51 protein-coding genes and 2 pseudogenes (2 of these 53 running past the window's edge) are annotated in these 56,986 nt (G+C 60.9%); 26 read left to right on the top strand and 27 right to left on the bottom strand.

Translation table 11 applies throughout. The features are described from left to right. A protein-coding gene (locus AC3ITY_RS01850; protein ID WP_489307310.1) for a PilN domain-containing protein crosses the window boundary here: on the bottom strand, positions 1-71 show its 5' end (the start). 496 nt of this gene lie to the left of the window's left edge; only the first 71 of its 567 coding nucleotides appear in the window; its start codon is at positions 69-71; its stop codon lies beyond the left edge, outside the window. Further along, a complete protein-coding gene (locus AC3ITY_RS01845; protein ID WP_489307309.1) occupies positions 71-1,135 on the bottom strand; it encodes a pilus assembly protein PilM in 1,065 nt (354 codons plus the stop codon). The genes AC3ITY_RS01850 and AC3ITY_RS01845 overlap by 1 nt, the downstream gene beginning before the upstream one ends. A 217-nt stretch (positions 1,136-1,352) precedes the next feature. On the opposite strand from AC3ITY_RS01845, the gene AC3ITY_RS01840 reads away from it, so the two are divergent. Then, a complete protein-coding gene (locus AC3ITY_RS01840; RefSeq protein ID WP_489310755.1) occupies positions 1,353-3,791 on the top strand; it encodes a penicillin-binding protein 1A in 2,439 nt (812 codons plus the stop codon). A 152-nt stretch (positions 3,792-3,943) separates the two neighbouring features. Further along, positions 3,944-5,149, top strand: coding sequence for an ISL3 family transposase (locus AC3ITY_RS01835; protein ID WP_489307308.1), 1,206 nt, complete (start codon positions 3,944-3,946; stop codon positions 5,147-5,149). A 124-nt stretch (positions 5,150-5,273) separates the two neighbouring features. Here the strand turns inward: AC3ITY_RS01835 and AC3ITY_RS01830 are convergent, their stop codons facing one another. The 3 genes from AC3ITY_RS01830 to rpmE form a co-directional block, all read right to left on the bottom strand. Beyond that, complete coding sequence (locus tag AC3ITY_RS01830; RefSeq protein WP_095942355.1) at positions 5,274-6,542, bottom strand: malic enzyme-like NAD(P)-binding protein; 1,269 nt, start codon at positions 6,540-6,542, stop codon at positions 5,274-5,276. Positions 6,543-6,724: 182 nt separating this feature from the next. Continuing rightward, positions 6,725-7,513: a thermonuclease family protein gene (locus AC3ITY_RS01825; protein WP_489307307.1), complete on the bottom strand. Its 789-nt coding sequence runs from the start codon at positions 7,511-7,513 to the stop codon at positions 6,725-6,727. A 35-nt stretch (positions 7,514-7,548) separates the two neighbouring features. Further along, on the bottom strand, positions 7,549-7,767 hold the full coding sequence (gene rpmE, locus AC3ITY_RS01820; protein WP_008047849.1) for a 50S ribosomal protein L31: 219 nt from the start codon (positions 7,765-7,767) through the stop codon (positions 7,549-7,551). A gap of 206 nt (positions 7,768-7,973) precedes the next feature. Between rpmE and AC3ITY_RS01815 the strand changes: the two genes are divergently transcribed. From AC3ITY_RS01815 to AC3ITY_RS01765, 11 genes are all read left to right on the top strand, one after another. Next, entirely contained in the window at positions 7,974-10,193 is a 2,220-nt protein-coding gene (locus tag AC3ITY_RS01815; protein WP_489307306.1) for a primosomal protein N', read from the top strand. Then, positions 10,168-10,362, top strand: coding sequence for a hypothetical protein (locus AC3ITY_RS01810; RefSeq protein ID WP_489307305.1), 195 nt, complete (start codon positions 10,168-10,170; stop codon positions 10,360-10,362). The genes AC3ITY_RS01815 and AC3ITY_RS01810 overlap by 26 nt, the downstream gene beginning before the upstream one ends. Continuing rightward, positions 10,359-12,095, top strand: coding sequence for an arginine--tRNA ligase (gene argS, locus AC3ITY_RS01805; protein WP_489307304.1), 1,737 nt, complete (start codon positions 10,359-10,361; stop codon positions 12,093-12,095). The genes AC3ITY_RS01810 and argS overlap by 4 nt, the downstream gene beginning before the upstream one ends. A gap of 1 nt (position 12,096) precedes the next feature. Continuing rightward, positions 12,097-12,810 carry an SPOR domain-containing protein gene (locus AC3ITY_RS01800; RefSeq protein WP_218429685.1) on the top strand — a complete coding sequence of 238 codons (714 nt, stop codon included), beginning with the start codon at positions 12,097-12,099 and terminating at the stop codon, positions 12,808-12,810. Between the two features lie 288 nt (positions 12,811-13,098). Next, positions 13,099-13,629, top strand: a complete 531-nt coding sequence (hslV, locus tag AC3ITY_RS01795) for an ATP-dependent protease subunit HslV (RefSeq protein WP_046031180.1) — start codon at positions 13,099-13,101, stop codon at positions 13,627-13,629. Between the two features lie 55 nt (positions 13,630-13,684). Further along, positions 13,685-15,022 carry an ATP-dependent protease ATPase subunit HslU gene (gene hslU, locus AC3ITY_RS01790; RefSeq protein WP_008047842.1) on the top strand — a complete coding sequence of 446 codons (1,338 nt, stop codon included), beginning with the start codon at positions 13,685-13,687 and terminating at the stop codon, positions 15,020-15,022. Positions 15,023-15,141: 119 nt separating this feature from the next. Further along, positions 15,142-15,519 carry a gamma-butyrobetaine hydroxylase family protein gene (locus tag AC3ITY_RS01785; RefSeq protein ID WP_046039629.1) on the top strand — a complete coding sequence of 126 codons (378 nt, stop codon included), beginning with the start codon at positions 15,142-15,144 and terminating at the stop codon, positions 15,517-15,519. Positions 15,520-15,778: 259 nt separating this feature from the next. Further along, positions 15,779-17,458, top strand: a complete 1,680-nt coding sequence (gene phaC, locus AC3ITY_RS01780) for a class II poly(R)-hydroxyalkanoic acid synthase (protein ID WP_223457588.1) — start codon at positions 15,779-15,781, stop codon at positions 17,456-17,458. A gap of 162 nt (positions 17,459-17,620) precedes the next feature. Next, entirely contained in the window at positions 17,621-18,475 is an 855-nt protein-coding gene (phaZ, locus tag AC3ITY_RS01775) for a poly(3-hydroxyalkanoate) depolymerase (RefSeq protein ID WP_057712363.1), read from the top strand. Positions 18,476-18,590: 115 nt separating this feature from the next. After that, on the top strand, positions 18,591-20,273 hold the full coding sequence (gene phaC, locus AC3ITY_RS01770) for a class II poly(R)-hydroxyalkanoic acid synthase (RefSeq protein ID WP_489307302.1): 1,683 nt from the start codon (positions 18,591-18,593) through the stop codon (positions 20,271-20,273). Positions 20,274-20,332: 59 nt separating this feature from the next. Beyond that, the gene (locus AC3ITY_RS01765; protein ID WP_489307301.1) at positions 20,333-20,953 is read left to right on the top strand and encodes a TetR/AcrR family transcriptional regulator; all 621 of its coding nucleotides are present in this window, start codon (positions 20,333-20,335) and stop codon (positions 20,951-20,953) included. A 189-nt stretch (positions 20,954-21,142) separates the two neighbouring features. Here the strand turns inward: AC3ITY_RS01765 and AC3ITY_RS01760 are convergent, their stop codons facing one another. The 3 genes from AC3ITY_RS01760 to AC3ITY_RS01750 form a co-directional block, all read right to left on the bottom strand. Further along, on the bottom strand, positions 21,143-21,991 hold the full coding sequence (locus AC3ITY_RS01760; RefSeq protein WP_489307300.1) for a phasin family protein: 849 nt from the start codon (positions 21,989-21,991) through the stop codon (positions 21,143-21,145). 10 nt (positions 21,992-22,001) lie between these two features. After that, positions 22,002-22,424 carry a phasin family protein gene (locus tag AC3ITY_RS01755; protein ID WP_223457574.1) on the bottom strand — a complete coding sequence of 141 codons (423 nt, stop codon included), beginning with the start codon at positions 22,422-22,424 and terminating at the stop codon, positions 22,002-22,004. Between the two features lie 249 nt (positions 22,425-22,673). Then, complete coding sequence (locus AC3ITY_RS01750; RefSeq protein WP_489307299.1) at positions 22,674-22,949, bottom strand: polyhydroxyalkanoic acid system family protein; 276 nt, start codon at positions 22,947-22,949, stop codon at positions 22,674-22,676. A 155-nt stretch (positions 22,950-23,104) separates the two neighbouring features. On the opposite strand from AC3ITY_RS01750, the gene ubiE reads away from it, so the two are divergent. From ubiE to AC3ITY_RS01695, 11 genes and pseudogenes are all read left to right on the top strand, one after another. Then, the gene (ubiE, locus tag AC3ITY_RS01745) at positions 23,105-23,875 is read left to right on the top strand and encodes a bifunctional demethylmenaquinone methyltransferase/2-methoxy-6-polyprenyl-1,4-benzoquinol methylase UbiE (protein ID WP_053153319.1); all 771 of its coding nucleotides are present in this window, start codon (positions 23,105-23,107) and stop codon (positions 23,873-23,875) included. Next, positions 23,875-24,498, top strand: a complete 624-nt coding sequence (locus AC3ITY_RS01740; protein WP_223457570.1) for a ubiquinone biosynthesis accessory factor UbiJ — start codon at positions 23,875-23,877, stop codon at positions 24,496-24,498. Before ubiE ends, AC3ITY_RS01740 begins: the two co-directional genes overlap by 1 nt. Next, positions 24,495-26,099: a ubiquinone biosynthesis regulatory protein kinase UbiB gene (gene ubiB / locus AC3ITY_RS01735; protein WP_489307298.1), complete on the top strand. Its 1,605-nt coding sequence runs from the start codon at positions 24,495-24,497 to the stop codon at positions 26,097-26,099. Before AC3ITY_RS01740 ends, ubiB begins: the two co-directional genes overlap by 4 nt. Before the next feature lie 91 nt (positions 26,100-26,190). After that, positions 26,191-26,592: a phosphoribosyl-AMP cyclohydrolase gene (gene hisI / locus AC3ITY_RS01730; protein ID WP_085725456.1), complete on the top strand. Its 402-nt coding sequence runs from the start codon at positions 26,191-26,193 to the stop codon at positions 26,590-26,592. Then, positions 26,585-26,917, top strand: coding sequence for a phosphoribosyl-ATP diphosphatase (locus AC3ITY_RS01725; RefSeq protein ID WP_489307297.1), 333 nt, complete (start codon positions 26,585-26,587; stop codon positions 26,915-26,917). Before hisI ends, AC3ITY_RS01725 begins: the two co-directional genes overlap by 8 nt. 25 nt (positions 26,918-26,942) lie before the next feature. Beyond that, positions 26,943-27,215, top strand: coding sequence for a twin-arginine translocase TatA/TatE family subunit (locus AC3ITY_RS01720; RefSeq protein WP_007989280.1), 273 nt, complete (start codon positions 26,943-26,945; stop codon positions 27,213-27,215). A gap of 10 nt (positions 27,216-27,225) precedes the next feature. Next, a complete protein-coding gene (tatB, locus tag AC3ITY_RS01715) occupies positions 27,226-27,678 on the top strand; it encodes a Sec-independent protein translocase protein TatB (protein WP_489307296.1) in 453 nt (150 codons plus the stop codon). Then, entirely contained in the window at positions 27,675-28,469 is a 795-nt protein-coding gene (gene tatC, locus AC3ITY_RS01710) for a twin-arginine translocase subunit TatC (protein WP_046039611.1), read from the top strand. Before tatB ends, tatC begins: the two co-directional genes overlap by 4 nt. Next, on the top strand, positions 28,466-29,173 hold the full coding sequence (locus AC3ITY_RS01705) for a 16S rRNA (uracil(1498)-N(3))-methyltransferase (protein WP_489307295.1): 708 nt from the start codon (positions 28,466-28,468) through the stop codon (positions 29,171-29,173). The genes tatC and AC3ITY_RS01705 overlap by 4 nt, the downstream gene beginning before the upstream one ends. Positions 29,174-29,312: 139 nt before the next feature. After that, a pseudogene (locus tag AC3ITY_RS01700) lies at positions 29,313-30,473 on the top strand (methyl-accepting chemotaxis protein); the annotation flags it as partial. Next, positions 30,456-31,328 carry a methyl-accepting chemotaxis protein gene (locus tag AC3ITY_RS01695; RefSeq protein ID WP_489310753.1) on the top strand — a complete coding sequence of 291 codons (873 nt, stop codon included), beginning with the start codon at positions 30,456-30,458 and terminating at the stop codon, positions 31,326-31,328. The pseudogene AC3ITY_RS01700 and the gene AC3ITY_RS01695, both read left to right, overlap by 18 nt. A 139-nt stretch (positions 31,329-31,467) precedes the next feature. Here the strand turns inward: AC3ITY_RS01695 and mdoH are convergent, their stop codons facing one another. The 17 genes from mdoH to hutC form a co-directional block, all read right to left on the bottom strand. Further along, entirely contained in the window at positions 31,468-34,038 is a 2,571-nt protein-coding gene (mdoH, locus tag AC3ITY_RS01690) for a glucans biosynthesis glucosyltransferase MdoH (RefSeq protein ID WP_489307294.1), read from the bottom strand. Further along, entirely contained in the window at positions 34,031-35,845 is a 1,815-nt protein-coding gene (locus tag AC3ITY_RS01685; protein ID WP_489307293.1) for a glucan biosynthesis protein G, read from the bottom strand. Before AC3ITY_RS01685 ends, mdoH begins: the two co-directional genes overlap by 8 nt. A 321-nt stretch (positions 35,846-36,166) precedes the next feature. After that, the gene (dtd, locus tag AC3ITY_RS01680) at positions 36,167-36,604 is read right to left on the bottom strand and encodes a D-aminoacyl-tRNA deacylase (RefSeq protein WP_223446469.1); all 438 of its coding nucleotides are present in this window, start codon (positions 36,602-36,604) and stop codon (positions 36,167-36,169) included. Continuing rightward, entirely contained in the window at positions 36,601-37,572 is a 972-nt protein-coding gene (gene pip, locus AC3ITY_RS01675; protein WP_489307292.1) for a prolyl aminopeptidase, read from the bottom strand. The genes dtd and pip overlap by 4 nt, the downstream gene beginning before the upstream one ends. A gap of 104 nt (positions 37,573-37,676) precedes the next feature. After that, positions 37,677-38,582 (bottom strand): alpha/beta hydrolase, encoded by a 906-nt coding sequence (locus AC3ITY_RS01670; RefSeq protein WP_489307291.1) that lies wholly within the window; start codon positions 38,580-38,582, stop codon positions 37,677-37,679. A 139-nt stretch (positions 38,583-38,721) separates the two neighbouring features. After that, on the bottom strand, positions 38,722-39,678 hold the full coding sequence (choX, locus tag AC3ITY_RS01665) for a choline ABC transporter substrate-binding protein (RefSeq protein ID WP_489307289.1): 957 nt from the start codon (positions 39,676-39,678) through the stop codon (positions 38,722-38,724). A 269-nt stretch (positions 39,679-39,947) separates the two neighbouring features. Beyond that, entirely contained in the window at positions 39,948-40,751 is an 804-nt protein-coding gene (gene hutG / locus AC3ITY_RS01660) for an N-formylglutamate deformylase (protein ID WP_489307287.1), read from the bottom strand. A 10-nt stretch (positions 40,752-40,761) separates the two neighbouring features. Beyond that, positions 40,762-41,967 (bottom strand): imidazolonepropionase, encoded by a 1,206-nt coding sequence (gene hutI, locus AC3ITY_RS01655; RefSeq protein WP_489307285.1) that lies wholly within the window; start codon positions 41,965-41,967, stop codon positions 40,762-40,764. A 17-nt stretch (positions 41,968-41,984) separates the two neighbouring features. Next, complete coding sequence (locus AC3ITY_RS01650) at positions 41,985-43,391, bottom strand: amino acid permease (RefSeq protein ID WP_489307284.1); 1,407 nt, start codon at positions 43,389-43,391, stop codon at positions 41,985-41,987. Positions 43,392-43,501: 110 nt separating this feature from the next. Then, positions 43,502-45,034 carry a histidine ammonia-lyase gene (gene hutH / locus AC3ITY_RS01645; protein WP_489307282.1) on the bottom strand — a complete coding sequence of 511 codons (1,533 nt, stop codon included), beginning with the start codon at positions 45,032-45,034 and terminating at the stop codon, positions 43,502-43,504. Between the two features lie 113 nt (positions 45,035-45,147). Then, positions 45,148-46,671 carry a histidine ammonia-lyase gene (hutH, locus tag AC3ITY_RS01640; protein ID WP_489307280.1) on the bottom strand — a complete coding sequence of 508 codons (1,524 nt, stop codon included), beginning with the start codon at positions 46,669-46,671 and terminating at the stop codon, positions 45,148-45,150. A gap of 170 nt (positions 46,672-46,841) precedes the next feature. Further along, on the bottom strand, positions 46,842-47,672 hold the full coding sequence (locus tag AC3ITY_RS01635; RefSeq protein ID WP_052960551.1) for a quaternary amine ABC transporter ATP-binding protein: 831 nt from the start codon (positions 47,670-47,672) through the stop codon (positions 46,842-46,844). Continuing rightward, a complete protein-coding gene (locus tag AC3ITY_RS01630; protein WP_046039591.1) occupies positions 47,669-48,520 on the bottom strand; it encodes an ABC transporter permease in 852 nt (283 codons plus the stop codon). Before AC3ITY_RS01630 ends, AC3ITY_RS01635 begins: the two co-directional genes overlap by 4 nt. 191 nt (positions 48,521-48,711) lie before the next feature. Beyond that, a complete protein-coding gene (locus tag AC3ITY_RS01625) occupies positions 48,712-49,680 on the bottom strand; it encodes an ABC transporter substrate-binding protein (protein WP_046039590.1) in 969 nt (322 codons plus the stop codon). A 233-nt stretch (positions 49,681-49,913) separates the two neighbouring features. Beyond that, positions 49,914-51,596 carry a urocanate hydratase gene (gene hutU, locus AC3ITY_RS01620; RefSeq protein WP_223446450.1) on the bottom strand — a complete coding sequence of 561 codons (1,683 nt, stop codon included), beginning with the start codon at positions 51,594-51,596 and terminating at the stop codon, positions 49,914-49,916. A 531-nt stretch (positions 51,597-52,127) separates the two neighbouring features. Beyond that, complete coding sequence (locus AC3ITY_RS01615; RefSeq protein ID WP_489307279.1) at positions 52,128-52,697, bottom strand: HutD/Ves family protein; 570 nt, start codon at positions 52,695-52,697, stop codon at positions 52,128-52,130. Positions 52,698-52,707: 10 nt separating this feature from the next. After that, positions 52,708-53,418: a histidine utilization transcriptional repressor HutC gene (gene hutC / locus AC3ITY_RS01610; protein ID WP_173677901.1), complete on the bottom strand. Its 711-nt coding sequence runs from the start codon at positions 53,416-53,418 to the stop codon at positions 52,708-52,710. Between the two features lie 146 nt (positions 53,419-53,564). Between hutC and AC3ITY_RS01605 the strand changes: the two genes are divergently transcribed. Continuing rightward, positions 53,565-54,929: a formimidoylglutamate deiminase gene (locus AC3ITY_RS01605; protein ID WP_489307278.1), complete on the top strand. Its 1,365-nt coding sequence runs from the start codon at positions 53,565-53,567 to the stop codon at positions 54,927-54,929. Positions 54,930-55,036: 107 nt separating this feature from the next. Here the strand turns inward: AC3ITY_RS01605 and AC3ITY_RS01600 are convergent, their stop codons facing one another. After that, on the bottom strand, positions 55,037-55,606 hold the full coding sequence (locus tag AC3ITY_RS01600; RefSeq protein WP_223457521.1) for a lipocalin family protein: 570 nt from the start codon (positions 55,604-55,606) through the stop codon (positions 55,037-55,039). Positions 55,607-55,636: 30 nt separating this feature from the next. Further along, entirely contained in the window at positions 55,637-55,891 is a 255-nt protein-coding gene (locus AC3ITY_RS01595; RefSeq protein ID WP_007975531.1) for a hypothetical protein, read from the bottom strand. 281 nt (positions 55,892-56,172) lie between these two features. On the opposite strand from AC3ITY_RS01595, the pseudogene AC3ITY_RS01590 reads away from it, so the two are divergent. After that, positions 56,173-56,986 (top strand): annotated as a pseudogene (locus tag AC3ITY_RS01590) (HAMP domain-containing protein) (its annotated part continues 221 nt past the right edge of the window); the annotation flags it as partial.

Below are 56,986 nucleotides of genomic sequence, written 5' to 3'. Positions count from 1 at the left end.
ACCAGCAGGAAGTGCTTGCGGCGGACTTCACGCCGCTCCTCGCGCCAGGGTAAAAGGTTGATCCGTACCATCAGTCAAAGCTCCTGAGGGCCAGACCGCAGGCGATCATCAACGCCGGGGCATCACTCGCCAGGGCAGCACTATTGACCTTGCTGCCCAGAGTCATTTCAGAAAAAGGGTTCGCGACCTGGGTCGGCGTACCCAATTGCTGCTCGATCAAACGGTCCAGCCCCTGGATCGACGCGGTACCGCCGGCCAGCAGGACATGGTCGACGGCGCTGTATTGGCCTGAGGCAAAGAAGAATTGCAACGAGCGCGACACCTGCTGCACAAGCGCCTCTCGAAATGGCTGCAAGACCTCACCGGCATAGTCATCCGGCAGACCGCCCTGCTTTTGCGCCAGCCCCGCCTGCTCCAGCGTAAGGCCATAGCGACGCTGGATTTCCTCGGTCAACTGCCGACCGCCGAACAGTTGTTCGCGGGTGTAGATAATCCGCCCGTTGCGCAGCACGCTCAGGGTGGTCATGGTGGCGCCGATGTCCACCATTGCGACCGTCAAACGCTCCTCGGCAACCGCGAGCCGACTGGCCAGCAACCCGAATGAGCGCTCCAGCGCGTAGGCCTCGACATCGACCACGCGGGCGGTCAGCCCCGCCAGGGCCAGGGCTGCCTCGCGGACTTCGACGTTTTCCTTGCGGCAAGCGGCTAGCAACACGTTGACGCGATCCGGATTGCGCACGGAGGTGCCCTGGACTTCAAAGTCGATCGCGACTTCGTCCAGCGGATAAGGAATGTACTGATCAGCCTCGATCTTCAGCTGGCTTTCCATCTCGTCCTCGGAAAGACCGGCATCCATCTCGATGGTCTTGGTGATCACCGCTGAACCCGCCACGGCCACGGCCACGTTCTTGAGGCCGGTTCTGGCCTTGGCCAGCGCGCGCGCGAGGGCCAGCCCCACGCCTTCGAGCTCGGCGATATTCTTCTCGATCACCGCGCCGACCGGCAACGGCTCGACCGCATAGGCCTCGACCCGGTAGCGCTCGCCCTGACGGCTCAACTCAAGAAGTTTCACCGAGGTGGAGCTGATGTCGATTCCCAGGAGCGTATTGGATTTTTTGTTGAAGAGTCCTAGCACTACCAATTCCCTATGACTTTCCGTGAGTTACGGACTCTGCAATATCCATTGCGTTCAATCCACCCGTCTTGACAGCAGCGCCAATGACGCTCCCGATAAGAAAAATGCTTATAATGCCCAGCGTTTTTTTTCCGCATTTGCTCAAGCGCGGGTCGTTCTCATTTAGCCTGAACCCTGTTGCCCAATTCATTTTTGCCCTGGATATCCAAAAGCCTTGATTCGTCTGCTGAAGTTTTTCGGTTGGTCCATCGTCGCGGTTTTCTGCGGACTCCTTCTGGGTCTGAGCGGGGCGTACCTTTACCTTAGTCCCGGACTACCGTCCGTGGAGGCGCTGAGAAGCATCCAGTTGCAGATCCCTTTGCGGGTCTACAGCAGCGATAACAAGTTGATCGCAGAATTTGGCGAAATGCGCCGTACACCGATCCGTTTCGCCGACATTCCCCCCAACTTCATCAATGCGTTACTAAGTGCTGAAGACGACAATTTCGCCAACCACTACGGCGTCGATCCGAGCAGCCTGATGCGTGCCGCGACCCAGCTGATCAAAAGCGGACACATCCAGTCCGGCGGCAGCACGATCACCATGCAGGTGGCGAAGAACTTCTTCCTGAGCAGCGAACGCAGCTTTTCGCGCAAGACCACCGAGATCCTGCTGGCCCTGCAGATCGAACGGCAGCTGACCAAGGACGAGATCCTCGAGCTGTACGTCAACAAGATCTATCTGGGTAACCGTGCCTACGGCATCGAGGCGGCGGCACAGGTCTATTACGGCAAATCGATCCGCGATGTCAGCCTGGCGCAGATGGCGATGATCGCCGGCCTGCCCAAGGCGCCGTCGCGCTTCAACCCGCTGGCCAACCCGGCGCGCAGCAAGGAACGTCGCGACTGGATCCTGGGGCGCATGTACAAGCTCGGAAAAATCAGCGAGGCCGACTACACCGCGGCGATCAACGAACCGCTGAACGCCAGCTATCACGTGCCGACCCCGGAAGTGAACGCCCCGTACATCGCCGAAATGGCCCGTGCCGAAATGGTCGGGCGTTATGGCAGCGACGCCTATACCGAAGGCTTCCGCGTCACCACCACGGTGCCGAGCGACCTCCAGGAACTGGCCAACACTGCGGTCCATGAAGGCCTGATGACCTACGATCAGCGCCACGGCTATCGCGGGCCAGAGTCGCGACTGCCGGGCAAGACTCGCGAAGCCTGGGCAACCGAGCTGACCAAACAGCGCACCATCAGCGGCCTGGAACCGGCCATCGTGACCCAGGTCGACAAGAACGGCCTGCAAGTGCTGACCCGCACCGGCCAGGAACACGTGAGCTGGGACACCATGAAGTGGGCCCGGCCGTTCCTGAATACCAACAGCATGGGCGCCAACCCGAAACAACCATCGGACGTGACCCAGGTCGGCGATCTGATTCGCGTGCAGCGTCAGCCGGACAATTCGCTGAAATTCAGCCAGATCCCGCAGGCCCAGGGCGCGCTGGTATCCCTGGACCCACAGAACGGTGCCATTCGTTCGCTGGTCGGTGGTTTCGCCTTCGAGCAGAGCAACTACAACCGCGCATTGCAGGCCAAGCGCCAGCCGGGTTCGAGCTTCAAACCCTTCGTCTACGCTGCCGCACTGGATAGCGGCTACACCGCCTCCAGCCTGGTGAACGACGCACCGATCGTGTTCGTCGACGAGTATCTGGACAAGGTCTGGCGTCCGAAGAACGACACCAACACCTTCCTTGGCCCGATTCGCCTGCGTGAAGCGCTGTACAAGTCGCGCAACCTGGTGTCGATCCGCTTGCTGCAAGCGATGGGCGTCGGCAAGACAATCGACTACATCACGCGCTTCGGCTTCAACAAACAGGACCTGCCACCCAACCTGTCCCTGGCACTGGGCACCGCGACCTTGACGCCAATGGAAATCGCCACCGGCTGGAGCACTTTCGCCAACGGCGGCTACAAGATCACACCATACATCATCGACAAGATCGAAAGCCGCAACGGTGACACGCTGTTCGTCGCCAATCCGCCGAGCGTGCCTCAGGGCGGTGCGGCCAGCGATGGCATTGCCGTGCCCGCCCCTCAAGCCTTCACGGTCAACGCAACGCCAGGCGAAGCCCCAGGCGCTACGCAGGCGCCACAAGCACCCGCCGTGGCCGAACGCGTCGTTGACGGGCGCACCACATACATCCTCAACAGCATGCTTGAGGACGTGATCAAGCTCGGCACCGGTCGCCGTGCACTGGCCCTGGGTCGCCCGGACATTGCCGGCAAGACCGGTACGACCAACGAATCCAAGGACGCCTGGTTCTCCGGTTACAACGCCGATTATGTGACGACGGTGTGGACCGGTTTCGATCAACCGGAAAGCCTGGGCCGCAAGGAATTCGGCGGCACCGTCGCGCTGCCGATCTGGATGAACTACATGGGCGCAGCGCTCAAAGGCAAACCGCCGCATACGCAACCGGAGCCGGAAGGCATCCTCAGCCTGCGAGTCGATCCGGTCAGCGGCCGCGCAGCCAGCCCGGGCACCCCGGGGGCCTACTTCGAACTGTTCAAGGTCGAAGATACGCCACCGTCGGGGAACGAACTGGGCAACGGCCTGGCACCTGGCAGCCCGCTGCCAGCGGATGAAGCGGCACCGATCGATCTATTCTGATCTTGCCACCCATCGCAAAAAGCCCCGCCCTCGAAAGAAGTGCGGGGCTTTTTTTTGGTTCTTCACGGAATCCCGGGAAACACAGAAACAAGAACGCCGATTTGGTTGATGATGTTCGTGCGAGCAAACACATCTAACAAACCGGCGTTCTTATGCGCGATATTAATACTTTCCTTCCCTTTTGGGAGGGCTTTTCTGTCGTCACGATCAAGCCCGATGGCGATGATCTACAAATCGACCTGACGCCCCACGCCACCCGATTTCCTTCCTGTGGCGGCTGCCAAAAACCGTGCTCAACCACGCATGAGTACTGCCAGCGGGTCATTCGTGATTTGCCCATTCTCGGCCGTGCGGTGCGCCTCAGCGTGTTGCTTCGACGTGTCGGTTGTCGCGACTGTGGCAAATGCATGGAATCCGTCAGTTGGCTGGATCGCTATGCCCGCATGACGCGCCGCCTGGCCGAGGCCGTCATTCAAGCCTGCGAACGCCTGCCCACGCTGCATGTGGCTCAACTGTTCGGGCTGCATTGGGACAGCGTTCGGTTGCTGGAGCGTCGAGCCTTGCAAGCGGCGTTGAGTGTTTTGCCAAAGGCGCAGCCACGGCGCTTGGTCATGGACGAATTCGCGCTGTTCAAAGGTCATCGCTACGCCAGCGTGGTGCTGGACGCCGATACCCGGCGAGTGCTGTGGATTGGCGAAGGTCGCAGCCGTGCGGCGATCAGGCCATTCTTCGAAGAGCTGGGGCCAGAGGGTTGCGCTCGCATCGAAGCGGTGGCGATGGACATGAACACCGCCTTTGACCTGGAGGTTCGTCAGCACTGCCCAAAAGCGCGCGTGGTCTACGACCTCTTCCATGTGGTGGCCAAATATGGCCGAGAGGTGATTGATCGAGTCCGCGTCGACGAAGCGAACCGGCTTCGCCATGACAAACCTGCCCGAAAGGTCATCAAGCAAGCGCGATGGCTGTTGCTGCGCAACCCGCAGAACCTGAAAACGCCGGAGCAACAGGTCCGTTTGGAGGATCTGCTGGCGGCCAACCAAGCGTTGATGACGGTCTATTTGATGAAGGCTGAACTCAAAACGCTTTGGACACCGAGCACCGCCTGGGGCTGGCGATCAGCCTGGCAGCAATGGCTGCGCCATGCGCATGAAAGCGAGATACCGGCCCTGATCCAGTTTGCCAAACGACTGAAGGGTTACTGGCGGGGCATCGTCAGCCGTGTTCGCTGGCCGATGCATACGGGCCAGTTGGAAGGCATAAACAATCGAATAAAGGTCATCAAACGGATGGCGTACGGTTACCGGGATAGCGAATTCTTTTTCATGAAGATCAAGAGCGTCTTTCCCGGTAATCCGTGAAGAACCTTTTTTTTGCCTGCCGGTTTTGATGTTGTCTGGCCCGGGCAGGCGGCACAAAACCGTCAGGCACAAAAAAGCCCCGACTCTCACAAGCCGGGGCTTTTCGTTGAAGCGCTACAACGGCTTAGCCGTTGAACACGTCATCCACGCTTTTCAGCGGGTAGTTCTTCGGATACGGCAGGGTTGCCACGCCGGTCTCGATGGCGGCTTTAGCCACGGCATCGGAGATCAGGGTGATCAAACGGGCATCCATTGGCTTCGGAATGATGTACTCACGACCGAATTCCAGCTTGATGCCGCCGTAGGCGTCGCACACTTCCTGAGGTACTGGCAGCTTGGCCAGTTCACGCAGGGCGTTGGCCGCAGCCACTTTCATTTCTTCGTTGATGCGCTTGGCGCGAACGTCCAGGGCACCACGGAAGATGAACGGGAAGCCCAGTACGTTGTTGACCTGGTTCGGGTAGTCGGAACGACCGGTGGCCATGATCACGTCGTTACGGGTAGCGTGCGCCAGTTCCGGGGCGATTTCCGGATCCGGGTTGGAGCAGGCGAACACGATCGGGTTAGGCGCCATCGACAGCAGGCCTTCAGCGCTCAGCAGGTTCGGGCCGGACAGGCCAACGAACACGTCAGCGCCTTGCAGGGCGTCAGCCAGAGTGCGCTTGTCGGTCGCGTGAGCGAACACAGCCTTGTACTGGTTCAGGTCGTCACGGCCGGAGTGGATCACACCGGTACGGTCGACCATGTAGATGTTTTCGATGTTGGCGCCCATGCTCACCAGCAACTTCATGCAGGAGATGGCGGCAGCGCCGGCACCCAGGCAGACGATCTTGGCTTCCGGCAGGGTTTTGCCAGCGATTTCCAGGGCGTTGATCATGCCGGCCGCGGTCACGATAGCAGTGCCGTGCTGGTCATCGTGGAATACCGGAATATCGCACTGCTCGATCAGAGCGCGTTCGATTTCAAAGCACTCTGGTGCCTTGATGTCTTCCAGGTTGATGCCACCGAAGGTGATGGAGATGCGCTTGACGGTGTCGATGAAGGCTTGCGGGCTTTCGGAGTCGACTTCGATGTCGAAAACGTCGATGCCGGCAAAGCGCTTGAACAGCACGCCTTTACCTTCCATCACTGGCTTGGAAGCCAATGGGCCGAGGTTACCCAGGCCGAGAATCGCGGTGCCATCGGAAATGACTGCAACCAGGTTGCCTTTGCCGGTGTACTTGTAGGCCAGTTCAGGATCGCGGGCGATCTCGCGTACTGGTTCGGCTACGCCCGGGCTGTAGGCCAGCGACAGGTCGCGAGCGGTAGCAGTGGCCTTGGTGAGCTCGACACTCAGCTTCCCTGGACGAGGATTGGCGTGATATTCGAGAGCGGCAGTTTTCAGATCAGACATTTTGGCATTCCGCTTTTACTGTTGGACAGACTGGTCAGCGAGGATACGCGCCTCGCAAAGTCCCCACAAGACTGACCGGTCACCCCTGTCAAGCGCCCGGCCCTACGACTTTGGGCCAAGAGCCACGGAACACAAGGGATATACTGTTCACAATCGACAGAAAAAATGTCTACAATTTTTTATCACTGCGCCGCTTGAAGCATCGCCGGGTCGGTCAAGGGCAACATCCAGCGTGCCTGACCCTCCTTGAGACCGCCACGCCGCGAACGATCCAGGACCCAGCCGCGCGCCTCGACTTGCTTGCCCTCGAGCCTTTCCAGCGTAGCTGCATCGAACCGCCCCAGGAGATTGGGCGCAATGCGCAATACAACCGAATCCTGTAACTCGATCCAAACCCCGCCACGATTGCGCTGAACCTTGCTCACACGACCGCTGAGCACGGCAAAACCGGAAGTGCTGATCTGCTCCGCTTTCAGTACAGGCGACTGGCGCCATACACCGAGCCCAGCCTGGCGGGCGCTGCGTTCCGCAGCTTGCTGACAGGCGACAAGATCGACATTCGGCGCCACGGCCACCTGGAAACCCAGGCCTTCGGCGAGCAATTGCGCTTCAAGGTTGGCGCCATCGGCACCGTAGACATGGGCCAGGGTGCGACCGTAATGGTCTTTGCTTTCTTTACCTGGCAGCAAACCAACCTGCCCATCACTCGCCGCCACCAGGGCTTCGAGCCGCTTGCGCGCGACCACGGCGAACGGTTCGTCAGAGCGGCCATTCTTGCCTAGCTCCGGCGTGTTCAAGCCGATCATGCGCACGCTGCGGCCATCGCTCAGGCGCAGAGTGTCGCCGTCCACCACCCGCTGCACCGCGACGGGCGTCAGGCCGCTGGGTGCCGGGCAAAACGCTTGGGCGCTGGATAGCCAAATCGCGGACACAAAAAAGGCGCCCGCAAGGGACGCCTTTTTCATCAGCATGGAAAAACCGGAACGGCTTCCCAAGTTGATTGGCCTTAGGCCTTTTTCGCGCCGAAAGCACCGAAACGGTCGGCGAAGCGCTGAACGCGGCCGCCAGTGTCCAGAGTCTTCTGCTTACCGGTGTAGAACGGGTGGCATTCGTTGCAAACGTCGATCGCCAGGGCTTTGCCGAAGGTCGAACGGGTTTCGAACTTGTTGCCGCAGCTGCAGGTAACAGCAACTGCTGGGTATTCTGGATGGATATCAGCTTTCATGGTGTCTTCCTCAGGCTAGCGTGCCGCCACCCAACACTATTGTTGAATACCGCACGTAATTAGGCCGCGGATTCTACCAGACAATCCCATTCACGCAAGCTGTCCCTGAGACCGACCGTCTGCTAGGCTCCCGGCCTCAAGCGCATTCCCACAATTGATCTGCGTCCACCCCTTCTTTTGTTGCCTGCTAATCGAGATCCCCCCGCGTGCCCGACGCCATTCTGCGCCTCGCCCTGCCTTCGCCGCTGCGCCGCCTGTTCGACTACCGCGCTCCGGCCGGCGTCCTGCGCGCCCAGTTGCACCCTGGCATGCGCCTGCGGGTGCCGTTCGGCCGACGGGAGATGATCGGTATTCTGGTGGAAGTCACCGACACCAGCGAAGTACCGGTCGAGAAACTCAAGCCGGCCCTGGCCCTGCTCGACGCTACGCCACCGCTGCCGCCGGCGCTGTTCAAGCTGTGCCTGTGGACGTCCCAGTATTACCAGCACAGCCTCGGCGACACCTTGAGTTGGGCGTTGCCGGTTTTGCTGCGCCAGGGTGAGCTGGCCGAAGCACGCCAGGAGCGTTTCTGGTCCGCCGCGCCGGGGGCCAGCCTCGATGATCCGCGCATCGCCCGCGCCCCGCGCCAGCGCGAAGCCCTGGCCACGCTGGCCCAGCATCCCCATGGCGTCGCCCATCAATTGCTGAGCAAACTGATGCTGAGCAAGGACAGCCTGGATTTGCTGCTGGCCAAGGATCTGGTGCAGGTCGAGATCCGCCGGCACGCCCCGGGCGCACGCCACGAACACTGGCTGGCGCAACCGGAACTCCCGCTGAATCCGGAGCAGCGCGCCGCCTATGAGGCGATTCGCGCCGGCTTCGACAGTTATCACGCGTTCCTGCTGGCCGGCGTTACCGGCAGCGGCAAGACCGAAGTCTATCTACAGTTGATCCGCGAAACCCTCGAGGCCGGCAAGCAAGCACTGGTGCTGATCCCGGAAATCAACCTCGGCCCGCAGACCCTGGCGCGCTTCGAGCAGCGTTTCAATGCCCGTATCGCGCTGATCCATTCGGCGGTCAATGACCGCGAACGCCTCGAGGCCTGGCTGGCCGCCCGGGACGGTGAGGCCGATATCATTATCGGCACCCGCTCGGCCCTGTTCACACCGATGAAGAACCCCGGCCTGATCATCATCGACGAAGAGCACGACGGCTCCTATAAACAGCAGGAAGGTTTGCGCTACCACGCCCGTGATCTGGCATTGGTGCGAGCGCGACAGGAAAACATCCCGATTGTCCTCGGCTCCGCCACCCCTTCGCTGGAAAGCCTGCACAACGCCTACACCGGCCGCTATGGGCTGCTGCGCTTGAACGAGCGAGCCGGCGGCGCCAAACAGCCGCGCTTCCTGCGTCTGGATGTCAAAAGCCGTCCGCTGGACAGCGGCATTTCCGGGCCGATGCAACAAGCCATCGGCCAGACCCTGGCCGCCGGACAACAAGTCCTGGTGTTCCTCAACCGCCGTGGCTTCGCCCCGACCCTGCTGTGCCATGACTGTGGCTGGATGTCCGAGTGCCAGCGCTGTGACGCGCGGATGACCGTGCATCAGCGTTACGGCGAGCTGCGCTGCCACCATTGCGGCTACGTCGAACGCGTGCCGCGCCAGTGCCCGAAGTGCAACAAGGTCGATCTGCGCCCCGTTGGCGCCGGCACCGAACGGGCCGAGGAGCGCCTGGCGATTCTGTTCCCGGACTATCCGGTGCTGCGGGTCGACCGCGACAGCACATCGCGCAAGGACGCGATGAACCAGCTGTTCGCGACCATTCAAAAAGGCCAGCCGTGCATCCTGATCGGCACGCAGATGCTTGCCAAAGGTCACCACTTTCCACGGGTGACGCTGGTGTCGATCCTCGACGCCGACGGCGGCCTGTTCTCCGGCGACTTCCGCGCCAGCGAGCGCATGGCGCAGCTGATCGTCCAGGTCGCAGGTCGCGCAGGTCGCGCCGAAGAGCCGGGCAAGGTGATTATCCAGACGCACCTGGCCGACCATCCGCTGCTGGTGCAATTGACCGAGCAAGGCTATTTCGCCTTTGCCGAACAGGCCTTGAGCGAACGTCGTGCGGCCGGATTGCCGCCGTTTGCGCACCTGGCGCTGCTGCGGGCCGAGGCGCATAAACCGGGTCAGGCCGAAGGTTTCCTGGATGAGGCGTGCAGCGAGGCGGAGCGTTTGCTGGTCGAGCAGAATCTGACGGGGATCGAATTATTGGGACCGGTCCCCGCACCGATGGAGCGCCGGGCCGGGCGTTATCGTGCGCAGCTGTTGTTGCAGGCCACGGCGCGGGCACCCTTGCATCGTTTGCTGGCCAGTTGGCTGCTGGTGCTGGAGCAGATGCCGAGCGGGCGGGCGGTGCGCTGGTCTTTGGATGTTGATCCTGTGGATTTGTATTGATTTGAAGATTGCCATCGCGAGCCTGCTCGCGAAAGCGGACGAATTGTCACCACACATCCATAACCTGCCTGCTAAGGTTGGCAAGCCCGTCTTCGCAACGGATAATGCCCAGTTTTTCCACCAGCGCATGATGCGCCGCCGCGCCTGCGGTCGAAAGAGAAGACCATGAAAGACACCATTCGCCAGCTGATCCAACAAGCCATCACCCAACTCGTCAACGAAGGTGTGTTGCCTGAAGGCCTGTCGCCGGCGATCCAGGTGGAAAACTCCCGCGACAAGAAGAACGGCGACTTCGCCAGCAACATCGCCATGATGCTGGCCAAGCCGGCCGGCATGAAGCCGCGCGATCTGGCGGAAAAAATCATCGCCGCGCTGCCGGCTGACGAAAATGTCGCCAAGACCGAAATCGCAGGTCCAGGCTTCCTGAACTTCTTCCAGAACACCGACGCCCTGGCGACCCGCCTGGACGCCGCCCTGGCCGACGCCCACATCGGCGTGCGCAAGGCCGGCCCGGTGCAGCGCACCGTGGTCGACCTGTCGGCGCCGAACCTGGCCAAAGAGATGCACGTCGGCCACCTGCGCTCGACCATTATCGGCGACGGCGTGGCCCGTGTGCTGGAGTTCCTCGGCGACACCGTGATCCGTCAGAACCACGTCGGCGACTGGGGCACCCAGTTCGGCATGCTGATGGCTTACCTGCAGGAAAACCCGATCACCAGCGACGAGCTGTCGGACCTGGAGAACTTCTACCGCGCCGCCAAGCAACGCTTCGACGAATCCGCAGAGTTCGCCGACCGCGCCCGTGGCCTGGTGGTCAAGTTGCAGGCCGGCGACGCCGATTGCCTGGCGCTGTGGACCAAGTTCAAGGACATCTCGCTGTCCCACTGCCAGAAGATCTACGAACTGCTCAACGTCAAACTGACCATGGCCGACGTGATGGGCGAAAGCGCCTACAACGACGACCTGATCAACGTGGTCAACGACTTGAAGGCCGCAGGCATGCTGGTCGAGAGCAACGGCGCCCAGTGCGTGTTCCTCGACGAGTTCAAGAACGCCGACGGCGACCCGCTGCCGGTGATCATCGTCAAGGCTGATGGCGGCTACCTCTACGCCACCACCGACCTGGCGGCCGTGCGCTACCGCAGCGGCAAGCTCAAGGCCGATCGCGCGCTGTACTTCGTCGACCAGCGTCAGGCCCTGCACTTCCAGCAAGTGTTCGCCGTGGCGCGCAAGGCCGGTTTCGTGTCCCATCCGATGGAAATGGAACACATGGGCTTCGGCACCATGAACGGCGCGGACGGTCGTCCGTTCAAGACCCGTGATGGCGGCACCGTGAAGCTGATCGACCTGCTGACCGAAGCCCAGGAGCGCGCCTACACCCTGGTCAAGGACAAGAACCCTGAACTGGCCGAGACTGAGCTGCGCAACATCGCCAAGGTGGTGGGCATCGGCGCAGTGAAATACGCCGACCTGTCCAAGCACCGCACCAGCGACTACAGCTTCAACTTCGACCTGATGCTCAACTTCGAAGGCAACACCGCGCCGTACCTGCTGTACGCCTACACCCGCGTGGCCGGCGTATTCCGCAAGCTCGGCAAGGACTTCAGCGAAGTCGACGGCCAGATCGTCCTCGAAGCGGCGCACGAACACGAACTGGCGGCGAAGCTCGCGCAGTTTGGCGAGATCCTGAACAACGTGTCCGAAAAAGGCACCCCGCACATCCTCTGCACTTACCTGTACGACGTCGCCGGCCTGTTCTCCAGCTTCTACGAGAACTGCCCGATCCTCGCCGCCGATACCCCGGCACAAATGCAGAGCCGCCTGCGCCTCGCCGCGCTGACCGGACGCACTCTCAAGCAAGGCCTGGAACTCTTGGGCCTGGAAACTCTGGAGCGTATGTAAGTTGGCTGCCAAGAAAAAACCTGCACCCAAGCGTGGCGCCAGCCGTTACCAAGCTCCTGCGAAGCAACCGATCCCGGGCTGGCTGTGGATGGCCATCGGCCTGACGGTCGGCGCCTTCATCGTATTCCTGATGAAGCTGGAACCGGGCAAAGGCAGCGACACGGTCAAGCGTGAAAAAGTCGAGCAACAGCAACAGCAGAAAGCCAGCAAGATCGCCGAGGCCAACAAGACCCCGCCGAGCCCGACGCAACCGGTGAAGCCGAAGTACGACTTCTACACCTTGCTGCCGGAATCGGAAGTCATCGTGCCGCCGGATGCCGTGCCGGAAAAAACTCTGCCGACGCCGCAAGTGCCGGTCATCCCGACAACGCCGGTCACCCCGGCCGAAGCGGCGAAGATCGACACGGCTCGCGCCCAGGCTGCTTTGGCCGGGATTACTCCGCCTCCCGCGCCACCGGTCAAGGCTGCGCCTGTGACGAAGTTTTTCCTGCAGGCTGGCTCGTTCCGCAAAGAGACTGATGCGGACAAGGTTCGGGCGCAGATCATTCTGTTGGGCCAGGCCGTGGCGGTTGAGTCCGGCACGGTAAAAGACGAAACCTGGTATCGGGTTCTGGTCGGTCCGTTCAGCAATCGCGAACAACTGACCACTGCGCAGAAACAATTGGCGGGCGCAGGCTTCAGCAACTTGCTGTTACAACAACGCCAGAGCCGATAACGCCTCCCTGTGGGCACCTTGCTTGAGGTTGCCCACAAAACCCTGTGGCGAGGGGGCTTGCCCCCGTTCGGTCGCGCAGCGGCCGCAAAACCGGAATTGCGGACTTGTCTGAAGCAACATGGTGTCCGGGTTTTGGGGGCGCTTCGCACCCCAGCGGGGGCAAGCCCCCTCGCCACAGTTATTGCACGCCATTCGTCCCCCGCCGCGCCCTACAGTTGAAAAACGCTCCACCACCCCCATATGAGTTTTCATAAGGCACTTTCGCCCCGCTGCGTGGAGACTCTTCCCTTGACCACCATCGTTTCAGTTCGCCGCCACGGCAAAGTCGTCATGGGCGGCGACGGCCAGGTTTCCCTTGGTAATACCGTGATGAAAGGCAACGCGAAAAAAGTTCGCCGCCTGTACCACGGCCAGGTCATTGCCGGTTTTGCCGGTGCCACCGCTGACGCCTTTACCCTCTTCGAACGTTTCGAAGGCCAGCTTGAAAAGCATCAGGGCCATTTGGTCCGTGCCGCCGTCGAACTCGCCAAAGAATGGCGCACCGACCGCTCCCTGAGCCGCCTTGAAGCCATGCTCGCGGTCGCCAACAAAGACGCCTCCCTGATCATCACCGGTAACGGCGATGTGGTTGAACCCGAAGAAGGCCTGATCGCCATGGGTTCCGGCGGCGGTTACGCCCAGGCCGCTGCCAGCGCGCTGCTGAAGAAAACCGATCTGTCGGCCCGGGAAATCGTCGAAACCGCCCTCGGCATCGCCGCCGACATCTGCGTATTCACCAATCACACTCAGACCATTGAGGAGCAGGACTGCGCCGAGTAAGCCCGTGTTGGCCATCGCGCCACGGCTCATTCTTGCTTGAGGTCCGCTAAATACTATGTCCATGACTCCCCGTGAAATCGTCCACGAACTCAACCGCCACATCATCGGCCAGGACGATGCCAAGCGCGCCGTCGCCATTGCCCTGCGCAACCGCTGGCGCCGCATGCAGCTGCCTGAAGAGCTGCGTGTTGAAGTAACACCCAAGAATATCCTGATGATCGGCCCGACCGGCGTCGGTAAAACCGAGATCGCCCGTCGTCTGGCGAAACTGGCCAATGCACCGTTCATCAAGGTCGAAGCGACCAAGTTCACTGAAGTCGGCTATGTCGGCCGCGACGTCGAATCGATCATTCGTGACCTGGCCGATGCCGCGATCAAGCTGCTGCGCGAGCAGGAAATCGTCAAGGTTCGCCACCGCGCCGAAGACGCTGCCGAAGAGCGCATCCTCGACGCCCTGCTGCCACCGGCACGCATGGGTTTCAGCAACGACGACGCCCCGACTGCCGACTCCAACACCCGTCAGCTGTTCCGCAAGCGCCTGCGCGAAGGTCAGCTGGATGACAAGGAGATCGAAATCGAAGTCGCCGAAATGGCCGGCGTCGATATCTCCGCGCCACCGGGCATGGAAGAAATGACCAACCAGCTGCAAAGCCTGTTTGCCAACATGGGCAAGGGCAAGAAAAAAGCCCGCAAGCTCAAGGTCAAGGAAGCGCTCAAGCTGGTACGCGACGAAGAAGCCAGCCGCCTGGTCAACGATGAAGAGTTGAAGGCCAAGGCCCTGGAAGCGGTCGAGCAGCACGGCATCGTGTTCATCGACGAAATCGACAAGGTGGCCAAGCGTGGCAATTCCGGCGGCGTCGATGTGTCCCGTGAAGGTGTGCAGCGTGACTTGCTGCCGCTGATCGAAGGCTGCACCGTCAACACCAAGCTGGGCATGGTCAAGACCGACCATATCCTGTTCATTGCTTCGGGTGCGTTCCACCTGAGCAAGCCGAGCGACCTGGTGCCCGAGCTGCAAGGCCGTCTGCCGATCCGTGTCGAACTCAAGGCCCTGAGCCCGGAAGACTTCGAACGCATCCTCAGCGAGCCTCACGCCTCGCTCACCGAGCAATACTGCGCGCTGCTGAAAACCGAAGGCCTGGGCATCGAGTTCCAGCCGAGCGGCATCAAGCGCATCGCGGAGATCGCCTGGCAGGTCAACGAGAAAACCGAAAACATCGGTGCCCGTCGCCTGCACACCCTGCTTGAGCGCCTGCTCGAAGAGGTGTCGTTCAGCGCCGGCGATCTGGCCAGCGTTCATGACGGCAAGGTGATCCAGATCGACGCCGACTACGTCAACAGCCACCTGGGCGAATTGGCGCAGAACGAAGACCTGTCCCGTTATATCCTGTAAGCCATACTTGTAGGAGCGAGCTTGCTCGCGATGGGCAGTCAGTGGCATTGATGTCGACTGACACACCATCGCGAGCAAGCTCGCTCCTACAGGGTTCCATCCATAACGGAACGGCGCTCATGACCCAACTCCCCACCGACATCAAGCTGCACAAAGCCTCGAAAACCCTGTCGCTGAAATACGCGTCCGGCGAGGAATACACCCTGCCCGCCGAGTTCCTGCGCGTGCACTCTCCTTCCGCCGAGGTCCAGGGCCACGGCAAACCCATCCTGCAATTTGGCAAGATCAACGTCGGCCTGACCAAGGTAGAACCGGCCGGTCAGTACGCACTGAAACTGACCTTCGATGACGGTCACGACAGCGGCCTGTTCACCTGGGAATACCTCTACGAGCTGGGGCGACGTTATGACGCACTCTGGGAAGATTATCTGGCCGAGCTCAAAGCCGCCGGAAAAACCCGCGATCCGAACGAATCCGTCGTCAAACTGATGCTCTAATCCGAGCCTCTTGCTCTTTAGAGGGCATTTTCTAATTTCATCTGTTTGAATGCTCCGCTTCAGGGCCGCCGATTGGCCTGCTTGCGAAAAAAATTAAACTCGGGTAACCAATGGAACTGGCAAGTTCCCTGCAGTGCTCTCTGCATTAAAAAAGCAGCGATGCAGTATTAACGGTCACCCCGAGCAGTAGTACCTGGCATTGGCTGTGTGACTACACAGCAGGACCCGGTACTCGTCTCAGGACAATGGAGCGTCGTAGATGAGTAACAAGAATAACGATGACTTGAAGAGTCAAGCCTCGGAAAACACCTTGGGGCTGAATCCTGTCGTTGGACTGCGTGGAAAGGATCTACTGGCTTCTGCTCGAATGGTGCTCAGGCAGGCCATCAAACAACCGATTCACAGCGCCAAACATGTCGCTCATTTCGGCCTTGAACTCAAGAACGTGCTGTTCGGTAAATCCGAACTGCAACCGGGCAGCGATGACCGTCGCTTTGCGGATCCGGCCTGGAGCCAGAACCCGCTCTACAAACGTTATCTGCAAACCTACCTGGCGTGGCGCAAGGAACTCCACGACTGGATCGGCGACAGCAACCTGCCGCCCAAGGACGTCAGCCGTGGGCACTTTGTGATCAACCTGATGACCGAAGCCTTCGCCCCGACAAACACGGCGGCCAACCCGGCGGCGGTCAAGCGCTTCTTCGAAACCGGTGGTAAAAGCCTGCTCGATGGCCTCTCGCATCTGGCCAAGGACCTGGTGCATAACGGCGGCATGCCGAGCCAGGTCAACATGGGCGCATTCGAGGTCGGCAAGACCCTTGGCGTGACCGAGGGTGCAGTGGTCTTTCGCAACGACGTGCTGGAGCTGATCCAGTACAAGCCGATCACCGAACAGGTGCATGAACGCCCACTGCTGGTGGTACCGCCGCAGATCAACAAGTTCTACGTTTTCGACCTGAGTCCGGAAAAGAGCCTGGCGCGGTTCTGCCTGCGCAACAACGTGCAGACCTTCATCGTCAGCTGGCGCAACCCGACCAAGGAGCAGCGTGAGTGGGGCCTGTCGACCTACATCGAAGCGCTCAAGGAAGCGGTTGATGTGGTCACCTCGATCACCGGCAGCAAAGACGTGAACATGCTCGGTGCCTGCTCCGGCGGTATCACCTGCACCGCGCTGCTGGGCCACTACGCGGCAATCGGCGAGAACAAGGTCAACGCCCTGACCCTGCTGGTCAGCGTCCTCGACACCACCCTGGACAGCGACGTAGCCCTGTTCGTCGACGAGCAAACCCTCGAAGCCGCCAAGCGCCACTCCTACCAGGCCGGTGTTCTCGAAGGTCGCGATATGGCGAAAGTCTTCGCCTGGATGCGCCCCAACGACCTGATCTGGAACTACTGGGTCAACAACTACCTGTTGGGCAACGAACCGCCGGTATTCGACATTCTGTTCTGGAACAACGACACCACCCGGTTGCCCGCTGCGTTCCATGGCGACCTGATCGAGATGTTCAAAAGTAACCCGTTGACCCGTGCCGATGCACTGGAAGTGTGCGGCACTCCGATCGATCTGAAGAAGGTCACCGCCGACATCTTCTCGCTGGCCGGCACCAACGATCACATCACCCCGTGGCGTTCCTGCTACAAGTCGGCGCAATTGTTCGGCGGCAACGTTGAGTTCGTGCTGTCCAGCAGCGGGCACATCCAGAGCATTCTAAACCCGCCGGGCAATCCAAAATCGCGCTACATGACCAGCACCGAAATGCCCGCCAATGCCGATGACTGGCAAGAAGAGTCGACCAAGCACGCCGACTCCTGGTGGCTGCACTGGCAGGCGTGGCAGGCACAGCGTGCGGGCAACCTGAAAAAAGCACCGCTGAAATTGGGCAACAAGGCCTACCCGGCGGGCGAAGCTGCACCGGGCACTTATGTACACGAACGGTAACTGACACACCCCGCCCCTGTAGGAGCGAGCTTGCTCGCGATGGACGTTAACGATAACGCGTGCTGCTTGGATAACGCGTTGCCCTCACGTTTTTCGCGAGCAAGCTCGCTCCTACAGGGGATCAGGGAAGAATTCAAGAGAGCGACCCACAGGGCCAGAAGCATGCCGCAACCCTTCATATTCCGTACCGTCGATCTGGATGGCCAGACGCTCCGCACGGCGGTACGCCCCGGCAAGCCTCACTTGACGCCCCTGCTGATTTTCAACGGCATTGGCGCCAACCTGGAGCTGGTGTTCCCGTTTATCGCGGCGCTGGACCCGGACCTGGAAGTCATCGCCTTCGACGTACCCGGCGTCGGCGGTTCGTCCACACCGAACCGGCCGTATCGTTTTCCGAGCCTGGCGAAACTCACGGCGCGCATGCTCGACTATCTCGACTATGGGCAGGTCAACGTCATCGGCGTGTCCTGGGGTGGCGCCCTGGCCCAACAGTTCGCTTATGACTATCCGGAGCGCTGCAAGAAACTCGTGCTGGCCGCAACGGCGGCGGGTGCGGTGATGGTGCCGGGCAAACCGAAAGTGCTGTGGATGATGGCCAGCCCGCGACGTTACATCCAGCCGTCCCACGTGATCCGCATTGCGCCGATGATCTACGGTGGTGCGTTCCGTCGCGACCCGACGCTGGCCGCCAGCCATGCGGCCAAGGTGCGTTCAGCGGGCAAGCTCGGTTACTACTGGCAGCTGTTCGCCGGCCTCGGCTGGACCAGCATCCACTGGTTGCACAAGATCCGCCAGCCGACCCTGGTACTGGCCGGTGACGATGACCCACTGATCCCGTTGGTCAACATGCGCTTGCTGGCCTGGCGGATTCCCAACGCCCAGTTGCACATCATCGATGACGGGCATCTGTTCCTGATTACCCGGGCCGAAGCGGTAGCTCCGATCATCATGAAATTCCTGGAAGAGGAGCGCCAGCGCGCGGTGATGCATCCGCGTCCGGCGCCATTGGGCAGCTAAACCTTTGCATCGGCGGCCGGCAGGACGCCACGCCGCGCAACAATCCGTTACAGCGTCTATGGTGTTCTGGTTCGGTGTATTTGTTTTTGGCCTGAAGACGAAGGAGTGTTGACTCATGCGCGAGAAACCAGCGAGGGATTCCCTACCGACTCCCGCCGCGTTCATCAATGCACAGAGTGCGATTACCGGCCTGCGCGGTCGGGATCTGTTGTCGACCCTGCGCAGTGTGGCCGCCCATGGCTTGCGCAATCCGGTACACAGTGCCCGACATGCCCTCAAACTCGGCGGTCAGCTTGGCCGTGTGCTGCTGGGCGAAACCCTGCACCCGACCAACCCGCAAGACGCTCGCTTCGCCGATCCGGCGTGGAGCCTCAACCCGTTTTATCGCCGTAGCCTGCAGGCCTATCTGAGCTGGCAGAAACAGGTCAAGAGCTGGATCGACGAGAGCAACATGAGTCCGGACGACCGCGCCCGCGCCCACTTCGCTTTCGCCCTGCTCAACGACGCCGTATCGCCCTCCAACACCCTGCTCAATCCACTGGCGGTCAAGGAACTGTTCAATTCCGGCGGTAACAGCCTGGTGCGTGGCATCAGCCATTTGGTGGACGATCTGCTGCACAACGACGGCCTGCCCCGGCAAGTCACCAAGCAAGCGTTCGAGGTCGGCAAGACGGTCGCCACCACCACCGGTGCCGTGGTGTTTCGCAACGAGCTGCTGGAGCTGATCCAGTACAAGCCGATGAGCGAAAAGCAGTATTCCAAGCCCCTGCTGGTGGTGCCGCCGCAAATCAACAAGTACTACATTTTCGATCTGAGCCCCCATAACAGCTTCGTCCAGTACGCCCTGAAAAACGGCCTGCAAACCTTCATGATCAGTTGGCGCAACCCGGATGTGCGCCATCGCGAATGGGGGCTTTCGACCTACGTGGAAGCCGTGGAAGAGGCCATGAATGTCTGCCGGGCGATCACCGGCGCACGCGAGGTCAACCTGATGGGCGCCTGCGCCGGCGGGCTGACCATAGCCGCGTTGCAAGGCCACTTGCAGGCCAAGCGGCAGCTGCGCAGGGTGTCCAGCGCGACTTACCTGGTGAGCCTGCTCGACAGTCAGATGGACAGCCCCGCTACGCTGTTCGCCGACGAGCAGACTCTGGAGGCTGCCAAGCGCCGCTCCTATCAGCGGGGTGTACTGGACGGCCGCGACATGGCCAAGGTCTTCGCCTGGATGCGCCCCAACGATTTGATCTGGAGCTACTTCGTCAACAACTACCTGTTAGGCAAGGAGCCACCGGCGTTCGACATTCTCTACTGGAACAACGACAACACACGCCTGCCGGCCGCCCTGCATGGCGACCTGCTGGACTTCTTCAAGCACAACCCGCTGACCCACCCGGGCGGGCTGGAAGTGTGTGGCACGCCGATCGACTTGCAGAAGGTCACCGTCGATAGCTTCAGCGTCGCCGGCATCAACGATCACATCACGCCGTGGGACGCGGTGTATCGCTCGACGCTGTTGCTCGGTGGCGAGCGGCGCTTCGTGCTGTCCAACAGCGGTCATGTGCAGAGCATCCTCAACCCGCCGAGCAACCCGAAAGCCAACTACGTCGAGAACGGCAAACTGAGCAGCGACCCCCGAGCCTGGTACTACGACGCCAAGCATGTCGATGGCAGCTGGTGGACCCAATGGCTGAGCTGGATTCAAGAACGTTCCGGCGCGCAGAAGGAAACCCACATGGCGCTCGGTAACCAGAACTATCCACCGATGGAGGCAGCACCCGGTACTTACGTACGCGTGCGCTGACGTTCAACGAGCCACGGCCTCTGCCGGCCGTGGCAAGACCCGATCATTAAGAAGACTGGATGAAAACCCGCGACCGGATCCTCGAATGTGCCCTGCAGTTGTTCAATCAAAAGGGCGAACCGAATGTCTCCACTATGGAAGTTGCCAATGAAATGGGCATCAGCCCGGGCAACCTCTACTACCACTTCCACGGCAAGGAACCGCTGATTCTCGGGCTGTTCGAGCGCTTCCAGGGCGAACTGGCGCCCTTGCTCGACCCACCGGCCGATGCCGAACTGGCGCCCGAAGAATACTGGCTGTTCCTGCACCTGATCGTCGAACGCCTGTCCCACTACCGGTTCCTGTTCCAGGACCTGTCGAACCTCGCCGGGCGCCTGCCGAAACTGGCCAAGGGCATTCGTAACCTGCTCAATGCACTCAAACGCACACTGGCATCGCTGCTGGCGCGGTTGCAGGCTCAGGGGTTGCTGGTCAGCGAGACCCAGGCGTTGGGGCAACTGGTGGAACAGATCACCATGACGTTGCTGTTCTCACTCGACTATCAGCGGATTCTCGACCGTGAAGGCGAGGTGCGGCTGGTGGTTTACCAGATCATGATGCTGGTGGCGCCGCACCTGCTGCCATCGATGAAGGCTGCAACCGAACAGATGGCGATGGAGTATCTGGAAGACCACGAATAACCCTGGCCACAACGCCCCCCCTGTAGGAGCGAGCTTGCTCGCGAAAAAGGTACAGCCGACGCTACTCAGCGCCTGCAATACCATCGCGAGCAAGCTCGCTCCTACAGTGGGTCTGTGTCGCTCAGAGATTCGCGCACAAACAAAAACGCCCGACCTTCACAGGCCGGGCGTTTTCTTGAGCCCTGAGAATCAGGACTGACTGGTTGGCGTCGATGGAGCTGGCGCGGCAGTCGGGGTGACAGCAGGGGTCGGTGCGGTAGCGGAGTTCGATGCGCTGACCGGAGCTGTCGGCGTTGCCGGTTTGGCAGCTGCCACTGCTGGTTTTGGCGCGGCGGCTTTTGGAGCGGCCGGCTTTTTCACCGCTGGTTTTTTCGCCGCAGCGGGTTTGGCCGCTGGCTTGACGGCTGCCGGTTTGGCCGCTGCAGTTTTCGCTGCAGGCTTGGCGGCCGGTTTAGCCGCTGGTTTGGCGGCGGCTTTTGCGGCGGCCGGTTTGGCGGCTGCAGTTTTAGCGGCAGGCTTGGCAGCAGGTTTAGCCGCTGCTTTTGCCAGTGGCTTGGCTGCGGTTTTGGCGGCCGGCTTGGCAGCAGGCTTGGCTGCCGCGGTTTTCGCCGCAACAGGCGCAACCTTGGCACCGGTCAGTTTTTCGATTTGCTTGGTCAGGGTATCGACCTTGCTGTGCAGTGCTTTGACTTCGTTGCGGCTCGGTACGCCCAGACGCGAAATGGCGCTGTTCAAACGCTTGTCGAAAGCGCCTTCCAGCTCATCCCACTTGCCCAGTGCGCGATCTTTCACGCCGCTGATGCGCGACTTGGCCGAAGAAGCGGAGTCCTTGGCGGCGTCGACTGTCTTGCCAACAGCGCTCTTGGTGAGCTTCTCGGCTTTCTCGCCGTCCTTAACCAATGCATCGAAGAGTTTGCTGCCGTCAGTGTCGATCTTCGAGTACACGCCTAAACCAGCCAGCCAGATTTTTCGGGAGTAATCTTCAACCTTCCCGATCCACGAGCTGCCTTCTTTTTCGGTGTTCTTTTTAACAGCCATCCCGTTCTCCTTAAGATTTACGCGCGACACGTTCGAGCAATGCCGTCAGCTCATCGAGCTTAGCAGAGAGTGCCTCAACGTCATGTTTAGACGGAATACCGATACGATTCAAGGCACTTGCGACACGCGTGTCGAACGCCTTCTCGACCTTGTCGAGTTGAACTTCGACGCGGCCTTTGAAAGTGCTGACTTCACTCTTGGCTTCATCGATCTCGGCATTGGCCGCTTCAAGTTTCTCAGCGACTACCTTTTTGCCTTTCTTTTCAACAACCTGACCCGCTTTGATCAGCTCTTGAAAGTACTCGCTACCCTCTTGGCCGACCTTGGTGTAGGCACCCAGGCCTGCCAGCCAGATCTTGCGGGCATAGGATTTGACGTCGCTCAGCGTGCTGGTCGACGGGTCGATTTTTTTCTTCAAAATAACTTTGGCCATGGTGCACCTCACGCGCAGAAGGTTTGAGGAACTGCCCGGATAAGTGTCGGGCTCTGGCACAAAGTAGGGAGAAAAATTAGAAACGGCACCCTAACAACTGACATGAAAGGTCAGGTGCACCACAAAACAAATGTGGGAGCGAGCCTGCTCGCGATAGCGATTCATCAGTCAAAATGAATGTCGACTGACACTCCCTCATCGCGAGCAGGCTCGCTACCACATGGGATCTCGGTTCACGCGGAAACCGAGTCAGACCAACGCTTTATCCAGCGCCTTTTCGATTTCCGCTTTGATCATGCCGCTCATGGCCGACATCATCAGGCCCAGCTCCACGTCGACCTTGATCGAATCTTCACTGACATGCACCGCGCCCTTCACACCCGAGCGCTTGAGGTTCAGGGTGTCGCCGGACCACTGCGGCTCCAGGCCATATTGATCGGAAAGTTTCTGCGCCAGCTTGTCGGCCTTTTCGCGAGCCGCTGCCTTACCCAGGCCATGGGCACGTTCAACACTAATACGGGCCATCAAATGACTCCTGCTTTATGGATGCTTTCCCGAGGCATCTTGACCTCTGCTGCGTCAAAACGTCCCGATGGTTGCCCATCTTACCTTCAGCCTTGCCAAGACAAAGCATGCCTTGGGGATTAGAATGTCGCGCATTCTCTTTTGGTGACAGCGATATGACTGATCAGCGCAAAGGCAGCGATGCCGAACCCACCACTCACTTCGGCTTCAAAAACGTTCCGGAAAGCCAGAAAGCGGAAAAAGTCGCTGAGGTTTTCCACTCGGTAGCCGCCAAGTACGACCTGATGAACGACCTTCTGTCGGGCGGCATGCACCGTCTGTGGAAGCGTTTCGCGATCGAACTGTCGGGCGTTCGTGCCGGTAACCGCGTGCTCGACATCGCCGGCGGCACTGGCGACCTGACCAAAAAATTCTCGCACCTGGTAGGCCCGACCGGCCAGGTCGTATTGGCCGACATCAACGAATCCATGCTCAAGGTCGGTCGTGACCGCCTGCTGGACCTCGGTGTGGCCGGCAACGTCGAATTCGTCCAGGCCGATGCGGAAAAGCTGCCGTTCCCGGACAACCATTTCGACTGCGTGACCATCGCCTTCGGCCTGCGCAACGTGACCCACAAGGAAGATGCCCTACGCTCGATGCTGCGCGTACTCAAGCCTGGCGGCCGTTTGCTGGTGCTGGAATTCTCCAAGCCGACCAACGCGCTGATGTCCAAGGCCTACGACGCCTACTCGTTCGCCTTCATGCCGCTGATGGGCAAGCTGATCACCAACGACTCGGAAAGCTACCGCTACCTGGCCGAATCGATCCGCATGCACCCGAATCAGGAAACCCTGAAGTCGATGATGGTCGAGGCCGGTTTCGACCGCGTGACCTATCACAACATGACCGCAGGCATCGTTGCCCTGCACCGCGGCATCAAGCCCTGATGCTGCTCGCCGGCCTGCTCGCCAGCGTTGAACTCGGCCTGAACCGGGTGCTGCGTCTCGACAGCACGGCGCTGCCGCGGCTGGCGCATTTGAGCGGCAGAGTGATTGCCGTCGACTGCCGCAGCCCGGCGCTGCAATTGTTCATCCTGCCCAGCGACGAAGGCCTGATGCTTGCCTCCCAGTGGGAAACCGGCGCCGACTGCACCTTGCGTGCACCGGCCTCGAGCCTGTTGAAACTGGCGATGAGCAAGGACAAGACTTCTGTTCTGCACGCCCCTGAAGTCGAACTCGACGGCGACAGCGGCGTGCTGCTGGAGCTGGCGGCGATCCTCCAGGACCTCGAGCTGGACTGGGAGTACGAACTCTCGCGCTGGCTCGGCCCGGTGGCCACGCAACTGCTCGGCGGTCATCTGCGCAGCCGCGCCCGCTGGTATCAGCAAGGCTTTGCCAGCCTGGGCCAGAACCTGGGCGAATACCTGGCCGAAGAATCGCGCACCCTCGTCGGCCAGCGCGAAGCCGAAGCCCGATTCAGTGAACTGGACCAGATCAAGCTCGATCTGGAACGTCTCGAGGCGCGATTCGAGCGCCTTTCCCGATCCCTCGACCCAAGCGATAACGCATGAAGCTGCTTGCCGTCCGCCGTTTGTTGCGCATCCAGCGCGTCGTGATCCGCTACCGCCTCGATGACCTGCTGTTCGCCCTGCCGCTGCCCTGGTTCTTGCGGGCGCTGCGTTATGCCTTGCCGTGGCGCTGGTTCCCGCGCAAGACCCTGGACCTGAGCCGTGGCGCGCGCTTGCGCCTGGCGTTGCAGGACCTGGGGCCGATCTTCATCAAGTTCGGGCAGATCCTGTCCACCCGTCGCGACCTGCTGCCAGAAGACATCGCCGATGAGCTGATGAAGCTGCAGGACCGCGTGCCGCCGTTCGACTCGCAAGTGTCGGTCAAGCTGATCGAAGAACAACTCGGCAAGAAAATCAGCGAAGTGTTCAGCCGTTTCGACGTCGAACCGCTGGCCTCGGCGTCGGTAGCACAGGTGCATGCCGCACAGCTGAAAACCGGCGAAGAAGTGGTGGTCAAGGTGATCCGCCCGGGCCTCAAACCAGTGATCGCCCAGGACCTGGCGTGGCTATTCATCCTCGCCCGCGCCGCCGAAAAACTCTCGGCCGATGCGCGCCTGCTGCATCCGGTGGACGTGGTCAGTGATTATGAAAAAACCATCTACGACGAACTCGACCTGCTGCGCGAGGCGGCCAACGCCAGCCAGTTGAAGCGCAACTTCGACGGCTCGCCGCTGCTGTACGTGCCGCAAGTCTATTGGGACTGGTGCCGGCCGAAAGTGCTGGTGATGGAGCGCATCTACGGCATCCAGGTCACCGATCTGGCAACCCTGGCCGACCAGCGCACCGACATGAAAATGCTCGCCGAGCGTGGCGTGGAGATTTTCTTCACCCAGGTGTTCCGCGACAGCTTCTTCCACGCCGACATGCACCCCGGCAACATTTTCGTCAGCACCGTGAATCCGTGGAGCCCGCAATACATTGCCATCGACTGCGGCATCGTCGGCAGCCTGACCCCGGAAGACCAGGATTACCTGGCACGCAACCTGTTCGCCTTCTTCAAGCGCGATTACCGTCGCGTGGCGCAGTTGCACATCGATTCGGGCTGGGTGCCGGCGGAAACCAAACTCAACGAATTCGAAGCAGCGATCCGTACCGTGTGCGAGCCGATCTTCGAAAAACCGTTAAAAGACATTTCTTTCGGCCAGGTGCTGATGCGCCTGTTCCAGACCGCGCGCCGCTTCAACATGGAAGTGCAGCCGCAACTGGTCCTGCTGCAAAAAACCCTGCTGAACATCGAAGGCCTGGGTCGTCAGCTGTACCCGGACCTCGATCTGTGGAACACCGCGCAGCCGTTCCTCGAACGCTGGATGCGCGAGCGGGTCAGCCCCAAAGCCCTGCTCGGTAACGTGCACAGCCAGTTCGAACAGATCCCGCACCTGGCCAACATGGCCCGCGACCTGCTCGAACGCATGTCCCAACCCCACGCCTACGACCCGTCGCCTGCGTGGCACCGACGCCGTGACGACTGGTTCCTGCGCCTGCTCGGCACGGCGCACCTGGCCGGTGGCGCCATCCTTGCCGCGGGCGGCCCGCTGAACCAGTTGGCTTACTGGCCGGCCGGTATCATGATGGCGGTCGGTTTGTATCTGGTCGTACGCCGATAGCCAGTTGTGCAACACGCTGGCACACTGTTTGGACGCTGCATTGAACGTAGGCCCCCGATTATTGAAGTGCGGGCCCGTATCGGAGTCGTAGATGAAGAATTGGCTGGACGAGATCAAGTGGGACGCTGACGGCCTGGTGCCGGCCATTGCCCAGGATCACAAGACCGGGCGCGTCCTGATGATGGCCTGGATGAACCGCGAAGCACTGGAACTGACCGCTGCCGAGAACCGCGCCATATACTGGTCGCGTTCCCGTGGCAAGCTGTGGCGCAAGGGCGAAGAGTCCGGCCATGTGCAAACCCTGCACGAGATGCGCCTGGACTGCGACGCCGACGTCATCATCCTGATGGTCGAGCAGATCGGCGACATCGCCTGCCATACCGGCCGTCAGAGCTGCTTCTACCGCGTCTATGAGAACGGCGACTGGACAACCGTCGACCCGGTCCTGAAAGATCCGCACGCCATCTATTCCGCAGGGCACACACATGAGTGACACTCTCACCCGCCTCGCCGAGGTACTGGAGGAGCGCAAAGGCGCTGCCGCCGACAGCTCGTATGTCGCCAGCCTGTACCACAAGGGCTTGAACAAGATTCTGGAAAAAGTCGGCGAAGAGTCGATCGAAACCATCATTGCCGCCAAGGACGCCGCCGTCAGCGGCGACTGCAGCGATGTGATCTACGAAACCGCCGATCTGTGGTTCCACAGCATGGTCATGCTCGCCCAATTGGGGCAGCATCCACAGGCTGTACTCGATGAACTGGACCGTCGTTTCGGTCTCTCCGGACACGCTGAGAAAGCCTCGCGCCCGTCCGCCTGAATAACTATTAGAGAGGAGCAGCAGCATGGGCATTTTTGACTGGAAACACTGGATCGTCATCCTGGTTGTCGTGGTACTGGTGTTCGGCACCAAGAAACTGAAAAACCTCGGCACCGACGTCGGCGAGTCGATCAAGGGCTTCAAGAAAGCCATGAACGACGACGAAAAGCCTGCCGACCCGAATGCGACCCCGGCCCAACCGGTTCCACCGGTACAGCCTCAGGCCTCTGTAAACCAGCCGCACACCATCGACGTGCAGGCACAGAAAGTCGAAGAGCCGATCCGCAAAGACGTGTGAGCACTGACTAATGTTTGGTATCAGCTTCTCTGAACTGCTGCTCGTCGGCCTCGTTGCCCTGCTTGTGCTGGGTCCCGAGCGCTTGCCGGGCGCTGCGCGCACCGCTGGCCTGTGGGTCGGGCGTCTGAAGCGCAGCTTCAACGCAATCAAACAGGAAGTTGAACGTGAAATCGGTGCCGACGAAATCCGTCGGCAACTGCACAACGAGCACATCCTGTCGCTTGAGCAGGAGGCGCGGAAAATCTTCACGCCGACCCAGCAGGAGCCGACGCCGGTGGAACATGTGGGCGAGCAGACGATTCATGCGCCTGCCGCTGCTGTCGACTCGACACTTGCTCCCGTTGTAGCGCCTGTCGAACCTGCAACTGTTGTTGCAGCCACTCCGGTTGAACCCGTTACACCTGCGGCTGCGCCCGTTGCGCCGGCCCCTCATGACCCAACACTGCCGCCGCGAGCCCCATGAGCGATCTTCCTGAAAACGACCAGCACATGCCGCTGGTTTCGCACCTCACCGAGTTGCGTACCCGTCTGCTGCGCTGCGTAGCGGCGATCTTCATCATCTTTGCCGGGCTGTTCGCCTTCACCCAGCAGATCTACACCTTCGTCTCCACGCCGCTGCGCGCGTACCTGCCCGCCGGCGCGACGATGATTGCCACCGATGTGTCGTCGCCGTTCCTGACGCCACTGAAGTTGACGATGATGGTCTCGCTGTTCCTGGCAATCCCGGTGATCCTGCACCAGATCTGGGGCTTCATCGCCCCGGGCCTGTACAAGCATGAAAAGCGCATTGCTGTGCCATTGCTGATGTCCAGCATCGTGTTGTTCTATGCCGGCATGGCGTTCGCCTACTACCTGGTGTTCCCGCTGATCTTCAAGTTCTTCGCCGCCGCCACCCCAGCCGGTGTGGAAATGATGACCGACATCACCAGCTACCTCGATTTCGTCATGACGCTGTTCTTCGCCTTTGGCGTGGCGTTCGAAATCCCGGTGGCCGTGGTGCTGCTGGTGTGGATCGGCGTGGTCGACGTCAAATACCTGAAGAAGATCCGTCCGTACGTGGTCATTGGCTGCTTCGTAGTCGGCATGATCCTGACACCGCCGGACATCTTCTCGCAGACCCTGCTGGCCGTGCCGATGTGGCTGTTGTTCGAGATCGGCATTCTGTTTGGCAGCCTGATCAGCAAACGTGGCGAGCACCCGGATGATCAGCCGGCTGACGACCATAACGACCAGCCGCCAGCGACCCAAGCGTGAACCTGCTGCTTCTTGAAGAGGCCGATTTCATTGCGGCCGACCGGGCGGTCCTGCGTGATCGCCGGTTGACCCACATGCAGGAAGTCCACCGCTGTGAAGTCGGTGACAGCATGCGCGTCGGGCGGATCGGCGGGCTGATGGGTTCGGCCGAAGTGATGCGCCTGGACGCCGACGAAGCGGAATTGCGCGTCACCCTCGACCAACCACCACCGGCCAAGCTGCCATTGACCCTGGTCTTGGCTCTGCCACGGCCCAAGATGCTGCGCAGGGTGTTTCAGACCGTGGCGGCCATGGGTGTGCCACGGATCGTGCTGGTCAACAGCTATCGCGTCGAGAAGAGCTTCTGGCAGACCCCATTCCTGGAGCCCGAGGCGATTCGCGAGCAGTTGATCCTTGGCCTCGAACAGGCCCGGGACAGCGTGCTGCCGGAAGTCGTGATCGAGAAGCGCTTCAAGCCGTTCGTCGAAGACCGTCTGCCGGCGATTACCGAAGGCACCCTCGGCCTGGTGGGGCATCCGGGCAATTACCCGCCCTGCCCTCGCGCACTCAGCGAACCGGTGACCCTGGCCATCGGCCCCGAGGGGGGCTGGATTCCCTACGAGATCGACCTGCTGGGCAAATCCGGCCTGCAACCGGTGCAGCTGGGCGAGCGCATCCTGCGCGTCGAAACCGCCGTGACCGCGCTGCTGGCACGACTTTTCTGACATCGTGCACCGCTTCTGTGGCGAGGGAGCTTGCTCCCGCTTGGGCGCGTAGCGGCCACCGCTTTTGCCTGCTAGACCGCGTCCGGCGGTTTTACGGCTGCTTCGCAGCCGAACGGGAGCAAGCTCCCTCGCCACAGGGATGTTTTGCCTACCCGTACCTCGAGTAGTACCTACAGATTCAGGCATCCCTGCCGATACATCCCCCATAAAACCAAATTGTGGTCCGGGGAGTTTCAGCATGTACCAATGGCTAGCCGAGAATCTGGGAAACGTCAGCGTCAAACGCAAGCTGGAGATCGGCTTCGGTCTGGTGCTGTTACTGACCCTGCTGATCACCTTCACCGGCTGGAGCGGCCTGAGCGGCGTGACCAGCCGTGGCGATAAACTGGGGTTCATCGCCAGTCTCAACGACCTGACCAAGGACCTGCGCATTGCACGCCTGGATTACGAGATGCGTCGCGGTGAACAAGGTCCCGGCGCCGTCAATGATCTGTTGGGCAAACTTGAAAGCGGCCTGCAAACCGCCCGCGGCCTGATCGAGCAACCGGCTGATACGGCCATGGTCGATCAACAACTGGCCGCGGTCGCCGAATTCCGTCGCGCCTTCAGCGACATGACCCAGGCCGGTGCCCAGCGTGAAGACGCCCGCAGCAAACTCGGCGCCACCGCCGACAACGCCGTGGCCCGCGTCGCCGACGTGGAAAAATCCATGCTGCAAGGCGACAGCGTGGCGGCGTTCAACAGCGTGATCGACCTGAGCAAGCTGATCCAGCAGGCGCGTTTCCAGGTTCGCGGCTACACCTACAGCGGCAAGAGCGAAGCCGAACAGCCAGCCCTCGATGCGATCGACAACGCTCTGAAGAACCTCGAGAGCCTGCCGGCTAAACTGCCTGGAGAACACATCGCCAACCTGCAACAGGCAACTGATTCGCTGAAGGCCTATCGCGCCGCCGTCAGCCAGTTCCGCGACTCTCAGGTAGCCAGCGCCAAGGCCCTGGTACGCATGTCTGCCCAAGGCGACATCCTGGTGGACATGAGCCAGAAACTCACCGTCTCGCAAACCGTCGTGCGCGACACCGACGCCGCCCACGCCAAGAACATGCTGACCCTCGCCACCGTACTGGCCATCGCCTTCGGCCTGCTGGCCGCCTGGGCGATCACCCGGCAGATCATCATTCCGTTGAACCAGACCCTGGCCGTCGCCGAGCGCGTCGCCGGTGGCGACCTGACCCACAACCTGACGTCGCAGCGCCGCGACGAACTCGGCCAGTTGCAGCGTGCCATGCAGAGCATGACACAGGGCTTGCGCGAACTGATCGGCGGCATCAGCGATGGCGTCACGCAGATCGCCAGCGCCGCTGAAGAGCTGTCCGCGGTCACCGAGCAGACCAGCGCCGGGGTCAACAGCCAGAAGGTCGAGACCGATCAGGTCGCCACTGCCATGAACGAAATGGCCGCCACCGTGCAGGAAGTTGCGCGCAACGCCGAAGAAGCCTCTGAAGCCGCCGTCGCTGCCGACCAGCAGGCCCGTGAGGGCGACAAAGTGGTCGGCGAAGCCATCGCCCAGATCGAACGCCTGGCCAAGGAAGTCGGCCACTCCACCGAAGCCATGGGCGAACTCCAGCGTGAAAGCGACAAGATCGGCAGCGTGCTCGACGTCATCAAGTCCGTGGCCCAACAAACCAACCTGCTGGCGCTCAACGCGGCCATCGAGGCTGCCCGTGCCGGTGAAGCCGGGCGTGGTTTTGCCGTGGTCGCAGACGAAGTCCGCAGCCTGGCCCAGCGCACCCAGAAGTCCACCGAAGAGATCGAAGAGCTGATCGTCGGCCTGCAAAACGGCACCCAGCAAGTCGCGACCATCATGGACAACAGCCGCACCCTGACCGACAGCAGCGTCGAACTGACCCGCCGCGCCGGCAGCTCACTGGAAAGCATCACCCGCACCGTCTCGGCGATTCAGGCGATGAACCAGCAGATCGCCGCTGCCGCCGAACAGCAAAGCGCCGTGGCCGAAGAGATCAACCGCAGCGTGCTGAACGTGCGGGATGTGTCGGATCAGACGTCGGCAGCCAGTGAGGAGACCGCAGCCTCCAGTGTTGAACTGGCGCGACTGGGTACACATTTGCAGATGCTGGTGGGCAAGTTCAGGGTTTGAGTGGCACCCCATCGCGAGCAGGCTCGCTCCCACACCGACCTGCTCGAACACAATACCTGTGCCAGGCACGGCCCCCTGTGGGAGCGACGCGGTATAACTTTTGAAGCCATAAAAAAACCCGCTCTCGCGGGTTTTTTTATTATGCCAACTGAGGCTGTTCGCTCATTGGCTTGAGCGGCAGCAGCGGTGCATGGGGGTCGGCCTTGACCGACTTACGCCAGGCGCCCAGCCACTCGGCGTGGCCTTCGCTCCAGACCTGCTCATGCAAGCGAGCCAATGCCACCGGGTCGCTCAACAGTTGCACACGCTCGTTGTTGGTCAACCCTTCCGGACCAACCTTCATCGCGTGACGAACCCGTTCGATCCGCAGCCATTCGATCGGCTCGGCCTGATTGTGCCGGGAGGTCGCCAGCGAGCACGCCAGGGCGTTCTGCTGTGGATCGACCACCGAACGGACGAAGCCGTCGTTCAGCGCGTGCCAGCGGTTTTCGTGGGTGTACTGGTCGGTTGCCAGCAAGGCCTGCGGCGGATTGTATTCCTCGGGAATCAGGAACAGGCTCTCGTCACGGGACTTCAGACCCAGGCCGACACGGCTGGAGATCACCGACACCGGGATCGACAGCATCAACGAGCCGACGATCGGCACCAGCCACCACAGGAAGCTCGGGTTCAGCCAGATCACCAGCATGGCCCAGAAGAAGCCCAGCAAGGTCTGCGGACCGTGGCGCTTGACCGCTTCGCTCCACGGCGTGGAGTCATCGTCACGCTGCGGCGAGTTCCAGGTCGCGGCCCAGCCGAGGAATGCGGCGAGGACGAAACGGGTGTGGAAGATCATCCGCACCGGCGCCAGCAGCATGGAGAACAGCATCTCCAGCAGCATCGACAGGGTCACCTTGAACTTGCCGCCGAACTCTTTCGCACCCTTGGCCCAGATCAGGATGATGCTCAACAGTTTCGGCAGGAACAGCAGCACGATGGTGGTCGAGAACAGCGCAATCGCCTTGTCCGGGTGCCATTGCGGCCACAGCGGATAGAGCTGGCGCGGTTCGAGGAAGTACTGCGGTTCCATCAGCGTGTTGACCGCCAGCAGCGCAGTCGACAGCACCAGGAAGAAGAACCACAACGGCGCCGACAGGTAGGACATCACGCCGGTCAGGAACACCGCGCGGTGCACCGGGTGCATGCCCTTGACCAGGAACAGGCGGAAGTTCATCAGGTTACCGTGGCACCAGCGACGGTCACGCTTGAGTTCGTCCAACAGGTTTGGCGGCAGTTCTTCATAGCTGCCCGGCAAGTCGTAGGCAATCCACACGCCCCAGCCTGCACGGCGCATCAACGCGGCTTCAACGAAGTCGTGGGACAGGATCGAGCCGGAGAACGCGCCTGTACCGGGCAACGGCGCCAGGGCGCAGTGGTCGATGAACGGCTTCATGCGGATGATCGCGTTGTGGCCCCAGTAGTGCGACTCGCCCAGTTGCCAGAAGTGCAGACCGGCGGTGAACAACGGGCCATACACGCGAGTGGCGAACTGCTGCATGCGCGCATACAGGGTGTCCATGCCCGACGCACGTGGCGCGGTCTGGATGATCCCGGCGTCCGGCGTGGCTTCCATCAGGCGCACCAGACTGGTCAGGCACTCGCCGCTCATCACGGAGTCGGCGTCGAGTACGACCATGTACTTGTAGTCACCGCCCCAGCGACGGCAGAAGTCGTCGAGGTTGCCGCTTTTACGTTTTACGCGACGACGGCGGCGACGATAGAAGATCTTGCCGAAGCCCCCGGCTTCACGGCAGACGTCCAGCCAGGCCTGTTGCTCGGCGACACAGATATCAGCGTCGTTACTGTCGCTGAGGACGAAGAAGTCGAAGCGATCCAGGTCGCCCGTGGCCGCGACCGACTCGAAAGTCGCGCGCAGACCGGCGAAAACCCGTGGCACGTCTTCGTTGCAGATCGGCATCACCAGGGCGGTGCGCGCATCCTTCGGAATCGGCTCGTTGCCGGCACTTTTACCGGAGATACGGTATTTATCGTGGCCGGTGAGCAATTCGAGGAAGCCCATCAGTGCGGTCCAGAAACCGGCCGAGACCCAGCAGAACAGAATCCCGAACAGGATCAGGATGCTGGTCTGCAAGGCATACGGCAGCACTTGTGTGGCGGTTTGCAGCAGTGGCTGATGCAGCACTTCGTTGAGATCGACGAACGACCAGCCCTGATACGGCATGATGCCTTTCATGTACCAGCCGGCGACGATGGTCTGGCCGAGCATCAGCAGCAACAGAATGTAGCGACGGATCGATCCGACGGTGCGCCAGCGCGCGGCCGGCAGGACACGTTCGTCCTTCGGCGGCTTCGGCGGGTTGGTTCGACCGGTCATCCGACGCCAGCCACGTACCAGAATGTTGGTGCGCCACGGCTCCGGCACGACCTTGGTCCGCCGGATCGGCGGGGTCGCCTTGAGGCAAACCCGGCCGTTGGCGTCGAGCGCCAGCATTTCCGCGTCCTGCAGCTCTTCGGCGGTGCTCAGGGTCAGGCGTTTGCCCACCGAAGCCTGGGCGGCTTCGGTCGGGGCGTCGAACGTCGAGGATGACAGGCGTTCATGCAATTCGCTGAAAGACTGGCAGCCCGCGAGTTCCGCGCGCTGCTGGTCGGTCATCGGCAGATGCGCCAGATACTCGGAAAGAGTTTCTGGCCGTACTTGAGAGTTACTCATCGGCAGGCAACTGATAGCTCCAGGTCTCGGTCAGGACTTCTTCAGTCGGGGCCGATTCCGGTGTGGCTGGGGCCGCGTCGGCAGCGACAGGCTGCTTGGCGTCTTTATTGGCCTTGTCCTTGGCATCTGCAACAGGCTTCGCTTCAGCCTGCTTGGCCTCCGCTTGCTTGGCTTCCTTGTCCGCTTTCTCTTGTTGCTTGGCGGCAACCTTGTCGGCCTTGGCAACCGACGAGTTCGACGCTGGAATCGAAGTCTTGGCCAGATCCGCCGGCACGATGTTCTGTACCAGCGCGGCACGCATCTCGGTGGACTTGCCCGGATCCTTGATCTTCATCCGCAGGGTCAGGCGCCAGCCCTTGGTTTCAGGGTTGTAGCGCACGCTGTTTTCCACCAGCTCGGCGTTGTCGCCGACGCTGACCTGGCTGCGAACGTCCGCATCGGCCGGCAAAGCCGCCAGGGACGGGCCTTCGAAGTCCACCAGGTAGGCAACGCTGCCGTCCGGCTGACGAATCAGGTTGGACTGTTTGACGTCACCGGTGGAACGCAGGGTTTGTTTGACCCAGGCGCTGTCCGGCGCGTGAATCGAGTCTTCATCCATGGTCCAGTGCATACGATAAGCGACATCGAGTGGCTGGCCAGGTTCCGGCAATTTTTCCGGGTTCCAGAAGGCAACAATGTTGTCGTTGGTTTCGTCGGCGGTCGGAATCTCGACCAGGTCGACTGTGCCCTTGCCCCAGTCACCCTTCGGCTCGATCCAGGCGCTTGGGCGCTTGTCGTACCGGTCGTCGAGGTCTTCGTAGTGGCTGAAGTCGCGGCCACGTTGCAGCAGACCGAAGCCGCGCGGGTTTTCCACGCTGAAGTTACTCACCGCCAGGTGTTTCGGGTTGTTCAGCGGACGCCAGATCCACTCGCCGTTGCCGGCATGGATCGCCAGACCGCTGGAGTCGTGCAGCTCGCGACGGTAGTTCAGTACTTTCGACGGCTGGTTCGCGCCGAACAGGTACATGCTGGTCAACGGGGCGATACCCAGTTTGCCGACCTTGTCACGCAGGAACATCTGCGCCTTGACGTCGACGATGGTGTCGCTGCCCGGACGCAGGGTCAGGCGATAGGCGCCGGTGGCACGCGGAGAATCCAGCAGGGCGAAGATCACCAGGTGCTTGTCGCCTGGCTTTGGCTGCTGGATCCAGAACTCGCGGAAACGCGGGAATTCTTCGCCGGACGGCAAGGCGGTATCCAGCGCCATGCCGCGAGCGGACAAACCATAGACGTGACCCTTGCCGACGACGCGGAAGTAGCTCGCGCCGAGCATGGTCATGATTTCGTCTTGCTTGTCGGCCTTGTTGATCGGGTACAGCACACGGAAACCGGCATAACCCAGTTGTTCGGTGGCCTTGGGATCGAACTGCATGTCGCCGAAGTCGAAACGACTCGGGTCGTACTTGATCTCGTCGACGGTGTTCGCGGTGATTTCGTTGATTTTCACCGGCGTATCGAAATGCATGCCCTGGTGATAGAAGGACAGCTTGAACGGCGTCTTCTGATCAGCCCACTCGGCTTTTTCCGTCAGAAAACGAATTTTCTGATAGTCCGCGAACTTCATGTCGCGGAACTCGTTCGGCAGGTTACTGCGCGGCGCTTCGTATTTCTGCGCGGCCAGCTCTTTTGCCTTGGCCGATACATCATCCAGACTGAATGCCCAAAGCTGACCGGTGCTGAGCAGGCAGAGCAGTGCAGAGCCCGCTACCAGGGCGCTGCGTAACCGTTTGGCAGACAATTTTGGTGCGTTACAGGGACTAACAATCACGAGCAACCCTCGCCGAAAACAGATCAAAAAACCAACGGCCAGTTAAAGGGCTTGCACGGTGTACGGTATGAAAAAACCGCCCTTGCAAACCACTCTTGCCAAGTTGGCGAGCATTGTTCCGACTCCGCTGGGGCGAAATGATTCCCCAATCGGATCCGGACAAGTCTCTACCTAAGTCAAAATGGACCAACGAACGCTGATCCCCGTAGCGCGGGATTATCTAGTAGGCCGCGTTACAACGCATCAGGGGTAACAAAGTATTTATCGCGAAAAAGCCCTGTTTTCAGTCGAAATGAACGTAAAAACTTGTTTCAAACGCTTTCAGGTCTGTAACAGGAAGGTTACCGGGCCATCATTGACCAGGTGCACCTGCATATCCGCGCCGAATCTACCTGATGCCACAGTGCCATGCACCTGTTTCGCTTTGTTCAATAGATAGTCGAATAGTTCCTCGCCCAGCGCCGGAGGGGCCGCGGTCGAGAAACCCGGACGCAGCCCGCTTTTGGTATCGGCAGCCAGGGTGAACTGAGAGACCAGCAGCAGCCCGCCGCCCACATCCGCCAGGGACAAATTCATCTTGCCCTCAGCGTCACTGAATACCCGATAGTTAAGCAGCTTATTAAGAAGTTTGTCGGCGCTGGCCCGCGTATCGTCGGGCTCGACGGCTACCAGCACCAGCAATCCCTGATCGACGGCACCCACGATCTCGCCCGCAACCTCGACTCGCGCGCCGCGCACCCGTTGCAGCAGGCCCTTCATGCTTCTTCAGGAGGCAGGTCGAGCAGACGCCGGGCCATCAGATTGGCGGCGCGTACCAGAGCGTCGGTAATTCCCGGTTCGGAAGCGGCATGACCGGCATCGCGGATGACCTGCAGTTCGCTGTTCGGCCAGGCTTGATGCAATTCCCAGGCGTTATCCAGCGGGCAGATCACGTCATAACGACCATGGATGATCACGCCGGGCAAATGGGCGATCTTGCCCATGTCGCGGATCAGCTGGTTCTGCTCCAGGAAGGCGTGGTTGCTGAAGTAGTGGCATTCAATGCGGGCAATCGACAACGCACGTTGTGGTTCGGAGAAGCGATCGACTACCAGCGGGTTGGGACGCAGGGTCGCGGTGCGGCCTTCCCAGGTGGACCAGGCCTTGGCCGCGTGCATCTGGGCGATCTGGTCGTTGCCGACCAGACGCTTGTGGAACGCGGTAAGCAAGTCGTCGCGCTCGTCCAGCGGGATCGGCGCGATGTAGTCCTGCCAGTAATCGGGGAACAGACGGCTGGCGCCGGCCTGGTAGAACCATTGGATTTCCTGCGGACGGCAGAGAAAGATCCCGCGCAGGATCAAGCCGTGTACCCGCTCAGGATGGGTTTGCGCATAGGCCAGCGCCAGGGTCGAACCCCAGGAGCCGCCAAACAGCACCCACTTGTCGATGCCCAGGTGCTGGCGAATCCGCTCGAGGTCGGCGACCAGGTCCCAGGTGGTGTTGTTTTCCAGGCTGGCGTGGGGCGTGGAGCGACCGCAGCCGCGTTGATCGAAGGTGACAATGCGATAGAGGTTGGGATCGAAGAAGCAACGACTCTGGGCATCACATCCGGCACCGGGGCCGCCGTGGATGAACACCACCGGCAAACCTTCCGGTGAACCGCTTTCATCGACGTAAAGGGTGTGGGTTTCGTCGACGGCCAGATCGTGCCGGGCGTGGGGTTTGATCTGCGGGTACAAAGTCTGCATTGCGCACTCCGTAAGGGGTCGAGGTCATCCCTGGGGGGACTTCTATTATTCTGCCGTCCGGCATCATAAACCCGAATTACGTCAATGAGCATGCCCGTGCAGAGTCAGAGTTTTGCCGACAGATATCCGAACAAGGTTTCGTACAGCGCATCGACCTCGGCCGCCTGCCCTCGGGCCCGCAAACAGCCATGGACCAAGCCCTCGCCGACATACAGCGTGGCAACCACGGCCGCGGCATTGAGTCGCTCGGCATACAGCACGCCGTCATCACGCAGCGGGTCGAATTGCGCCACGGCGATCAATGCCGGTGGCAGTCCGCTGAAATCCGTGGCGAGCAATGGCATGGCGTAGGCGTTCGGATGGCGGGTGCCTTGCAGGTAAAGCGCGTGATAGCAATCAACGTCACTGCTGCTGAGTAACGGCGCGTCGATGCACTCACTGCGCGACGGCAGGCGCTGATCGCCGCCCAACCCCGGATAGATCAGAACCTGCGCGCACGGCAGCGGTTCGCCGGCATCGCGCAGCGCCAGGCACAAGGCCGCCGCGAGGTTGCCACCGGCACTGTCGCCGGCCACCAGCGTACGCGCAGGGTCGAGTTGATACGGCCCGGTGCGCAGTGCTCGCCAGACCTTCAGGCAATCATCGAACGCGGCGGGAAACGGATGCTCCGGTGCCCGGCGGTAATCGACGGCGATCACCCGTACACCGAGTGTCGATGCCCATTCGGCGCAGATGAAATCGTGGGAATCCAGATCCCCCACCACCCAGCCGCCGCCATGCAGATAAACGATGCTCGACGCACCGCTGACCGGTGGCTGATAGGAACGAACAGCAACACCGGCCAACTCGAAATCGACCACGTGCAATCCGGCGGGGCGCGCCGGAGTAAACGCCCGGCACATCTCGCTGTAGGCCTGGCGCAACCCGGTGATACTGCTGTCGGTGCTGTTGAAACTCAGGGTTTTGTCGACGAATGCCGTCATTTGCCTGGAAAGCGGGTAAGGAGCCATGAGCCTGGTGCCCGTTCAGGAAAGTGGGTGAAGTCCCCCTGTAGGAGCGAGCCTGCTCGCGATGGCGGCGTGTCAGTCGACATCAATTCTGAATGTCCTACCGCTATCGCGAGCAGGCTCGCTCCTACAGGTTTTGCTGTCAGTGATTCAGGCTGGCCTGAACCGTGGTCACGCCATCCTTGCCATCGAAACTGCTGACACCCGCCAGCCAGCGCTGCAAGTCTTCGGGATGGTCACGCAGCCATTTTTTCGCGACATCCTGAGCCGTTTGGCGCTCCATGATCGGCACCATCAACTGACTTTCCTGGGCGGCGGTGAACGTCAGGTTTTCCAGCAGCCGATTGACGTTCGGGCAGCGCACGGCGTAATCCGGGGCAGTCACGCTGGAGACGGTTGCGGCACCTTCATTCGGCCCGTACACGTCTTCGCTGCCGGTCAGGTAGGCGATTTTCATGTTGATGTTCATCGGATGCGGGGTCCAGCCGACGAACACCACGAACTCCTTGCGATTCACGGCGCGCTGAACGGCGGCGAGCATGCCGGCCTCACCGGACTCGATCAGTTTGAAATCCTTGAGGCCAAAGTGATTGGTCTCGATCATGGTCTTGATCGTGGTGTTGGCGCCGCTGCCCGGCTCAATGCCGTAGATCTTGCCGCCGAGTTGATCCTTGAACTTGGCGATGTCGGCGAAGGTTTTCAGACCGGCCGCTGCCACATAGTCAGGGACCGCGAGGGTGGCCTGGGCATCGGCCAGGCTCGGTTTATCCATGACCTTCACCTGATTGGCGGCCACGAAGGGTGCAATGTTTTTATCCATCGCCGGTTTCCAATACCCAAGGAAGATGTCCAGGCGCTTGTCGCGGATGCCGGCGAAGATGATTTGCTGCACGGCGCTGGTCTGCTTGCTTTCGTAGCCAAGCCCATTGAGCAGCACATCGGCCATGCCGCTGGTGGCGATCACGTCGGTCCAGTTGACCACGCCCATGCGCACGGTTTTGCAGGAAGCGTTGTCCGCGGCCATGGCGCCGGCGCTCAACAGAGCGGTGCCGCAGAAGATTGAGAGACAGCGGGTGAACAGACCTTTGGGGCTTGTCATAGAGAGCATTCTCGTGCGGCAGCGGATTATTGTCGGGGCGGTGTCTAGTGCACCGTGGCCAGAACATTACGCAGCAGACGAGCAGTGAAAGCGACCTGTGGCGACCGTGTTTTGCACGGTGGCGACTGTCAGCCTAACCTGTAGGAGCGAGCTTGCTCCGGGCGGCGTTCCGACGATGATCGTGAACGGTAACGCGCCCAGTCAGACACCCCGCGACATTCTCTGGTTTTTCGCGAGCAAGCTCGCTCCTACAGAGACCGCACCAAGCCTTAATGCCCGTAGTGCTTCTCGCCCCAGGCCAGCAGCCCTTGCAGCAACTCCTTGAGCACCACCCGCGTCGGCTCCGCCAGGTCCGGACGATAACGGAACGGCTCGAATTCTTCCATATAGGTGCACTGCCCCAGCTCCAGTTGCACGGCGTGAATGTTCTCGGCCGGGTTGCCGTAATGGCGAGTAATGTGCCCGCCCTTGAAGCGCCCGTTGAGCACGTGGGTGTAATTGTCGTGAAGCGCGCAGATCGCTTCCAGTCGAGTCGCAAGCTGTGGATCGCAACTGGCGCCGTTGAAGGTGCCGAGGTTGAAATCCGGCAACTTGCCGTCGAACAGGTGCGGGATGATCGAGCGGATCGAGTGGGCATCGAACAGCAGCGCGTAGCCGAACTCGGCCTTGAGACGCGCCAGTTCCTGCTGCAGTGTGCTGTGGTATGGCGTCCAGATTTGCTCAAGATAGGTTGCCCGCTCTTCTTTCGAAGGCTCCAGCCCTTCACGGAACAATGGCACGCCGTCGAACAGCGTGGCCGGGTACAGGCCAGTGGTCGCGCCCACGTACAACGGTTTGTCGTCGGACGGCCGGTTCAGGTCGATGACGAACCGCGAGTACTCGGCGGCCAGGGTGCTGGCCCCCAGTTCGGCGGCGAAATCGTACAGTTGCGGGATGTGCCAGTCGGTGTCCGGCAGGCTTTTCGCGTCAGGGATCAACCCGGCTTCGACCGCAGGCGTCAGGCGTACACCAGCGTGGGGCATGCTGATCAGCAGCGGTACGCGGCCTTGTTTGAAGTTCAGAACCTTATCCACAACAGATCTCCTACAGACTTGATTCGACGCCGTGGCGCACGACGCGTTTTTCCAGGTCGCCGCCGAGCCAATAACACAGGTCGGCCGGACGATCGATTTGCCAGGCGACGAAATCCGCGACCTTGCCGACTTCCAGCGAGCCATGGGTGCTGGCCATGCCCAATGCGGTGGCGGCATGAATCGTCGCGCCGGCCAGGGCTTCTTCCGGGGTCATGCGGAAGCAGGTACAAGCCATGTTCAGCATCAGGCGCAACGACAGTGCTGGCGAGGTACCGGGGTTGAGGTCGCTGGCGATGGCGATTTTCACGCCGTGCTTGCGCAGGGCTTCCATTGGTGGCAATTGGGTTTCGCGCAGGAAGTAAAAGGCGCCGGGCAACAGCACCGCGACCGTGCCAGACTCGGCCATGGCGATGGCGTCGTCCTCGGTCATGAACTCCAGGTGATCGGCGGACAACGCGTGATAACGCGCCGCCAGGCTCGAGCCATGCAGCGACGACAACTGCTCGGCGTGCAGCTTCACTGGCAGGCCCAGTTTCTGGGCGGTAATGAACACCCGCTCGACCTGCGCCGGGGAGAACGCCAGGTACTCGCAGAACGCGTCCACCGCGTCCACCAATCCCTCGGCGGCCAAGGCCGGGAGCATGTCGGCGCAGATGTGATCGATATAGTCGTCAGCGCGGTCCTTGTACTCCGGCGGCAGGGCATGAGCCGCCAGGCAGGTGCTGCGCACGCTGACCGGCAGTTCCGCGCCGAGGCGACGGGCCACGCGCAGCATCTTGCGCTCGTTGGCCAGGTCCAGGCCGTAGCCGGACTTGATTTCGATGCTGGTGACGCCATCACGCATCAGGCTTTTCAGGCGCTTGGCGGCACTGGCGAACAGTTCATCTTCGCTGGCCGCGCGGGTGGCGCGCACGGTGCTGGCGATACCGCCACCGCTGGCGGCGATTTCCGCGTAGCTGACGCCTTGCAGGCGCTGTTCGAATTCGCCGCTGCGGTTACCGCCGAACACCGTGTGAGTGTGGCAGTCGATCAGGCCCGGTGTGACCCAGGCCCCGTTCAAATCATTGACGGCCGGGTACTCGCCCGCCGGCAACTCACCGCGCGGGCCGATCCACTCAATGTGCGCTCCTGACGTCACGATGGCCGCGTCCTCGATGATCGAGTAGACGCCTTGTGCCATGGTTGCGACGTGACAGTGTTGCCAGAGAGTTTTCATCCTTGGCCTCCATTAGGTTATCGATGAGAAAAAGTAGGGTCCTGCGTCACCAGGGCTGCCTGGCCCGCCGCCGGTTTCACCCACGTCAGGTAAGCCAGCACCAGCAACACGATCCAGACCACGCCGACGATCAGCGCTGCCTGGGTGTCCGGGAAATAACCCAGCACGCCGAAGATGAACAGCATGAAGGCAATCGCCGCCGCCGGCGCATAGGGCCAGAGCGGTACCGGGAATTTCAGTTGTGCCACCTGCTCGGCGCTCATGGACCGGCGCATGGCCACTTGGGTCACCAGAATCATCAGCCAGACCCACACCGTGGCAAAGGTCGCGATGGAAGCGATCAGCAGGAACACGTTTTCCGGGATCAGGTAGTTCAGCAATACGCCCAGCAACAGCGCGGCACTCATCACCACGACCGTCATCCATGGCACGCCATTGCGCGACAGGCGGGCGAAGCCCTTGGGTGCATGCCCTTGCTGGGCCAGACCGAACATCATGCGGCCAGCGCCGAAGATGTCACTGTTGATCGCCGAAATCGCCGCCGTGATCACCACGATATTGAGGATGGTGGCCGCCGAGCTGATGCCCAGCTTATCGAAAATCTGCACGAACGGGCTGCCCTGGCTGCCGATCTGCTGCCATGGAAAGATCGACATCAGCACCAGCATCGTCAGCACGTAGAACAGCAGAATCCGCAACGGTACGGCATTGATCGCCCGGGGTAGCACGTGCTGCGGGTCTTTGGCTTCACCTGCGGTTACGCCGATGATTTCAATACCGCCAAACGCAAACATCACCACCGCGAACGAAGCAATCAGACCGCCCATGCCATTGGGCATGAAGCCGCCCTGGGTCCAGAGGTTGCTGATGTCGGTCGCTTGGCCGGGGGCCGAGCTGATGCCGAACAGCATGATGCCGAAACCACCCAGGATCATCGCGACGATGGCCGCGACCTTGAGCAGCGACAGCCAGAACTCCATTTCACCGAAGACTTTGACGTTGCACAGGTTCAAGCCGCCGACGATGGAAACGACACCCAGCACCCAGATCCAGCGGGAAACCTCCGGGAACCAGAAGCCCATGTAGATACCGAATGCAGTGACGTCGGCCATGCCGACGATGACCATTTCGAATGCGTAGGTCCAACCGAGGATGAAGCCCGCCATCGGCCCCAGGTAGGTGCTGGCGTACTGGCCGAAAGAGCCGGCCACCGGGTTGTGCACCGCCATCTCACCGAGGGCGCGCATGACCATGAACACCGCCGCGCCACCGATCAGGTAAGCGAGCAGTACCGCGGGCCCGGCCATTTGAATGGCCGAGGCGGATCCATAAAACAGCCCGGTGCCGATCGCCGACCCCAGCGCCATGAAGCGAATATGTCGGGCAGAGAGCCCGCGTTTCAAACCTTTTTCTGCCTGTTGCATTTCTCGTCCCTAATTATTGTTATTCGACGCAAAATCGAATCGCGAGCAAGCTCGCCCCCACATTGGATGGCATGCACCCTGTGGGAGCGAGCCTGCTCGCGAAGGGGCCGTTACAGGCTAGGCAGCAACTTCGCCGTCACCAGCTCGTTCAAGCAACGCGAGGCCAACAGCTCAGACGCCGCATTGATGTCCGGCGCGAAGAAGCGGTCCTTCTCATAGAAAGGCACGTCGTTACGCAGGATGGCCCGAGCCTTTTCCAGTTTCGGCGAGGTTTTCAGGCCGTTGCGCAGGTCCAGGCCCTGAACGGCCGCCAACCATTCCACCGCGAGAATCCCGCGAGTGTTTTCAGCCATTTCCCACAGACGCTTGCCAGCCGCCGGAGCCATCGATACGTGGTCTTCCTGGTTGGCGGAAGTCGGCAGGCTGTCCACCGAGTGCGGATGGGACAACGCCTTGTTCTCGCTGGCCAGTGCCGCCGCGGTCACTTGGGCGATCATGAAGCCGGAGTTCACGCCACCGTTGGCCACCAGGAACGGCGGCAGTTGCGACATGTGCTTGTCCATCATCAGCGAGATACGGCGTTCGCTCAGGGAACCGATTTCAGCGATGGCCAAGGCCATGTTGTCAGCGGCCATGGCCACCGGTTCGGCGTGGAAGTTGCCACCGGAGATCACGTCACCTTCAGCGGCGAACACCAACGGGTTGTCGGAAACGGCGTTGGCTTCGATTGCCAGTACTTCGGCGGCCTGACGGAACTGAGTCAGGCAGGCACCCATGACTTGTGGCTGGCAGCGCAGGGAGTACGGGTCTTGTACCTTCTCGCAGTTTTCATGGGAGTCGGAGACTTCGCTGCGCTCGCCCAGCAGGTCGCGATAAGCGGCGGCGGCGTCGATCTGGCCTTTCTGGCCACGGGCAGCGTGGATGCGGGCGTCGAACGGCGAACGCGAGCCCAGGACCGCTTCAACGGTCAGGCCGCCGAGGGCCAAAGCGCCAGCGAACAGGTCTTCGCCTTCGAACAGGCCACGCAGGGCAAAAGCGGTGGACACTTGAGTGCCGTTGAGCAGCGCCAGGCCTTCTTTCGCGGCCAGGGTCAGCGGGGCAAGACCGGCGACTTTCAGCGCTTCGGTGGCTTCCATCCACTCGCCTTTGTAGCGCGCCTTGCCTTCGCCCAACAGCACCAGCGACATGTGGGCCAGCGGCGCCAAGTCACCGGACGCACCGACCGAGCCTTTCAATGGAATGTGCGGGTACACCTCGGCGTTGATCAACGCGATCAGCGCGTCGATCACCACACGACGGATACCCGAGAAACCACGGCTCAGGCTGTTGACCTTGAGCACCATGATCAGCCGCACCAGCTCATCGCTGATCGGCTGGCCGACACCGGCGGCGTGGGACAGCACCAGCGAGCGCTGCAGGTTTTCCAGGTCTTCGCTGGCGATGCGGGTCGAGGCCAGCAGGCCGAAACCGGTGTTGATACCGTAGGCGGTGCGGTTCTCGGCGAGGATCTGTTCCACGCAGGCAACGCTGGCTTCGATCTGGGCCGAGGCGCTGTGGTCGAGGGTCAGTTTCACCGGCTGCTGATAGACGTCACGCAGTTGGGCGAGGGTTAGTTGGCCGGGAATCAGGTTTAGCGCAGTCATTTTGTGCTCCTTTTGAGAGTTGTTGTTAACTCACCAGACGCTCCGGAGATGTCCGTTGTCCGTCGCGTCTGCCTTTTGGGGAGACGCGCCTTGGCACGCTGGTGTTGTTGAAATCAGTTCAGGTCTGGAAAAGCGTTGTGCAGCAAAATCGGGTCTTTCAATACTGCGGCAGCGGCGGCGATGTCCGGTGCCAACCAGCGATCCTGGTCGTAAGGAGCAACGTGCTCGCGCAGCAGACGCCAGGCAGCATCGGTGCCTGCACCGAAGCGTTGTTCTTTGAGGAACTCGAACGCCTGGGCCGCCAACAGGTACTCGATGGCGAGGATCTGCGTGCAGTTTTCCAGCGCGCGATGCAGCTTCAGCGCGGCGTTGGTGCCCAGGCTCAGGTGATCTTCCTGCAGGCCCGACGTCACGAAGTTATCCAGCACCGCCGGTTGTGCCAGCTGACGGTTTTCCGCGCACAGCGAAGCGGCGACGTATTGCACGATCATCATCCCGGAGTTCACCCCCGGGTTGGCCACCAGGAACGCCGGCAGGCCGCTGACGTGCGGGTTGATCAAACGATCCAGGCGACGCTCGGCGATGGAGCCGATTTCCGCCATGGCAATCGCCAGCAGGTCCGCCGCCATTGCCACGGACTGGCCGTGGGGGTTGGCCTGGGACACCACGCGGTAATTGTCAGCGGTGCCCAGCACCATCGGGTTATCGGTGGTGCCGTTGAGTTCGGTTTCGATCTGCCTGGTCGCGTGTACCAATTGGTCGCGAGCGGCGCCGTGCACCTGCGGGATCGAGCGAATGCTCAGGGCATCTTGCGTGCGAATCCCTTTGCTCTGGGCAATCACTTCGCTGCCGTCGAGCAAGGCCCGCAGGTTGATCCCGACCTGCTGCATGCCCGGGTGCGGCTTGAGCGCGATGATCTCGGCATCGAACGCGTCGATCTGCCCACGCTGGGCTTCGAAGCTCATGGCACCAATCACGTCGGCCCATTCCAGCAGGCGCGTGGCATCGGCAATCGCCAGGCAGCTCAGGCCGGTCATGCACGGCGTACCGTTGACCAGGCACAAACCATCCTTGGCACCGAGCTTGACCGGTTGCAGGCCTTCTTCAGCCAGCGCTTGCTGGGCGGAAACGACCTGGCCGCGATAGCTGACATTGCCGACACCCAGCAGTGCGATACCGATGTGCGCCATGTGGGTCAGGTAGCCCACGGAACCCTGGGACGGCACTTGCGGGGTGATGCCACGGTTGAGCAGCGCCAGCAGTGCTTCGACGACCTGACGGTGCAGGCCGGAATTACCATGGCTGTAGTTGACGACGGCGGCGCACATGATCGAGCGGGTCTGCTCGTTGGTCAGTGGCGCGCCAACGCCACAGGCGTGGCTGAGCAAGGTGTTGCGCGACAACTGGCTGAGTTGTTCGTCCTGCAACGAGACGTTGCACAGCGCACCCAGGCCAGTGTTGATGCCATAGGCACGCTCGCCGCTGGTAACGATGCGCTGGACGATGGCCTGCGCGTTTTCGATGCGCGCCCAGATCGGCGCCGACAGCTCAAGCTGTGCGCCATGACGAGCAACGGCGACCACATCCTGCCAACTGACCTGCGCTTCGGTGATAACGATTTTTTCAGCCTGGGACATCTGGAGCCTCATACAAAATTTATGGACGCATGACACCTGTGGCGAGGGAGCTTGCTCCCGCTGGGCTGCGTAGCAGCCCCAAAATACTTGCGACCGCTGCGCGCTGGATCGCCAGCCCGGTCGAACGGGAGCAAGCTCCCTCGCCACAAAAGCGGTCCCGCCACCAACCTTTAAACCACCGCCGCCCGACGCTGCACAAAGCGGTCGACATACTCATCCGCCGGCGAATGCAGGATCTCTCTCGGCGTGCCGACCTGGATCAGGCGGCCGTCCTTGAGGATCGCGATGCGGTTGCCGATGCGCACGGCCTCATCGAGGTCGTGGGTGATGAAGACGATGGTCTTGTGCAGGGTCTTTTGCAGCTCAAGCAACTGGTCCTGCATCTCCGCGCGAATCAGCGGGTCGAGGGCGCTGAACGCTTCGTCCATCAGGATGATGTCGGTGTCCGCCGCCAAGGCGCGGGCCAGGCCCACACGCTGACGCATGCCGCCGGAGAGCTGGTGCGGGTATTTGTTTTCGTAGCCCTTGAGGCCCACGGTGTTGATCCAGTGCAGCGCACGCTCGGCGCACATGGCTTTGGTTTCGCCACGGATTTTCAGGCCGTAGGCGACGTTGTCCAGCACGCTCTTGTGCGGCAACAGGCCGAAGCTCTGGAACACCATGCTGATCTTGCGCCGACGAAATTCGCGCAGGGCTTCCATGTCGTATTGCAGGATGTCCACGCCGTCCACCAGGATCGCGCCGCTGGTCGGGTCGATCAGGCGGTTGAAGTGGCGGACCAGGGTCGACTTGCCGGAACCCGACAGGCCCATGATCACGAAGATCTCGCCGCTGCCGATGCTCAGCGACAGGTCGTTCACGCCGACCACGCAGCCGGTTTCGGCCAGCACCTGGTCCTTGGTCTTGCCCTGGCCGACCATGGCCAGCGCGTCCTTGGCACGGTTGCCGAAAATCTTGAAGACGTTCTTGACTTCAATCTTGCTCACGGTTGCGTTGTTCATTTGCTCACCTCATGCCGTGCGCGACCGTACGCCTGTGTAATGCGGTCGATCACCACAGCCAGAATCACGATCGCCAGACCGGCTTCAAGGCCACGTCCGACGTTGAGGGTCTGAATCCCCACCAGCACGTCTTCACCCAAGCCACGGGCACCGATCATCGAGGCAATCACCACCATCGACAGGGCCATCATGGTGGTCTGGTTGATCCCGGCCATGATGCTCGGCAGGGCCAGCGGCAGTTGCACGCCGAACAGTTGCTGCCAGCGGTTGGCACCGAAGGCGTTGATCGCTTCCATCACTTCGCCGTCGACCTGGCGAATGCCCAGATCGGTCAGACGGATCAGCGGCGGTGCGGCGTAGATCACCGTAGCGAAAATCGCCGGGACCTTGCCCAGGCCAAACAGCATCAGCACCGGGATCAGGTACACGAAGCTCGGCATGGTCTGCATGATGTCCAGCAACGGCATCAGTATCGAACGCAGGCGGTTGCTGCGCGCCGAGAGAATGCCCAGCGGAATGCCGATCAACACCGAAATGATCGTCGCCACCATCATCAGCGCCAGGGTCTGCATCAGCTTGTCCCAGAGGCCGACCGCACCCACCAGGAACAGCAAACCAACGATGACGGCAGTGGTCACGACCTTGCGGGTCGCGTGCCAGGCCACGCCGGCCACGATCGCCAGCATCAGCCACCAGGGTGCAGCGCGCAGCAGGCCTTCGAGATTGACAATGGCCCACAACAGGGTGTCGGAGATGTGCCGGAACACGTCGCCGTAGTTGGTGACCAGCGAATCGACCCAACCGTTGACCCAGTCGGCGATGGAAAAGGTAAAGCTTTCGGGAAACATAAGAGACTCTCAATCAAGGGCTTTTCAGCACCGTAAGCGGTGCTGAAAAGCTTGCCCTTATAAACAAGCTGTTTGAAAACGTAGCGAGCGAAGGCAAGACAAGGCGAAAGCAGGCGAGAAAGCGGAGTTGACTTTAGTCAATGAGCATTTCGAGTCTGCTTTCAACGCAGTATTGCCGAGCGCAGTAGTTTTCAAAGCGCAGCGTCGATCTTCTTGGCTGCGTCTTCGCTCACCCATGCGTGCCAGACTTCAGGATGTTCCTTCAGGAAGATCTTGGCCAGTTTTGGTGATTCGATCCGCTCTTTGGTCATGCGCCCCAGGTTCTGGTTCAGCAGGTCGATTGGCACGTTGACCTTTTCCAGCACGGCCACCAATTCAGGCGCTTCGTCGTGGAAAGTCTTGGACAGGCCGACCTTGATATCCACGGTCTTGTTCACGCCTGGTTTCTCTTCGAGTTTCACCGCGTCGATCTGGCCCATCAGCGGCGTTGGCGACCAGTAGTAGAACAGGATCGGCTCGCCACGCTTGTAGCTCGACAGCACAGCGGCATCCAGCGCCGGGCCGGTGCCTGGGCGGAAGTTGGTGTAGGTGCTTTCCAGGCCGTAGCTCTTCAGCATTTCGCTGTTGTCGAGCTCGCAGGTCCAACCGGCCGGGCAGTTGTAGAAACGGCCCTTGGACGGCTCTTCGGCGTCCTTGAAGATCGCCGAGTATTTGCCCAGGTCAGCAATGTTTTTCAGGTCCGGAGCCTTGGCTTCCAGCTTGCGCTTGGCGTCGCCTTCGATCACGTAGCGCGGCACGTACCAGCCTTCGATCGCACCAACAACCGGCGCGCCGACACCGACGACCTTGCCGGCCTTCTCGGCCTTGTTCCAGACTTCACTACGGCCGACCCATTCTTCGGCAAACACTTGAATATCGTTGCTGCTCAGGGCGTTTTCCATGGTGATGGAGTTGCCCGGCAGGCTGTCAGTCTTGCAGTCGTAGCCTTTCTCCAACACGACTTGCATCACGTCGGTCAGCAGCATGGCGCTTTCCCAGTTCAAACCGGCGAACTTCACAGGTTTACCCGACTCGCACCAACTCGCCGCCTGAGTGGCGCCAGCGCTGGCCAGCAGGCCCATGGAAAGCAATGTGGTCAGCAGGGTCTTGTTCGATTTCATTGTTGTGACGCTCCTAATCATGAATTGGCTTACGGCAGTCAAGAGGCATCCAGCCCTGTCCACGTCCAATCAGGCCTGCGCCGCAGCGCGACCGACATTCAGCTTTTGTTCGGTGACAGCGTCCTGCTCGAAGCGGCAGGATCAAACGGTCTGGTATTGCGCAATGCCGCTGCGTGGCCAGTGAGAGCGAGCAGGCTCGCTCTCACATAAAAGCAGCTCCCACAAATCAGGCGTTACTTGCCGGTAATCATCGGCAGGTTCAACCCTTGTTCCTTGGCGCAGTCGATGGCGATCTGGTAACCGGCATCGGCGTGACGCATGACGCCAGTGGCTGGGTCGTTGTGCAGCACGCGAGCGATACGCTCGGCCGCTTCGTCAGTACCGTCGCAGACAATCACCATGCCCGAGTGCTGGGAGAAGCCCATGCCGACGCCGCCGCCGTGGTGCAGGGACACCCAGGTCGCGCCGCTCGCGGTGTTGAGCAGGGCGTTGAGCAGTGGCCAGTCGGAAACGGCGTCGGAACCGTCCTGCATCGATTCGGTTTCGCGGTTCGGGCTCGATACCGAACCGGAGTCCAGGTGGTCGCGGCCGATCACGATTGGCGCGGACAACTCGCCGCTACGGACCATTTCGTTGAACGCCAGGCCCAGCTTGGCGCGCAGGCCCAGGCCAACCCAGCAGATACGTGCCGGCAGACCCTGGAAGCTGATGCGCTCGCGGGCCATGTCCAGCCAGTTGTGCAGGTGGGCGTCGTCCGGGATCAGTTCCTTGACCTTGGCGTCGGTCTTGTAGATGTCTTCAGCGTTGCCCGACAGTGCAGCCCAACGGAACGGGCCGATGCCACGGCAGAACAGCGGACGGATGTAGGCCGGTACGAAGCCCGGGAAGTCGAATGCGTTTTCCACGCCTTCTTCCTGGGCCATCTGACGGATGTTGTTGCCGTAGTCGAAGGTCGGTACGCCCATTTTCTGGAAGTCCAACATCGCTTTGACGTGCACGGCCATCGATTGCTTGGCGGCCTTGATCACAGCGGCAGGTTCAGTCTTGGCGCGAGCGCGGTACTGGTCCCAGGTCCAGCCGGCCGGCAGGTAGCCGTTGAGCGGGTCGTGGGCGCTGGTCTGGTCGGTGACCATGTCCGGGCGCACGCCACGCTTGACCAGTTCTGGAAGGATTTCAGCCGCGTTGCCCAGCAGCGCGATGGAAATCGCCTTGCCTTCTTTGGTGTATTTGGCGATGCGGGCCAGAGCGTCGTCGAGGTCGGTAGCTTGCTCGTCGACATAACGGCTTTTCAGACGGAAATCGATGCTGACCTGTTGGCATTCGATGTTGAGCGAGCAAGCACCGGCCAAGGTCGCGGCCAGAGGCTGGGCGCCGCCCATGCCACCGAGGCCTGCAGTCAGGACCCAACGACCTTTCAGGTCATCGTTGTAGTGTTGGCGACCGGCTTCGACGAAGGTTTCGTAGGTGCCCTGGACGATGCCCTGGCTGCCGATGTAGATCCAGCTGCCGGCGGTCATCTGGCCGTACATGGCCAGGCCTTTGGCGTCCAGTTCGTTGAAGTGTTCCCAGCTCGCCCAGTGTGGAACCAGGTTGGAGTTGGCGATCAGTACGCGCGGGGCATTGCTGTGGGTCTTGAACACGCCGACCGGCTTGCCGGATTGCACCAGCAGGGTCTCGTCGTCGTTCAGGTTGGTCAGGCTTTCGACGATCTTGTCGTAGCATTCCCAGTTACGTGCAGCGCGACCGATACCACCGTAAACCACCAGTTCTTTAGGGTTCTCGGCGACTTCCGGGTCGAGGTTGTTCATCAGCATGCGCAGCGGCGCTTCGGTCAGCCAGCTCTTGGCGGTCAGCTTGTTACCGCGTGCGGCACGGATTTCAACGTCACGAAACTTAGTAGGTTTAATGTCAGTCACGAAAAAGACTCCTCAGCAATCAATCCAAACCAACCCAGGCAGTGGGCGAGCAAGCCAATGGGCATCAATGCACACCGGCGAATCAGTGGACGATGGTTGAGTCCTCGTGACTCATACACATACGTCTTTACTTGTACATACAAGCATATGCAATCAAGCGGCCAACTTGTTGGATGAGCATTCAAGAAAAATTCTGAAAAGGCTGGAGAGCCCATGGAACAAGGGTTCTGGCGTAGATGAAATTTTTCGCGGGGATTTTTTTGTGGCGGTGGGATGTTGTTACTGGAGCGTGGTTTTGCGCCACACTGGGGCGTTCGGTAACAAAGTGGTGCGCGATGGGAAACGAAGAGTTACTGCTTTTTTGTGGCGAGGGGGCTTGTCGGACCGCCGCACCGCCCCGTTCGACTGCGAAGCAGTCGCAAAATTATCTAATTCGTTGTGCCTGAGGAACTCAGTTGCAGGCATTGGGGCCGCTTCGCGGCCCAACGGGGGCAAGCCCCCTCGCCACAGAGAGGCTCATTGGTCTGGGAATCAGCGTGCGGACAGTTCAATCACGCAGCATGGGCTATTAACGGAGATTTCCAGCAGGCCAGTGTTACTGTCGAGTTGCAGACAATCATGCCGACTAAGCTTCGAAGCGCCATTACCGACCACCACTTCCAGCGCATCGCTGATGCTGAACACCAACACCGTACCCGCCGAGCTGAAGAACCGCTGCTCGCCACTCAACCACTGCAACCGCGCAGCGTAACGCTGCGGCGCGTAAATCAGGTTGAAATCGCGAATCGGACCGCCGAGCAATGTGCAGGAAACCTTGCTTTCTCCACTGAAGGCAAACGGGTCCAGCGGTAATAGTGGCCGCGTGTCCTGGCCATCCACCGTCAGGTTCATACCATCGCCCTGCAAAACGGTGATCACTCGCTCGTAACCGGCGAAGGTGGAAAAACCACCCGATTCGCCAATGTCGGCAATCGACAGGCGCCAGCCAAAGCCATCCAGGCCGGTGCCGGCATCGCGAGTGATTTCTTCGGTGCTGCCGCCGCCGTTTTTCCACGGCATGCGTGGGTAATCGACCGCACGTAAAACTTTCAGACTGCTCATTTATGGCTCTCTATTTATGAAACCGACCTTCCAGACGATGACGGGAACCGGGGTGGATCAAGCGAGCAGCAGTCACTGGCTGACGACCGGACCAGGTGCGGCGACGGATCAGCAGGCACGGCTCGCCCTTTTCAATCTGTAGCAATTTGCATTCGGACGACTCGGCCAGTATCGCCTCGACCACGTGCTCGCCTTCGGTCAGCGGCGCAACCTGGTTCAGGTAGGCGTAGGGCGTTTGCAGGGTGAAGTCCTGTTTGAGGTAGTCCGGTGCCACCAGCGCATTGACGAAACGGTCTTCGATTTGCACCGGAATATCGTTTTCGAAATGCACGATCAGCGAGTGGAACACCTTCTGCCCTTCGCGCATGTCCAAGGCCAGGGCGCGCTCGGAGCCGGCGGCCTCTTCTTCAAGGGTGATGACCTTGCAGGTGTGGCGATGGCCGCGAGAGGCGATTTCATCGGCGATGTTGTGCACTTCGAACAGGGCAGACTGGCTTTTCGGCTCGGCGACGAACGTGCCGACGCCTTGCATGCGCACCAGCAGGCCATCGGCAGTCATCTCGCGCAGAGCGCGATTGATGGTCATGCGGCTGAAGCCCAACTGGCTGACCAGTTCGCTTTCCGACGGCACACGATAGTGCGGCGGCCAGTTTCCACTGTCGATTTGCTGGGTGATCATTTGTTTGACGCGGGCGTACAAGGGCGCCGGACTGTCGCCCATGTTCGCGGCCAACGGAGAGACTGGAGGCGGAGTCGGCACGGTTAATCCTTGGTCATTTGATTGATGTCACTAGCTTGCCGGAGTTTACCGGGCAGGCAAACGTCTGTATATGTATATACAAATAACACACGATGGGGTGCTGAACCATGTCCGCCTTCTTTGCCGAACGCGTGCTGCTGCCTAGTGGATGGGCCAACAATGTACGTCTTGAGGTCAACGCCGACGGCGTATTGACCCATATTCAGGCCGATTCCAACGCTGATGGCGCCGAACGGTTAAGCGGTCCGCTGCTGCCTGGCATGCCGAACCTGCACTCCCACGCCTTCCAGCGGGCCATGGCCGGGCTGGCGGAAGTGGCGGGCAATCCGAACGACAGTTTCTGGACCTGGCGCGACCTGATGTATCGCCTCGTCGGAAAAATCAGCCCGGAACAACTCGGTGTCATCGCTCGTCAGCTGTACATCGAAATGCTCAAGGCCGGTTACACATCGGTGGCGGAATTTCATTACGTACACCATGACATTAACGGCCGACCTTATGCCGACCCGGCCGAACTGGCCCTGCGTATCAGCCAGGCCGCGGGTTCCGCGGGTATCGGGCTGACCCTGCTGCCGGTGCTTTACAGCCACTCCGGTTTCGGCGGTCAAACGCCGAACGAAGGCCAGCGCCGCTTCATCAACAGCACCGAAAACTACCTCAAGCTGCAATCGCGCCTGCAACCGGTGCTGGCGCAGCAACCGGCGCAAGCCCTGGGCCTGTGTTTCCACTCGCTGCGCGCTGTCACGCCGCAGCAGATCAGCGAAGTGCTGGCAGCCAGCGACAAGCAATGCCCGGTGCACATCCACATCGCCGAGCAGCAGAAGGAAGTCGACGACTGCCTGACCTGGAGCGGTCGTCGTCCGCTGCAATGGCTGTACGAAAACATCGACGTCGATCAGCGCTGGTGCCTGGTCCACGCGACCCACGCCAACCCGGAAGAAGTCACGTCGATGGCCAAGAGTCGCGCCATTGCCGGCCTGTGCCTGACCACCGAAGCCAACCTGGGCGACGGGATTTTCCCGGCGGTGGATTTCCTCGCCCAGGGCGGCCGCATGGGCATCGGTTCCGACAGCCATGTGTCGTTGAGCGTGGTGGAAGAATTGCGCTGGCTGGAATACGGCCAGCGTCTGCGTGACCAGCGGCGTAACCGCTTGTATGGCGCGGACCAGCCAATGGTCGGGCGCACGCTGTTTGATGCCGCGCTGGATGGCGGCGCCCAGGCACTGGGCCAGCCGATTGGCGCCCTGGAAGTCGGCAAGCGCGCCGACTGGCTGGTGCTCGACGGCAACGATCCGTACCTGGCAACGGCCAACGGCGACGGGATTCTCAACCGCTGGTTGTTTGCTGGCGGCGATCGCCAGGTGCGGGATGTGCTGGTCAATGGTCAGTGGGTGGTGCGTGACGGGCGGCATGCTGACGAGGAAGAAAGCAGCCGCGCCTTCACTCAAGTCCTGCGCGAACTTCTGAACTAACGCAAAAACCCTGTAGGAGCGAGCCTGCTCGCGATGGTGTGTCAGTCGACATCGTTGTGTCTGATACTCCATCGCGAGCAGGCTCGCTCCTACAGGGTCATGCGTTGTTAGTTCGAGGTCTCGGCCATCTGCTGTTCCGACGCCCGCCAGATCAGCCGCGTGGTGTCGTAACCCTGCTGACGCGCCTTGCTCAGCAGCTCCTCACGCACCACACCATTCACGGTCGGCGTGCGCGACAACAGCCACAAATACTTCCGGCTCGGGTCACCGACAATGGCGGTCTTGTAGTCATCGCTGACGTACAGCACCCAGTATTCGCCCTTCGCCGTACCCGGGATCAGCCTGGAGAACCAGGTATCGAACTCGACCCACAGCTTGTCGTTCTTGCCGGGCACCTGAGGATAAGCCGTGCCCTTGACCTCTTCCCATTGCCACTGCGCCGTCAGGCAGCGGTTCAACACCGCGACATTGCCATCAGGCTTGAGCGTGTAATGGGCTTCGGACTGCGCGCAGTCGCGCTGGAAGTACATCGGCATGCGAGCCAGTTCGTACCAGGTGCCCTGGTAGCGCTTGAGGTTGACGCTTTTGACCGTGTTGGGGGCCAATGGGTCCTGGCCAGACGTGGCACAGCCGGCCAACACCAGGCCGGCAAAAAGGATGATCAGTAACCGCTTCATTATTTTTCTCCCGCGGGCAAACGCCCCGGTTTACTTCAGGCCTTGGCCGGAAAACATCAGCACTTTGTCACCGGCGAACTGCACGCTGATAAAGCTGTTCTTGTCGCCCCAGGTGCAACTGGACATACCGAGCGCGCCTGAACAATCGGCGGGTTTGCCCAACAGGGTCTCCACATCGGCCTTGGCCATGCCGGCGGAGAGCTTCGAGTAGTTTTCCTGATTGACCTTGCTGCAGGCAGCGAGCAATACGCAGAACGAAAGCAGGGCGATGGAACGCAACGACATGGTGAAACTCCGGGGGCGTAGGGGATTGGCATGGCTGCCAAGCTGAAGCTTAGAAGAGAAAACCCCTGTCAGGTTCCCTGCCCGACAGGCTATTTATCGGGCCACTCGTCTACCTTTTGCCGAAAATCAGCCACTTTGTCTGTTTACCGGGCATTTCGTCGCTTTTCAGAGAATCCGCCTAATCTTTGGCGCCGTTCAGTCGACATAAATGCAACGCAAAGCCACGTCGGTGGCATTTGCTCCCCCATTTTGTAGAACAGCCCCTCTGCGGTAGCTCATCCATGACCAGAAACATGAAGTTCAGCCACAAGATATTGCTGGCTGCCGCCCTCGTGGTGGCCGTCGCATTCGCTTGTTTCATCCTGTTCAACGACTATCGCCAGCGCGAAACCTTGCGCAACAACACCGAAGCCTCGATGCAGGAGCTCGGCAGCCTGACTACCAGCAACATCCAGACCTGGCTGGAAAGCCGCATGCAACTGCTGCAGTCGATGGCCCAACAGATCACCGCCGATGGCAATGCTCCCGCCAGCCTGAAGCGAATCATCGACCTGCCCGCCTACACCGGCAACTTCCAGCTGAGCTACTTCGGTGGCGCCGACGGCGTGATGTTCTCGGTCCCGGCGGGCAACCGCGCGGCGGACTACGACCCACGCGCCCGTGGCTGGTACAAGGCGGCCAACAGCGCGCAACAGACCATCGTCACCGAACCGTACATCGCCGCCTCCTCCGGCAAACTGGTGATCACCGTGGCCACCCCGGTGCAGCTCCAGGGCCAGATGATCGGTGTCGCCGGCGCCGACATTGACCTGTCCAGCGTCAGTGCGATCATCAATTCGCTGAACTTCGGCGGTCACGGCCATGCGTTCATCGTCGGTGCCGACGGCAAGATCCTGATTCATCCGGACAGCAAGCTGGTACTCAAGAACCTGACCGAGGCCTACCCCAACGGTGCGCCGAAAGTCAGCCCGGGCATGAAAGAAGTCGAAATCGACGGCAAGCGCCAGTTCATCTCCTTCACCCACGTCAACGGCGTGCCGTCGGCGGACTGGTACGTGGCGCTGGTGCTCGACCAGGACACCGCGTTCTCGATGC

The organism is Pseudomonas sp. GL_091 (genome assembly GCF_057837725.1).
The sequence above is the reverse complement of the archived record's forward strand: the minus strand, read 5'-3'. Positions and strand labels throughout refer to the sequence as shown.

What these genes read in the sequence shown, in the direction of transcription:
- dtd (WP_223446469.1), bottom strand. Translation starts at nt 36,604, where the DNA reads ATGAAGGGCCTGCTGCAACGGGTGCGCGGCGCGCGAGTCGAGGTTGCG.
- phaZ (WP_057712363.1), top strand. Translation starts at nt 17,621, where the DNA reads ATGCCGCAACCCTTCATATTCCGTACCGTCGATCTGGATGGCCAGACG.
- argS (WP_489307304.1), top strand. Translation starts at nt 10,359, where the DNA reads ATGAAAGACACCATTCGCCAGCTGATCCAACAAGCCATCACCCAACTC.
- AC3ITY_RS01595 (WP_007975531.1), bottom strand. Translation starts at nt 55,891, where the DNA reads ATGTCGTTGCGTTCCATCGCCCTGCTTTCGTTCTGCGTATTGCTCGCT.
- hutC (WP_173677901.1), bottom strand. Translation starts at nt 53,418, where the DNA reads ATGGGCGACAGTCCGGCGCCCTTGTACGCCCGCGTCAAACAAATGATC.
- ubiE (WP_053153319.1), top strand. Translation starts at nt 23,105, where the DNA reads ATGACTGATCAGCGCAAAGGCAGCGATGCCGAACCCACCACTCACTTC.
- tatC (WP_046039611.1), top strand. Translation starts at nt 27,675, where the DNA reads ATGAGCGATCTTCCTGAAAACGACCAGCACATGCCGCTGGTTTCGCAC.
- hutI (WP_489307285.1), bottom strand. Translation starts at nt 41,967, where the DNA reads ATGAAAACTCTCTGGCAACACTGTCACGTCGCAACCATGGCACAAGGC.
- choX (WP_489307289.1), bottom strand. Translation starts at nt 39,678, where the DNA reads ATGACAAGCCCCAAAGGTCTGTTCACCCGCTGTCTCTCAATCTTCTGC.
- phaC (WP_489307302.1), top strand. Translation starts at nt 18,591, where the DNA reads ATGCGCGAGAAACCAGCGAGGGATTCCCTACCGACTCCCGCCGCGTTC.
- AC3ITY_RS01650 (WP_489307284.1), bottom strand. Translation starts at nt 43,391, where the DNA reads ATGCAACAGGCAGAAAAAGGTTTGAAACGCGGGCTCTCTGCCCGACAT.
- AC3ITY_RS01835 (WP_489307308.1), top strand. Translation starts at nt 3,944, where the DNA reads ATGCGCGATATTAATACTTTCCTTCCCTTTTGGGAGGGCTTTTCTGTC.
- AC3ITY_RS01785 (WP_046039629.1), top strand. Translation starts at nt 15,142, where the DNA reads ATGACCCAACTCCCCACCGACATCAAGCTGCACAAAGCCTCGAAAACC.
- AC3ITY_RS01830 (WP_095942355.1), bottom strand. Translation starts at nt 6,542, where the DNA reads ATGTCTGATCTGAAAACTGCCGCTCTCGAATATCACGCCAATCCTCGT.
- AC3ITY_RS01600 (WP_223457521.1), bottom strand. Translation starts at nt 55,606, where the DNA reads ATGAAGCGGTTACTGATCATCCTTTTTGCCGGCCTGGTGTTGGCCGGC.
- AC3ITY_RS01765 (WP_489307301.1), top strand. Translation starts at nt 20,333, where the DNA reads ATGAAAACCCGCGACCGGATCCTCGAATGTGCCCTGCAGTTGTTCAAT.
- AC3ITY_RS01630 (WP_046039591.1), bottom strand. Translation starts at nt 48,520, where the DNA reads ATGTTTCCCGAAAGCTTTACCTTTTCCATCGCCGACTGGGTCAACGGT.
- AC3ITY_RS01725 (WP_489307297.1), top strand. Translation starts at nt 26,585, where the DNA reads ATGAGTGACACTCTCACCCGCCTCGCCGAGGTACTGGAGGAGCGCAAA.
- AC3ITY_RS01605 (WP_489307278.1), top strand. Translation starts at nt 53,565, where the DNA reads ATGTCCGCCTTCTTTGCCGAACGCGTGCTGCTGCCTAGTGGATGGGCC.
- AC3ITY_RS01760 (WP_489307300.1), bottom strand. Translation starts at nt 21,991, where the DNA reads ATGGCTGTTAAAAAGAACACCGAAAAAGAAGGCAGCTCGTGGATCGGG.
- phaC (WP_223457588.1), top strand. Translation starts at nt 15,779, where the DNA reads ATGAGTAACAAGAATAACGATGACTTGAAGAGTCAAGCCTCGGAAAAC.
- AC3ITY_RS01740 (WP_223457570.1), top strand. Translation starts at nt 23,875, where the DNA reads ATGCTGCTCGCCGGCCTGCTCGCCAGCGTTGAACTCGGCCTGAACCGG.
- pip (WP_489307292.1), bottom strand. Translation starts at nt 37,572, where the DNA reads ATGCAGACTTTGTACCCGCAGATCAAACCCCACGCCCGGCACGATCTG.
- rpmE (WP_008047849.1), bottom strand. Translation starts at nt 7,767, where the DNA reads ATGAAAGCTGATATCCATCCAGAATACCCAGCAGTTGCTGTTACCTGC.
- hslU (WP_008047842.1), top strand. Translation starts at nt 13,685, where the DNA reads ATGTCCATGACTCCCCGTGAAATCGTCCACGAACTCAACCGCCACATC.
- AC3ITY_RS01670 (WP_489307291.1), bottom strand. Translation starts at nt 38,582, where the DNA reads ATGGCTCCTTACCCGCTTTCCAGGCAAATGACGGCATTCGTCGACAAA.
- hutH (WP_489307280.1), bottom strand. Translation starts at nt 46,671, where the DNA reads ATGTCCCAGGCTGAAAAAATCGTTATCACCGAAGCGCAGGTCAGTTGG.
- AC3ITY_RS01720 (WP_007989280.1), top strand. Translation starts at nt 26,943, where the DNA reads ATGGGCATTTTTGACTGGAAACACTGGATCGTCATCCTGGTTGTCGTG.
- AC3ITY_RS01825 (WP_489307307.1), bottom strand. Translation starts at nt 7,513, where the DNA reads ATGCTGATGAAAAAGGCGTCCCTTGCGGGCGCCTTTTTTGTGTCCGCG.
- AC3ITY_RS01695 (WP_489310753.1), top strand. Translation starts at nt 30,456, where the DNA reads ATGCAGAGCATGACACAGGGCTTGCGCGAACTGATCGGCGGCATCAGC.
- AC3ITY_RS01625 (WP_046039590.1), bottom strand. Translation starts at nt 49,680, where the DNA reads ATGAAATCGAACAAGACCCTGCTGACCACATTGCTTTCCATGGGCCTG.
- AC3ITY_RS01750 (WP_489307299.1), bottom strand. Translation starts at nt 22,949, where the DNA reads ATGGCCCGTATTAGTGTTGAACGTGCCCATGGCCTGGGTAAGGCAGCG.
- ubiB (WP_489307298.1), top strand. Translation starts at nt 24,495, where the DNA reads ATGAAGCTGCTTGCCGTCCGCCGTTTGTTGCGCATCCAGCGCGTCGTG.
- AC3ITY_RS01755 (WP_223457574.1), bottom strand. Translation starts at nt 22,424, where the DNA reads ATGGCCAAAGTTATTTTGAAGAAAAAAATCGACCCGTCGACCAGCACG.
- AC3ITY_RS01635 (WP_052960551.1), bottom strand. Translation starts at nt 47,672, where the DNA reads ATGAACAACGCAACCGTGAGCAAGATTGAAGTCAAGAACGTCTTCAAG.
- AC3ITY_RS01810 (WP_489307305.1), top strand. Translation starts at nt 10,168, where the DNA reads ATGTTGATCCTGTGGATTTGTATTGATTTGAAGATTGCCATCGCGAGC.
- hutH (WP_489307282.1), bottom strand. Translation starts at nt 45,034, where the DNA reads ATGACTGCGCTAAACCTGATTCCCGGCCAACTAACCCTCGCCCAACTG.
- hisI (WP_085725456.1), top strand. Translation starts at nt 26,191, where the DNA reads ATGAAGAATTGGCTGGACGAGATCAAGTGGGACGCTGACGGCCTGGTG.
- mdoH (WP_489307294.1), bottom strand. Translation starts at nt 34,038, where the DNA reads ATGAGTAACTCTCAAGTACGGCCAGAAACTCTTTCCGAGTATCTGGCG.
- AC3ITY_RS01615 (WP_489307279.1), bottom strand. Translation starts at nt 52,697, where the DNA reads ATGAGCAGTCTGAAAGTTTTACGTGCGGTCGATTACCCACGCATGCCG.
- tatB (WP_489307296.1), top strand. Translation starts at nt 27,226, where the DNA reads ATGTTTGGTATCAGCTTCTCTGAACTGCTGCTCGTCGGCCTCGTTGCC.